51 protein-coding genes and 1 tRNA gene (2 of these 52 running past the window's edge) are annotated in these 57,671 nt (G+C 69.6%); 12 read left to right on the top strand and 40 right to left on the bottom strand.

The genetic code is table 11. The annotated features are described in order from the left end of the window. Positions 1–954, top strand: partial view of a LamG-like jellyroll fold domain-containing protein gene (locus RZO50_RS09510; protein WP_322599466.1) — the 3' end only. It extends 1,554 nt beyond the left edge of the window; only the last 954 of its 2,508 coding nucleotides appear in the window; its start codon lies beyond the left edge, outside the window; its stop codon occupies positions 952–954. A 47-nt stretch (positions 955–1,001) separates the two neighbouring features. Here RZO50_RS09510 and RZO50_RS09505 read toward each other — a convergent pair whose 3' ends face one another. From RZO50_RS09505 to RZO50_RS09495, 3 genes are read right to left on the bottom strand one after another with little or no spacing between them, the layout of a single operon-like run. Continuing rightward, the gene (locus RZO50_RS09505; protein ID WP_322599465.1) at positions 1,002–2,762 is read right to left on the bottom strand and encodes a proline--tRNA ligase; all 1,761 of its coding nucleotides are present in this window, start codon (positions 2,760–2,762) and stop codon (positions 1,002–1,004) included. Between the two features lie 11 nt (positions 2,763–2,773). Then, positions 2,774–3,973 carry a benzoate/H(+) symporter BenE family transporter gene (locus RZO50_RS09500; protein WP_322599464.1) on the bottom strand — a complete coding sequence of 400 codons (1,200 nt, stop codon included), beginning with the start codon at positions 3,971–3,973 and terminating at the stop codon, positions 2,774–2,776. Between the two features lie 34 nt (positions 3,974–4,007). Continuing rightward, positions 4,008–4,547, bottom strand: coding sequence for a pyridoxamine 5'-phosphate oxidase family protein (locus RZO50_RS09495; RefSeq protein WP_322599463.1), 540 nt, complete (start codon positions 4,545–4,547; stop codon positions 4,008–4,010). Between the two features lie 34 nt (positions 4,548–4,581). Between RZO50_RS09495 and pcp the strand changes: the two genes are divergently transcribed. Continuing rightward, positions 4,582–5,220, top strand: a complete 639-nt coding sequence (pcp, locus tag RZO50_RS09490) for a pyroglutamyl-peptidase I (RefSeq protein WP_322599462.1) — start codon at positions 4,582–4,584, stop codon at positions 5,218–5,220. Positions 5,221–5,329: 109 nt separating this feature from the next. On the opposite strand, the gene ispG is transcribed toward pcp, so the two are convergent. After that, positions 5,330–6,460, bottom strand: coding sequence for a flavodoxin-dependent (E)-4-hydroxy-3-methylbut-2-enyl-diphosphate synthase (gene ispG, locus RZO50_RS09485; protein WP_322599587.1), 1,131 nt, complete (start codon positions 6,458–6,460; stop codon positions 5,330–5,332). Between the two features lie 230 nt (positions 6,461–6,690). Between ispG and RZO50_RS09480 the strand changes: the two genes are divergently transcribed. Beyond that, positions 6,691–8,604, top strand: coding sequence for an anthranilate synthase family protein (locus RZO50_RS09480; RefSeq protein WP_322599461.1), 1,914 nt, complete (start codon positions 6,691–6,693; stop codon positions 8,602–8,604). A gap of 57 nt (positions 8,605–8,661) precedes the next feature. Here RZO50_RS09480 and RZO50_RS09475 read toward each other — a convergent pair whose 3' ends face one another. Continuing rightward, complete coding sequence (locus tag RZO50_RS09475; protein WP_322599460.1) at positions 8,662–9,987, bottom strand: M50 family metallopeptidase; 1,326 nt, start codon at positions 9,985–9,987, stop codon at positions 8,662–8,664. Positions 9,988–10,048: 61 nt separating this feature from the next. Here RZO50_RS09475 and RZO50_RS09470 point away from each other — a divergent pair, with 61 nt between their 5' ends. Next, positions 10,049–11,704 (top strand): Mur ligase family protein, encoded by a 1,656-nt coding sequence (locus RZO50_RS09470; RefSeq protein ID WP_322599459.1) that lies wholly within the window; start codon positions 10,049–10,051, stop codon positions 11,702–11,704. Position 11,705: 1 nt separating this feature from the next. Here the strand turns inward: RZO50_RS09470 and dxr are convergent, their stop codons facing one another. Together dxr and RZO50_RS09460 are read right to left on the bottom strand one after the other, a co-directional pair. Next, positions 11,706–12,788 (bottom strand): 1-deoxy-D-xylulose-5-phosphate reductoisomerase, encoded by a 1,083-nt coding sequence (gene dxr / locus RZO50_RS09465; protein ID WP_322599458.1) that lies wholly within the window; start codon positions 12,786–12,788, stop codon positions 11,706–11,708. Positions 12,789–12,820: 32 nt separating this feature from the next. Next, positions 12,821–13,792, bottom strand: a complete 972-nt coding sequence (locus tag RZO50_RS09460) for an FKBP-type peptidyl-prolyl cis-trans isomerase (RefSeq protein ID WP_322599457.1) — start codon at positions 13,790–13,792, stop codon at positions 12,821–12,823. Positions 13,793–13,902: 110 nt separating this feature from the next. Between RZO50_RS09460 and RZO50_RS09455 the strand changes: the two genes are divergently transcribed. Then, a complete protein-coding gene (locus tag RZO50_RS09455) occupies positions 13,903–14,691 on the top strand; it encodes a lysophospholipid acyltransferase family protein (protein ID WP_416211584.1) in 789 nt (262 codons plus the stop codon). A 10-nt stretch (positions 14,692–14,701) separates the two neighbouring features. Here the strand turns inward: RZO50_RS09455 and RZO50_RS09450 are convergent, their stop codons facing one another. Then, positions 14,702–15,175 (bottom strand): OsmC family protein, encoded by a 474-nt coding sequence (locus tag RZO50_RS09450; protein WP_322599456.1) that lies wholly within the window; start codon positions 15,173–15,175, stop codon positions 14,702–14,704. Between the two features lie 53 nt (positions 15,176–15,228). Here RZO50_RS09450 and RZO50_RS09445 point away from each other — a divergent pair, with 53 nt between their 5' ends. Beyond that, positions 15,229–16,218: an asparaginase gene (locus RZO50_RS09445; RefSeq protein ID WP_322599455.1), complete on the top strand. Its 990-nt coding sequence runs from the start codon at positions 15,229–15,231 to the stop codon at positions 16,216–16,218. Between the two features lie 6 nt (positions 16,219–16,224). Here RZO50_RS09445 and RZO50_RS09440 read toward each other — a convergent pair whose 3' ends face one another. From RZO50_RS09440 to RZO50_RS09425, 4 genes are all read right to left on the bottom strand, one after another. Further along, positions 16,225–19,041 carry an FtsK/SpoIIIE domain-containing protein gene (locus tag RZO50_RS09440; RefSeq protein ID WP_322599454.1) on the bottom strand — a complete coding sequence of 939 codons (2,817 nt, stop codon included), beginning with the start codon at positions 19,039–19,041 and terminating at the stop codon, positions 16,225–16,227. A gap of 66 nt (positions 19,042–19,107) precedes the next feature. After that, positions 19,108–19,896, bottom strand: coding sequence for a PP2C family protein-serine/threonine phosphatase (locus tag RZO50_RS09435; RefSeq protein WP_322599453.1), 789 nt, complete (start codon positions 19,894–19,896; stop codon positions 19,108–19,110). Positions 19,897–20,004: 108 nt separating this feature from the next. Continuing rightward, entirely contained in the window at positions 20,005–20,997 is a 993-nt protein-coding gene (locus RZO50_RS09430; RefSeq protein WP_322599452.1) for an aldo/keto reductase, read from the bottom strand. Between the two features lie 64 nt (positions 20,998–21,061). Next, a complete protein-coding gene (locus RZO50_RS09425) occupies positions 21,062–21,787 on the bottom strand; it encodes a DUF5684 domain-containing protein (RefSeq protein ID WP_322599451.1) in 726 nt (241 codons plus the stop codon). 143 nt (positions 21,788–21,930) lie between these two features. On the opposite strand from RZO50_RS09425, the gene RZO50_RS09420 reads away from it, so the two are divergent. Next, positions 21,931–22,419, top strand: coding sequence for a DUF4282 domain-containing protein (locus RZO50_RS09420; protein ID WP_322599450.1), 489 nt, complete (start codon positions 21,931–21,933; stop codon positions 22,417–22,419). Positions 22,420–22,425: 6 nt separating this feature from the next. On the opposite strand, the gene RZO50_RS09415 is transcribed toward RZO50_RS09420, so the two are convergent. The 13 genes from RZO50_RS09415 to prmC all read right to left on the bottom strand — a co-directional run bounded on the left by RZO50_RS09415 (position 22,426) and on the right by prmC (position 33,555). Then, positions 22,426–23,178 (bottom strand): YaaA family protein, encoded by a 753-nt coding sequence (locus RZO50_RS09415; RefSeq protein WP_322599449.1) that lies wholly within the window; start codon positions 23,176–23,178, stop codon positions 22,426–22,428. 85 nt (positions 23,179–23,263) lie between these two features. After that, positions 23,264–23,524: a F0F1 ATP synthase subunit epsilon gene (locus RZO50_RS09410; protein WP_322599448.1), complete on the bottom strand. Its 261-nt coding sequence runs from the start codon at positions 23,522–23,524 to the stop codon at positions 23,264–23,266. A gap of 34 nt (positions 23,525–23,558) precedes the next feature. Beyond that, positions 23,559–25,007, bottom strand: coding sequence for a F0F1 ATP synthase subunit beta (gene atpD / locus RZO50_RS09405; protein WP_322599447.1), 1,449 nt, complete (start codon positions 25,005–25,007; stop codon positions 23,559–23,561). A gap of 40 nt (positions 25,008–25,047) precedes the next feature. After that, positions 25,048–25,944 carry a F0F1 ATP synthase subunit gamma gene (locus RZO50_RS09400; RefSeq protein WP_322599446.1) on the bottom strand — a complete coding sequence of 299 codons (897 nt, stop codon included), beginning with the start codon at positions 25,942–25,944 and terminating at the stop codon, positions 25,048–25,050. A 21-nt stretch (positions 25,945–25,965) separates the two neighbouring features. Beyond that, positions 25,966–27,603 carry a F0F1 ATP synthase subunit alpha gene (gene atpA / locus RZO50_RS09395; protein WP_322599445.1) on the bottom strand — a complete coding sequence of 546 codons (1,638 nt, stop codon included), beginning with the start codon at positions 27,601–27,603 and terminating at the stop codon, positions 25,966–25,968. 75 nt (positions 27,604–27,678) lie between these two features. Next, on the bottom strand, positions 27,679–28,470 hold the full coding sequence (locus RZO50_RS09390) for a F0F1 ATP synthase subunit delta (RefSeq protein ID WP_322599444.1): 792 nt from the start codon (positions 28,468–28,470) through the stop codon (positions 27,679–27,681). Further along, on the bottom strand, positions 28,470–29,021 hold the full coding sequence (locus tag RZO50_RS09385) for a F0F1 ATP synthase subunit B (protein WP_322599443.1): 552 nt from the start codon (positions 29,019–29,021) through the stop codon (positions 28,470–28,472). Before RZO50_RS09385 ends, RZO50_RS09390 begins: the two co-directional genes overlap by 1 nt. A gap of 31 nt (positions 29,022–29,052) precedes the next feature. Then, positions 29,053–29,289: a F0F1 ATP synthase subunit C gene (gene atpE / locus RZO50_RS09380; RefSeq protein WP_322597554.1), complete on the bottom strand. Its 237-nt coding sequence runs from the start codon at positions 29,287–29,289 to the stop codon at positions 29,053–29,055. Positions 29,290–29,335: 46 nt separating this feature from the next. Continuing rightward, on the bottom strand, positions 29,336–30,148 hold the full coding sequence (gene atpB, locus RZO50_RS09375) for a F0F1 ATP synthase subunit A (RefSeq protein ID WP_322599585.1): 813 nt from the start codon (positions 30,146–30,148) through the stop codon (positions 29,336–29,338). A 104-nt stretch (positions 30,149–30,252) separates the two neighbouring features. Then, the gene (locus RZO50_RS09370) at positions 30,253–30,753 is read right to left on the bottom strand and encodes a hypothetical protein (protein WP_322599442.1); all 501 of its coding nucleotides are present in this window, start codon (positions 30,751–30,753) and stop codon (positions 30,253–30,255) included. Continuing rightward, the gene (locus RZO50_RS09365) at positions 30,750–31,901 is read right to left on the bottom strand and encodes an MraY family glycosyltransferase (RefSeq protein WP_322599441.1); all 1,152 of its coding nucleotides are present in this window, start codon (positions 31,899–31,901) and stop codon (positions 30,750–30,752) included. The genes RZO50_RS09370 and RZO50_RS09365 overlap by 4 nt, the downstream gene beginning before the upstream one ends. Continuing rightward, positions 31,898–32,605, bottom strand: a complete 708-nt coding sequence (locus tag RZO50_RS09360; protein ID WP_322599440.1) for an L-threonylcarbamoyladenylate synthase — start codon at positions 32,603–32,605, stop codon at positions 31,898–31,900. Before RZO50_RS09360 ends, RZO50_RS09365 begins: the two co-directional genes overlap by 4 nt. 71 nt (positions 32,606–32,676) lie before the next feature. Then, the gene (gene prmC, locus RZO50_RS09355; protein ID WP_322599439.1) at positions 32,677–33,555 is read right to left on the bottom strand and encodes a peptide chain release factor N(5)-glutamine methyltransferase; all 879 of its coding nucleotides are present in this window, start codon (positions 33,553–33,555) and stop codon (positions 32,677–32,679) included. A 137-nt stretch (positions 33,556–33,692) separates the two neighbouring features. Between prmC and cysK the strand changes: the two genes are divergently transcribed. Further along, positions 33,693–34,631 (top strand): cysteine synthase A, encoded by a 939-nt coding sequence (gene cysK, locus RZO50_RS09350; protein ID WP_322599584.1) that lies wholly within the window; start codon positions 33,693–33,695, stop codon positions 34,629–34,631. A gap of 4 nt (positions 34,632–34,635) precedes the next feature. Beyond that, positions 34,636–35,205 (top strand): serine O-acetyltransferase EpsC, encoded by a 570-nt coding sequence (epsC, locus tag RZO50_RS09345; RefSeq protein ID WP_322599438.1) that lies wholly within the window; start codon positions 34,636–34,638, stop codon positions 35,203–35,205. A 10-nt stretch (positions 35,206–35,215) separates the two neighbouring features. Here the strand turns inward: epsC and prfA are convergent, their stop codons facing one another. From prfA to RZO50_RS09295, 10 genes are all read right to left on the bottom strand, one after another. Then, positions 35,216–36,295, bottom strand: coding sequence for a peptide chain release factor 1 (gene prfA, locus RZO50_RS09340; RefSeq protein WP_322599437.1), 1,080 nt, complete (start codon positions 36,293–36,295; stop codon positions 35,216–35,218). Positions 36,296–36,310: 15 nt separating this feature from the next. Beyond that, a complete protein-coding gene (gene rho, locus RZO50_RS09335; protein ID WP_322599436.1) occupies positions 36,311–38,359 on the bottom strand; it encodes a transcription termination factor Rho in 2,049 nt (682 codons plus the stop codon). A gap of 159 nt (positions 38,360–38,518) precedes the next feature. After that, positions 38,519–39,463, bottom strand: coding sequence for a homoserine kinase (thrB, locus tag RZO50_RS09330; RefSeq protein WP_322599435.1), 945 nt, complete (start codon positions 39,461–39,463; stop codon positions 38,519–38,521). Beyond that, positions 39,460–40,545 (bottom strand): threonine synthase, encoded by a 1,086-nt coding sequence (thrC, locus tag RZO50_RS09325; protein ID WP_322599434.1) that lies wholly within the window; start codon positions 40,543–40,545, stop codon positions 39,460–39,462. Before thrC ends, thrB begins: the two co-directional genes overlap by 4 nt. Position 40,546: 1 nt before the next feature. Beyond that, positions 40,547–41,902, bottom strand: coding sequence for a homoserine dehydrogenase (locus tag RZO50_RS09320; protein WP_322599433.1), 1,356 nt, complete (start codon positions 41,900–41,902; stop codon positions 40,547–40,549). Beyond that, positions 41,899–43,305: a diaminopimelate decarboxylase gene (gene lysA / locus RZO50_RS09315; protein WP_322599432.1), complete on the bottom strand. Its 1,407-nt coding sequence runs from the start codon at positions 43,303–43,305 to the stop codon at positions 41,899–41,901. The genes RZO50_RS09320 and lysA overlap by 4 nt, the downstream gene beginning before the upstream one ends. A gap of 176 nt (positions 43,306–43,481) precedes the next feature. Then, positions 43,482–44,306 carry an LmeA family phospholipid-binding protein gene (locus tag RZO50_RS09310; protein ID WP_322599431.1) on the bottom strand — a complete coding sequence of 275 codons (825 nt, stop codon included), beginning with the start codon at positions 44,304–44,306 and terminating at the stop codon, positions 43,482–43,484. Positions 44,307–44,310: 4 nt separating this feature from the next. Further along, on the bottom strand, positions 44,311–45,972 hold the full coding sequence (locus RZO50_RS09305) for an arginine--tRNA ligase (protein WP_322599430.1): 1,662 nt from the start codon (positions 45,970–45,972) through the stop codon (positions 44,311–44,313). A 39-nt stretch (positions 45,973–46,011) separates the two neighbouring features. Next, positions 46,012–46,824: a transglutaminase-like domain-containing protein gene (locus RZO50_RS09300; RefSeq protein ID WP_322599429.1), complete on the bottom strand. Its 813-nt coding sequence runs from the start codon at positions 46,822–46,824 to the stop codon at positions 46,012–46,014. Between the two features lie 49 nt (positions 46,825–46,873). After that, entirely contained in the window at positions 46,874–48,886 is a 2,013-nt protein-coding gene (locus RZO50_RS09295; RefSeq protein WP_322599428.1) for a BCCT family transporter, read from the bottom strand. A 137-nt stretch (positions 48,887–49,023) separates the two neighbouring features. Here RZO50_RS09295 and RZO50_RS09290 point away from each other — a divergent pair, with 137 nt between their 5' ends. Beyond that, entirely contained in the window at positions 49,024–49,818 is a 795-nt protein-coding gene (locus tag RZO50_RS09290; RefSeq protein ID WP_322599427.1) for an SGNH/GDSL hydrolase family protein, read from the top strand. A gap of 13 nt (positions 49,819–49,831) precedes the next feature. Beyond that, positions 49,832–49,907: transfer RNA gene (locus RZO50_RS09285), tRNA-Arg, on the top strand. Between the two features lie 106 nt (positions 49,908–50,013). Here RZO50_RS09285 and RZO50_RS09280 read toward each other — a convergent pair. The 3 genes from RZO50_RS09280 to RZO50_RS09270 are packed head-to-tail and all read right to left on the bottom strand — an operon-like array spanning position 50,014 to position 52,834. After that, positions 50,014–51,063, bottom strand: coding sequence for a Gfo/Idh/MocA family protein (locus tag RZO50_RS09280; protein ID WP_322599426.1), 1,050 nt, complete (start codon positions 51,061–51,063; stop codon positions 50,014–50,016). Next, the gene (locus tag RZO50_RS09275; RefSeq protein WP_322599425.1) at positions 51,060–51,389 is read right to left on the bottom strand and encodes a putative quinol monooxygenase; all 330 of its coding nucleotides are present in this window, start codon (positions 51,387–51,389) and stop codon (positions 51,060–51,062) included. The genes RZO50_RS09280 and RZO50_RS09275 overlap by 4 nt, the downstream gene beginning before the upstream one ends. A gap of 2 nt (positions 51,390–51,391) precedes the next feature. Next, positions 51,392–52,834 (bottom strand): L-fucose/L-arabinose isomerase family protein, encoded by a 1,443-nt coding sequence (locus RZO50_RS09270; RefSeq protein WP_322599424.1) that lies wholly within the window; start codon positions 52,832–52,834, stop codon positions 51,392–51,394. Positions 52,835–52,984: 150 nt separating this feature from the next. Here RZO50_RS09270 and RZO50_RS09265 point away from each other — a divergent pair, with 150 nt between their 5' ends. After that, the gene (locus tag RZO50_RS09265; RefSeq protein ID WP_322599423.1) at positions 52,985–54,016 is read left to right on the top strand and encodes a LacI family DNA-binding transcriptional regulator; all 1,032 of its coding nucleotides are present in this window, start codon (positions 52,985–52,987) and stop codon (positions 54,014–54,016) included. Here the strand turns inward: RZO50_RS09265 and RZO50_RS09260 are convergent. Beyond that, a complete protein-coding gene (locus RZO50_RS09260) occupies positions 54,007–56,394 on the bottom strand; it encodes an alpha-L-rhamnosidase-related protein (RefSeq protein ID WP_322599422.1) in 2,388 nt (795 codons plus the stop codon). The two genes, RZO50_RS09265 and RZO50_RS09260, sit on opposite strands and share 10 nt — an antisense overlap. Continuing rightward, positions 56,387–57,671, bottom strand: partial view of a sulfatase family protein gene (locus tag RZO50_RS09255; RefSeq protein WP_322599421.1) — the 3' portion only. It continues 236 nt past the right edge of the window; 1,285 of the gene's 1,521 nt are visible here — the last part of the coding sequence; the start codon falls outside the window, past its right edge — the gene reads right to left on this strand; it ends in the stop codon at positions 56,387–56,389. The genes RZO50_RS09260 and RZO50_RS09255 overlap by 8 nt, the downstream gene beginning before the upstream one ends.

The raw sequence follows: 57,671 nt of genomic DNA, 5'->3' as shown, positions 1-57,671 counted from the left end.
AAGTTCCTCACCCGCACGGGCAATCGCTCGACCATCGACGGCGTGCCGTGGTCGCGATGGGACTACACCGCATCTCCGACGGCTTTGGGAATCTCGAACCTGCGCGAGTTCCAGTACACGAGCATCCCGGCGGAGACGACCAAGGGCGACAAGACCAACTGGTCGGGCGAGATCATGGTCGACACTTGGACCCACATCGCCCTGGTCAACGATCCCGAGGCGATGACGACCACTCTCTACGTCGACGGTGCGCCGGTGCTGCGCAACGCGGTGGACACCGTGGGTATGGCCTTCAACGAGGGGATGCCCTGGATCCTCGGGGCGGACTGGGTCGATGACGCAGCGCGCAACGGCTGGCATGGCTGCATTGGCGAGACGCGGATCATCGACCACCCGACCACGCCTGAACAGTGGCTGACCCAGCGGGCCGACCTCTCCGACCTCCAGCTGGGGACGGCGCCGGAAGGCGAACTGCCCGCAGGCACCGAGACCGCAACCTTCCGTGGCACGGGACTGGCCGGAGCCGACGTGCACCTGACGAGTCTCATCACCGGGTCGGGGATGGCGCGGACCGCCGTCGACCTCGCCGGAGCGAGCACCGTCGTGAACGCCGACGGCACCTGGGAGATCGTGGTCGATAGCGGCCTGGACGCCGGAACACACACCGTTTCCCTCACCCAGGCGCTCGGCAGCCGGCAGTCGGAGCCGGTGATCGTGACCTTCTCGATCGCAGAGGCGGCTGCTCCGACCCCGGATCCGACCGACAGCGCGGAGCCCACCTCGGGGCCCGAAGCTCCCGCAGAGGGAGATGCCGCCGGCGCCGGCGACGCGCAGGACCTCGCGGTGACCGGGTTCGACGCCACTGGGCTGGTGGCACTCGGCGCAGCTGCCCTCGTGGCCGCTGTCGCCGGCTTCGCGCTTCTGATCGCGCGACGGCGCGCCGCCAGGGCCTGATCGGAACGGGGTCCCGCCACCTCGGTGGCGGGACCCCGTTCGCGGTGTCAGCGGAGTTCGGCCACGGCCGCGGCCGCTTCCTCGGCGGGCACGGTCATCCGCTCCCCCGTCCGCCGGTCCCAGAGTTCGACCTGTCCGTCGGCGGCACCGCGGCCGACGATGAGGATGCGAGGCACGCCCACGAGTTCGGCGTCACCGAACTTCACGCCGGGAGAGACCTTCGGCCGGTCGTCGAAGACCACGTCGAGACCCTTCGCCTCGAGCTCGGCGGCCAGCGTCTCGGCGAGCTCGAAGGCGACCGGGTCCTTGCCGGTGGCCACGACGTGCACGTCGAATGGGGCGACGGATGCCGGCCAGATGAGGCCGCGGTCGTCGTTGTTCAGCTCGGCGATGATCGCGAGGATGCGCGTGACGCCGATCCCGTAGGAGCCCATGGTCACGGTCACGAGCTTGCCGTTCTCATCGAGGACCTTCAGCCCCAGCGCCTCGGCGTACTTGCGTCCGAGCTGGAAGACGTGTCCGATCTCCATCCCGCGGGCCAGCGATACCGGGCCGGAGCCGTCCGGCGCCGGATCCCCCTCCCGCACCGCGGCGACCTCCACCACGCCGTCGGCGGTGAAGTCGCGACCGGCGACCAGGCTGTGCACGTGCTTCTCGTGGACATTGGCGCCGGTGATCCACGCCGAACCGTCCACGATCCGCGGATCGAGCAGGTATCGGATACCGGTGGTCGACTCTTCGCCGAGGACGGCCCCCTCGGGCGACCACGGTCCGATGTAGCCCTTGACGAGCCCCGGATGCCGGGCGAAGTCCTCATCCGTCGCGGGCTCGACCTCGGCCGGAGCGAAGGCGACCTCGACGCGCTTGTCGTCCACCTCGCGGTCACCGGGCACCCCGACGACGACGAGCTCGCGCGTACCGTCCAGGTGGGTGAGCGCCAGCACGACGTTCTTCAGCGTGTCCGCGGCGGTGAACGCCCCCTCGAGGTGGGCGTTGCAGTGATCGACCAGGGTGGCGATCGTCGGGGTCGCGGGCGAGTCGAAGACGACGGGGGCTGGCTGACCCTCGAGCGCGATCGGCTCCGGCGCGGTCGTGGTGAACGCCTCGACGTTCGCGGCGTACCCGCCGTCGCTGCGCACGAAGGTGTCCTCGCCGACGGGCGTCGGGTGCAGGAACTCCTCCGAGCGCGATCCTCCCATCGCCCCGGCATCGGCCTGAACGATCACGTATTCCAGCCCCAGGCGTCGGAAGATCCGCTCGTAGGCGTCCCGCTGCGCCATGTACGACGCGTCCAGTCCCTCGTCCGACGAGTCGAACGAGTACGCGTCCTTCATGGTGAACTCGCGTCCACGCAGCAGGCCGGCGCGCGGTCGGGCCTCGTCGCGGTACTTGTCCTGGATCTGGTAGATCGTCAGCGGCAGATCCTTGTAGGACGAGTAGAGATCCTTCACCAGCAGGGTGAACGCCTCTTCGTGCGTCGGGGCGAGCAGGTAGTCGGCCCCCTTGCGGTCCTTCAGGCGGAAGATGCCGTCTCCGTACTCCTCCCATCGTCCCGTCGCCTCATACGGTTCGCGCGGCATGAGGGCCGGGAAGTGCACCTCCTGGGCGCCGGCGGCGGTCATCTCCTCGCGGATGATCTGCTCGAGGCGGTTCTTGACCCGCAGCCCGAGCGGCAGCCAGGCGAAGATGCCCGGGGCCTGCCGACGGATGTAGCCGGCGCGCACGAGCAGCTTGTGACCGACGACCTCGGCCTCGGCCGGGTCTTCGCGGAGCGTACGGAGGAACAGGTGCGACAGACGGGTGACCACGATCGACAAGTCTACGGCCGATATCGCTCGCGACCGCGACGCCCGATGTGCAGCGCCTCGCGGACGACGAGCCCCGCGATGAGCGCCCAGAAGGCCGCTCCCACTCCGGCTACGACGACGCCGGACGCCGCGACGAGGAAGGTGACCACCGCAGGCAGCCGCTCCCCGGGATCATCGATGGCCTGCTGCACCGCGGACCCGAACGCCGCGAACAGCGCTACCCCGGCCACGGCCGGGATCACGGCGGTCGGCGCGACGGCCACCAGCGCCACCAGAGCGGCGGACATCCCGCCGAGCACGATCGCGGTCGCCCCTGTCGAGACCCCTGCCACCCACCGGCGCCGCGCATCCGGATCCGCTTCGGGCGCGGCGGCGAGCGCCGCGCTGATCGCCGCGAGATTGATCGCATGACCGCCCGCCGCAGCCCCCACCGCCGTGCCGATACCGGTGACGGTCATCGCCGGCCGCCACGGCACGTCGTAGCCGAAGCTGCGCATGATGGCCACACCGGGGACGTTCTGCGACGCCATCGTCACCAGGAACAGCGGCAGGGCGATCCCCATCACGGCCCCCACGGTGAGCTGCGGCATCGTGAACTCGAGCCGCGGCACGAGCGCCGCGGGATCCATGACCGTCCCGGCGCCGGCGACATGCACGACGATCACCGACGCGGCGGCGACGAAGGCCGCCGGCGCCGCCCATCGCGGGGCGAGCCGAGCGACGACGAGCCACGTCAGCACGACGGGGGCCACGCCCCACGGGTTCTCCGTCAACCCGGTGACCGGCGCCAGACACAACGGCAGCAGCACGCCGGCGAGCATCGCCTGGGCGATCGAGGGCGGGATACGGGCGATGAGGCGGCCGAGCCGCGGCCACAGGGCCGTGAGCAGAATGAGCGCCGCGGCGACGAAGAAGGCTCCGACCGCCGCCGGCCATCCCCCGTCGACGACGCCGGTCGTGGCGAGCACGGCCGCGCCGGGAGTGGACCACGCGACGGTGATCGGCATCCGATAGCGCCACGCGAGCACGATGGTGGCCACGCCCATCGTCAGGCACAGCACGAGGAGTCCGCTGGCGGCCTGCCGATCGGTCGCCCCGACGGCGGCGAGGCCGGTCAGGACCACGGCGAACGACGAGGTGACGCCGACGAGCGCGGTCACCACTCCGGCGACGATGGGGCGGGCGGGGCCCACCCGTGTCTGGGCGCTCACCCGGGCGACGCTACCTGGTCGCGGCCGGGCGCGGTCACAGCGCGGGGAGCCCGTCGAGCGAGGTGGTGTTGTTGGCCTCGCGATAGGTCGCGAGGCCGTCCGCGCCTTTCTTCTGCGCCCACGGTCGGATGATGTCGCGCTCCGCGACGAAGTCCATCTGCGGCACACCCCACCCGCAGGAATCCGACGCCCGTTCGACGTCGACCACGATCACCGCCCGCGCACCGACGTGGCCCGGGTGCTCGGCTTCCACGCGCGCGAACAGGTCGTCCCCGGGCAGCACGATCCGCCCCCGCCCGTGCAGGCGCACGATGCGCGGCCGGGCATCGAACGAACAGAACATGACGGTGATGCGCCCGTTCTCGCGCACGTGGGCGATGGTCTCGGCTCCACTGCCGGTGAGATCCAGCCAGGCCACGGTCCGCTCATCGAGGATGCTGAGGGAGTCAAGGCCCCGCGGTGACAGGTTCACCCGCCCCTGCGCCGACAGTGGCGCGGTGGCCACGAAGAACATGTGCTGATCGGTGATCCACGCGGCGAGCGTGTCATCGATGCCGTCGAAGGTCTTCCCCATGTGACGAGTGTGGCACCGACATAGGCTGGATCGGGTGACCTCCGTACTCCTGACCGGCTTCGAGCCGTTCGCCGACGACCCGACCAATCCCTCCGGCGACGCGGTGCGGTTGGTCGCCGACGGATGGGACGGCGAGGCGCGCGTGATCACCGAGGTGCTGCCGGTGAGTTTCGACGGCGCCGCGGCACGCCTCGAGGAGCTCGTGGCGCGCCACACCCCCGATGTCGTCATCGCGACGGGGCTCGCGGGCGGCCGCGACGCGGTGACCCCCGAGCGGGTGGCGGTCAATCTGCAGGATGCTCGCATCCCCGACAACGCCGGCGCGCAACCGGTCGACGTGCCCTGCGTGCTCGGTGGTGCGACGGCGCTCTTCGCGTCGCTTCCGGTGAAGGCGATCGTCCGTGACATCGCCGCCGGCGGCATCCCCGCCAGGGTCTCCCTGTCAGCGGGGTCCTACGTGTGCAACCACGTCTTCTATCTCGCCGCTCATCTGGCCGAGACGCGGCCGGGGATGCGGGCCGGCTTCATCCACGTGCCGTGGGACACCGCCCACGCGCCGGACGGGCACCCCGCGCTGCCCCTCGCCGACATCGCCGCTGCCCTCCACCTCGCCATCGAGACCACGCTGGCGACGCCCGCCGACATCTCCGTCCCGGCCGGCGCAATCCACTGACCCGTGGTCGGCCACGCCGCACCGCACGCTCCGGTCGGAGAATGTTGTCGATGTCGGAGGATGCTGGGGGAATTCTCCGACATCGGCGCGATCCTCCGACATCGGCGGATCAGGAGGTGAGGACCTGGGCGGTGCCGGTGGGGGCGTCGGGGCCCATCTCCTCGGCGAGGCGGTTGGCTTCGGCGATGAGCGTCTCGACGATCTCGGCCTCCGGCACGGTCTTGATGACCTCGCCCTTGACGAAGATCTGGCCCTTGCCGTTCCCGCTCGCGACCCCCAGGTCGGCGTCGCGCGCCTCGCCGGGTCCGTTGACGACGCACCCCATCACCGCCACGCGCAGCGGCACGGACATGTCCTTCAACCCCTCGGTCACCGAGTCTGCGAGGCTGTAGACGTCGACCTGCGCACGACCGCACGACGGACAGGACACGATCTCGAGCGTGCGCTCCCGCAGGTTCAGCGACTGGAGGATCTGGTGTCCGACCTTGACCTCCTCGGCCGGCGGCGCCGACAACGACACGCGGATGGTGTCGCCGATGCCCTCGGAGAGCAGGATGCCGAAAGCCGTCGCACTCTTGATCGTGCCCTGGAACGCCGGCCCCGCCTCGGTGACACCGAGGTGGAGGGGCCAATCGCCCCGCTCGGCGAGCTGGCGGTAGGCCTTGACCATCACGATCGGGTCGTTGTGCTTGACCGAGATCTTGAAGTCGTGGAAGTCGTGCTCCTCGAACAGCGACGCTTCCCAGACCGCGGATTCCACCAGGGCCTCCGGGGTCGCTTTGCCGTACTTCTCCAGCAGCCGCCGGTCGAGGGACCCGGCGTTCACGCCGATGCGCAGCGAGACGCCCGCGGCCTGGGCGGCCTTCGCGATCGCACCCACCTGATCGTCGAACTTGCGGATGTTGCCCGGGTTCACACGCACCGCCGCGCACCCCGCGTCGATGGCCTGGAAGACGTACTTCGGCTGGAAGTGGATATCGGCGATGACCGGGATCTGGCTCTTCTTCGCGATGATGTGGAGCACATCGGCGTCGTCCTGGCTGGGGACGGCGACGCGGACGATCTCGCACCCGGATGCGGTCAGCTCGGCGATCTGCTGAAGGGTCGCGTTGATGTCGGTGGTCGGCGTCGTCGTCATCGACTGCACGCTGACGGGGGCGCCGCCGCCCACGAGGACCTTGCCGACGCGGATCTGCCGGCTCTTGCGGCGCGGCGCGAGGACCTCCGGCACGGACGGCATTCCGATGTTCACTGCGGGCACGACCCCAGCGTACGCCGCTCGATCCGGACGCGGGGTGCTCCCGGGCGCCCGTGACAACCGCTGTGGTAGGTTCGGCGCATGTTCCCGCGACGTCCCTGGTGGCCCACCGCATAGGCGGTGGCATCGCGCGAACGAGTGACCGCCCCTGACAGACACGGGCGGTCTTCTTCTCTGCACGGGCGGACCCGCCCCTCCGACGAGAGAACCCGATGAGCACGCCTGCACCCTCCCTCGCCTCCCTGGTCGCCAGCGACGCCCCGTTCGCCCTCATCGCCCGCGACCCCGACACGGTCGAACTGCTCACCGGCGACGTGGTCGATGTCGACCTGCTCGGCGACATCCCGCTCACCGCCCCCGACGGCACGCCCCGCGAGGTCCTCGCGCTCGTGCCGTACCGCCAGGTGCGCGAGCGCGGCTTCATCTGCCACGACGACGGCGCACCGCTTCGCTGCCTCGTCGTGACCGATCACGCGTCCTTCCCCCGGGACGAGCTCACAGCCGCCCTTCCGGATGCGACGATCCCGCTCGCCGACGCGGGATTCGACATCGACGATGAGGATTACGCCGACATCGTCCGGCGTGTGATCGCCGACGAGATCGGTCGCGGGGAGGGCGCGAACTTCGTCATCCGGCGCGACTTCACCGCATCGGTGGACGCTGATCCCCGCACGGCCGCCCTCACGTGGTTCCGTGCTCTTCTCGAGCACGAACACGGTGCGTACTGGACCTTCGCGATCGTGACCGACGGTCACGTCGCCGTCGGGGCGAGCCCCGAGGCGCATGTGAGCGCGCACGAGGGCGTCGTGACGATGAATCCGATCTCCGGCACCTTCCGTCACCCGGAGGGCGGAGCGACCGCGGAGAGCCTCAGCGCGTTCCTCGAGTCGACCAAGGAGACCGAGGAACTCTTCATGGTCGTCGACGAAGAGCTGAAGATGATGAGCGCGGTGTGCACCGACGGCGGACGCATCACCGGACCGCGGCTGAAGGAGATGTCACGGCTCACCCACACCGAGTACGTCCTCCGCGGGCGCAGCCGGCTGGACCCGCGCGACATCCTCCGGGAGACGATGTTCGCCCCGACGGTCACCGGCTCCCCCATGCAGAACGCGTGCACCGTGATCGCCCGCCACGAACCCTCCCCTCGCGGGTACTACTCGGGGGTCGCCGCGCTGTTCACACCCCGAGCATCGCAGGTCCAGGGCGAACCGACCCACGATCTGGATGCGCCGATCCTCATCCGCACCGCGTACCTCGTCGACGGGGCCCTGCGCGTCCCGGTCGGCGCCACCCTCGTGCGCCACTCCGACCCGTACGGCGAGGTCGGTGAGACGCACGGCAAGGCCGCCGGCGTGCTGGGGGCCATCGGCGCCGTGCCGCGGGACACGCCCGTCCCCGCCGAGGACGACGACGCGCCGACGCAGCCTCGCGTGCTGCTGGCCGAGGACCCGGAGATCGCGGCACGGCTCGCATCCCGGAACGTGCGCCTGGCCGAGTTCTGGCTGAATCCGCAGGACGGCGGCGAGCGCGGCCCGTTCGCGGGGCGGCACGCCGTGGTGGTCGATGCGGAGGACCGCTTCACCACGATGCTCGCCCACCAGCTGCGTCATCTGGGCCTGGAGGTCTCCATCGCGCCGTGGAACACCGTCACCGACGAGAAGGTGGTCGGTGCGGAGCTGCTCGTCTGCGGCCCCGGGCCCGGCGACCCCCGCCAGTCGTCCGCGCCGCGCATCGCCCGGATGCGCGAGGTGGTCGCGATGCGACGCGCGAGCGGGCGCCCCCTGCTGGCGGTGTGCCTGAGCCACCAGATCCTCGCCGATGGACTCGGCGTGGACCTCGCCCCGCTCGAACGCCCGCATCAGGGCGTGCAGCTGAGCGTGGACGTGTTCGGCGAGCCGGCGTCGATCGGCTTCTACAACACCTTCACCGCCTCCGTCCGCCCGGGCACGACGAGGGTCGGGGGCGCCGAGGTCGCCGCAGACCCCGACACCGGCGCCGTGTACGCCCTGCGCGGTCCGGGGTTCGCCTCGGTGCAGGGACACCTCGAATCGATTCTGTCCCGTGACGGCCTGCGCACGCTCGAGCGCCTCGTCACCGACGCCTTCGCCCCAACAGAGGTCTAGTCGCCCTTTCCGGCCCCGTCCCCCGCCGGCGGACCGCCGGTGTTCACGCGGCGCCGGTCAGGATCCGAACAGCGAGATCGGGTTGACGATGTCGGCGAGGATCAGCACCGCGCCCATCGCGATGAGACAGACGACCACGACGAAGGTCACGGGAACCAGCTTGGTCGCATCCACCGGGGCGGGCGGCGGGCGCCGGAAGAGCTTCGCCCAGGCCCGCTTCACGCCGTCCCACAGCGCGACGACGATATGACCGCCGTCCAGCGGCAGGAGCGGGATGAGATTGAACACGAACAGGGCGATGTTCAAGGAGGCCAGCACCGACAGAATTCCGGCGACCCGGTTGAGGATGGGGGCCTCTGCGGAGGCGACCTCGCCGGCGATGACTCCTGCGCCGACGATGCTGAGCGGGCCGTCGGGATCCCGTTCACCGCCGGTCACAAGGGTCACACCGGTCTCCCACACCTTCACCGGGAGCTGCCACATGATTCCGGCGACGGCGCCGACGTTCTCGAACGCCATCTGCGGGCCCACCCAGATCGGCTGCGACTGCAACTCGCTGACCGGTGAGATCCCGATGAAACCGACCTCCTCGGTGACCACGACGTCCTCGTCGTCGGTCACGGCGCGCCCGGAGTCGTCGTACACCGGGCGCTCGGTCAGCAACGGCGTGACCGTCAGGGTCGCCTCTTCGCCGTCGCGCAGGACGGCGACATCCAGCGGCACCCCGGGAGCGTCGCGGATGATCGCCGAGGCCTCGTCGAAGTCGGCGACGGCCACGCCGTCGATCGAGACGATCTGATCCCCCGGGAGCATCCCCGCCTGCGCTGCGGGCGCGACCGGGTCGTCGGCCGTGCAGTCGGTCTGATCCGACGATGCCGGGACCACGCACTCGGACACCGACGCGACAGTGGTCGTCGCGGTCGACATCCCGATGCCAGAGGCGAGCAGCGCGAACAGCACGATGGCGAACAAGAGGTTCATGACCGGGCCGCCGAGCATGATGATGACACGCTGGAAGACCGGCAGCCGGTAGAAGACGCGCTCGTCGGCGTCACCGTCGACGGTCTCGTCATTGGCGGCTCGGGCGTCTTGAACCATCGTCGCGAAGAAACCGCCCCCGGCGCGGCCTTCTCCCGCGCGCTCGGCAGGGGTGGGCGGATACATGCCGGCCATCGAGATGTAGCCGCCGATCGGCAGCGCCTTCACGCCATACTCGGTCTCGCCGAAGCGACGCGACCACAGGGTCGGACCGAAACCGATCATGTACTGGCCCACCCGGACGCCGAAGCGCTTGGCCGGGACGAGATGCCCGATCTCGTGCAGCGCGATCGACACCGCCAGCCCGACGAAGAGCAGCGCGAAGCCGACGACGAATGCGATCACGAACCCACGCTACCCGCGGCTCCCTTTGAATGGGCCGCGAGGTGAGAGGATGGATGCCGCCATGCCGACCGACACCGCATCCCACCTGCCGCCCGTGCTGCGCCCGGAGAACCCGCCGACGCACGCCCTGGCCGCCTTCGCCGAGGCCGTCGGAGCCCGATCCTCCGACGACCTGTCCGGCATCACCCTCTCGGGGATCACCCTCGCCACCGCCGACCTGGCGCCCGGAGACGTTTTCGTCGCCGTGCGCGGGGTCAACAGACACGGAGCGGACTTCTCCGCCGCGGCCGCGGAGGCGGGTGCCGTCGCGGTCGTCACCGATGCCGCTGGGGAGCCCGCCGCGCGCGCGGCCGGCATCCCCGTTCTGGTCGTCGACGACCCGCGGGCAGCGCTCGGCGACATGTCGGCATGGGTATACGCCACCGGCGCGGACGACGACCTGCCGCTGCTGTTGGGGACGACCGGCACCAACGGCAAGACGAGCGTGTCGCATCTGCTGGAGGGGATCCTCGCGCAGATCGGGGCGGTCACGGGCCTGTCCTCCACCGCCGAACGTCACATCGCCGGCCAGGTCATCGTGTCGCGACTCACGACGCCCGAGGCCTACGAGATGCACGCGCTGCTCGCGCTCATGCGCGAACGTGGCGTCGAGGCCGTCGCCGTCGAGGTCAGCGCCCAGGCGCTGTCCCGGCGCCGAGTGGACGGGATGATGTTCGACGTCGCCGGGTTCACCAACCTGTCCCACGACCACCTGGACGACTACGCCGACATGGGCGAGTACTTCGAGGCGAAACTGCCGCTGTTCCGCCCGGACCGGTCCCGGCGCGCGGTCATCGGCCTCGACTCCGCCTCCGGCGCCGACGTCGTCGCCGCGTGCGAGGTCCCCTACGTCACCGTGGGCACCCCCGACATCGCCGAAGACCCGGGTTCCGCCGCGCGGGCGGACTGGGTCGTGCAGATCCTCGACGAGCAGCAGATCGGCACCCGCTTCGCCCTCGTTTCGCGCGACGGGCGTCGCCTCGAGACGACCGTCCCCGTGATCGGACGCCATATGGCGGCCAACGCCGGCCTCGCGATCGTCATGGTCCTCGAAGCCGGCTACGAATGGGAGCGGGTGGCGACCGCGCTCGAGGGCCGTCGCATCGAGGCCTACCTGCCGGGCCGTGCCGAGCTCGTATCGGGCGAGGCCGGACCGGCGGTGTACGTCGACTTCGGCCACTCGCCGGATGCGTTCGAGAAGACGCTCGCCGCGGTGCGACGCGTGACCCCGGGCCGCGTCCTGATGTTGTTCGGTGCCGACGGTGATCGCGACACGACCAAGCGCCACGACATGGGGCGCACCGCGGTGGAGGGCAGCGACGTCCTCGTCGTCACCGATCACCACCCTCGCCACGAGGAACCCGACTCGATCCGCGCCACGCTGATCGAAGGGGCCCGCCGGGCTCGTCCCGACGCCGACATCCGTGAGTCCTCGCCGCCCGAACGCGCGATCCGCGAGGCGATCGCGCTCGTCGGAGAAGGCGACGCGATCCTGTGGGCGGGACCGGGCCATCAGGATTACCGCGACATCCGCGGCACCCGGACCCCCTACTCTGCGCGCGAGCTCGCCCGACGCGCCCTGCGGGACGCCGGCTGGGCGGTCCCCGAGCCGCGCTGGCCGGTCCCCTACCCTGCCGACGACACCCCGGACTCCGATCCGCTGCGACCCTCGCGGTGAATCAGCGGGTCGCGACCGCCCGATCGGCGGCATCGCGCGCCCACCGTTCCGCTTCCGCGAGCGTTTCCCGCGTGAGCTCCGAGGGCGGCTCGTGGGCGTCCACGACGGAGGCGACGGTATCGACGATGCCGGTGAACGACAGCGCGCCGCCGTGGAAGGCGTCGACCGCCTGCTCGTTGGCCGCGTTGAACACGGCCGGATAGGTCGAGCCGGCGCGCCCGACCTGCTTGGCCAAGGCGACCGCCGGGAACGCCTCTTCGTCGAGCGGCTCGAAGGTCCACGACGTCGACCGCGTCCAGTCCAGCGGCGCCCCCACCCCGCCGACTCGGTGAGGCCAGTCCAGGCCGAGGGAGATGGGAAGTCGCATGTCCGGCGGCGATGCCTGGGCGATCGTCGAGCCGTCGATGAACTCCACCATCGAGTGGACGATCGACTGCGGGTGCACGACGACGTCGATGCGGTCCAGCGGCACGTCGAACAGAAGGTGGGCTTCGATCACCTCGAGGCCCTTGTTCACGAGCGTCGCCGAGTTGGTGGTCACCACGCGCCCCATGTCCCAGGTGGGATGCGCGAGCGCCTCCACCGGGGTGACGTGCACGAGATCCTCGCGGCTGCGACCGCGGAAGGGCCCGCCGGACGCCGTCAGCACCAGGCGCCGCACCTCGGGACGATCCCCGCTTCGCAAGGCCTGGGCGATGGCGGAGTGCTCGGAGTCCACCGGCACGATCTGCCCGGGAGCGGCAAGCCGCCGCACCAGATCCCCGCCGACGATCAGCGACTCTTTGTTCGCGAGCGCCAGGGTCGTGCCGGTCTCGAGCGCGGCGAGCGTCGGACCGAGACCGACCGAGCCGGTGATGCCGTTGAGGACGACGTCGGCGGGCACGTCCCGGACGAGCTGACACGCCTCGTCGGCACCGAGCGCGGTGTGCTCGACACCGAACGCCTCCGCCTGGGCCGTCATCTCCGCGCGAGAGGTGTGCGCCGAGAGCCCCACGACCTCGAAGCGGTGGGGGTTGGCCCGGATGACGTCGAGGGCCTGCGTCCCGATGGAGCCCGTGGAACCGAGGACGATGACGCGCCGCATCCGGTCAGCCTACCGAGCGGCCCGCGCGGGCGTCATTCGACGGCGACGGGGTGCTGGGTTCCGAGGATGTCCACGACGAAGACGAGAGTCTCCTCCTGGAGCTCGTTGCCCTCGCTGTCGCCGTAGCCGAACTCCGGCGGGATGACCACGAGCACCTGCGAGCCCACGGTCTGACCCTCCAGCGCCTGCTGGAAGCCCGCGACGACGCCGGTCGTCGTGAAGGTCGCGGGGGTGTCGCGGTCCCAACTGGAATCGAACACCTCGCCGTCGGACCACTTCACTCCCGTGTAGTGCACCAGGACGGTATCGCCCTCTTCGACGGTGGCCCCGTCGCCGACCTTCAGCTCGGCGATCTCGACATCGGTGGGAGCGTCGGCGTCCGGAACGGTGATCGTGGGGGCCCCGGCATCGTCGAGGGTGACCTCGGGGAAACCGTCGACCGGGTCCTGCTCCTCACCCCACGCGGCGTCGGGGACGACGTCGAGCAGATCGAACACGTAGACCTCGGCGGAGTTGGCATCGCTGGCCGGGAAGGCCGCGACCACGCGCGTTCCCGGAGTCGCGCATCCGACGATCTGGCCGATGGGGTTGTCGGGCGAGATCTGAGCGGGCAGGATCTCGGCACCCTCGTAACCGAGCGATCCGAGCTCTTCGCCCGTCTCCGCGCTGTACGCCGTCAGTGCGTAGGAGACGAGGTCGCCGGAAGAGACCGGGTCGCCGTCTCCCTCGGCGACGACGGTGCTCTGAAGCTCGCCGACCTCCAGCGGGAAATCGAAGGTCGCGGTCGACTCTTCGCCGATGTCCCCTTCGACGGTGACGGCCTCTGACGCCGCCCCCGACGGGGCGGCGGCGGCGCACAGGTCCTGCAGGTCGGCGGAGGGTGAGGCATCGGGATCGGTGTCGGATGCACCGCATCCGACGAGCAGGATCGCCGATGCGGCGACGGCGGAGAAGGCGAACAGGGGGCGATTGCGCACGAAGACCTCGAGACGGTGGACAGACACGGTCCTCTCCATCCTGCCTCAGCGCGCCTTTGTCCGCGCTGAGAGCGGGCACTCCGTGACCCGGCTCGGCCATACCCGGCTCGGCATGCGGGAGGCGATACCCTCGACGGGTGACTTCTGCGGAGACCCCCGATTCCGAGATCACCGGCACTGCGGAAGACCCCGCCGTCGGCGTGCGCCGTATGGGCGCGACCTATGCGTTCGGCCGTATGGTGGTGACCCCGTTGGGTCGACTGCTCTATCGCCCGCACGTGGAAGGCCGGCACCTCGTTCCCAAGCACGGCCCGGTGATCTTCGCCAGCAACCACCTGTCGTTCCTCGACAGCATCGCCATCCCCGTGGCCGCCCCCCGTCCCGTGCACTTCCTGGCGAAGGCCAGCTACTTCGACGGGCCGGGTGTGAAGGGCTGGTTGTCCAAGCAGTTCTTCCTCTCCATCGGGGCCATCCCGGTCACGCGCGGCGCCGGTCAGGCCGCGCTCGACGCGCTCGACCAGCAGCGCCTTCTCCTCGAGGGCGGGAGTGCTGTCGCGCTGTACCCCGAGGGCACCCGCTCTCTGGACGGCCGGCTGTACAAGGGCCGGACCGGCGTGGCCTTCCTCGCGCTGCAGACGGGCGCCCCCGTGGTCCCGGTCGGGCTCGTCGGCACCGACCGCGTGATGCCTGTGGGGGCGAAGATGCCGTCGTTGCGCGAACGCGTCACGGTTCGCTTCGGGGAGCCGCTGGACCTGTCGCATCACGGGCCGGCCTCGTCGGGAAGGGCCCGCCGCGGAGCCACGGACGACATCATGACCGCGATCCAGTCGCTGTCCGGACAGGACGTGGCGGGGACCTACAACGAGCTTCCCGCGCAGACCCCCCTCGAGAAGATCAAGCAGGCGCTCCCGCACGAACGGGTCTGAGCGAAACCGATCAGCGCGCGACGAGAACCGTCGCTTCGTGTCGCACGGGGAAGTTCACCGAGTTGGCGATGAAGCACCATTCGTTCGCTTGCGCGTGGGCCGCCCGCGCCCTCTCGACCATCGATTCCTCCGCCACGGTCACGACGGGGCGGAGGAGGACCTCCCGGAACGCGCCCCCACCTCGGCCATCGAGGAGCATGGTGCCGGAGGCCTCGTCCTGGTATGCGGTCACCACGACACCGGCGACGACGCAGGCGTGGAGGTACGACAGCAGGTGGCACTGGGCGAGGGCGGCCAGGAGGAGATCCTCCGGGTTCCACCGCTCAGGGTCCCCGCGGAACGGAGCATCGGCCGATCCGAGCAGCACCGGCTTTCCAGGGATCTCGATGGTCACCGATCGGTCGTAGTCCCGATAGCCGGTGGTCCCTACGCCACGGTCCCCGGTCCAGGTCGCGCGCAGCGCGTAGGAGTGTTCACCGAGCATGCGGTCAGTCTGACATGCCCGCCCGCCGCCGGTGCGGCGGCTAGGCTGAACATGTGCCGGAGACCTTCGCCGCCAGCAGCGCCGTCCAACTCGCCGTCGTCGAACGCAGCGGCTTCGTGGAGTCCCGTCACGTGGGATCCGCCATCGTGTTGTCGCCGGACGGCGACGTGCGCGACACCCTCGGTGACGTCGAGACGCCGATCCTTCCCCGTTCGTCCCTGAAGCCCGTGCAGGCTCTCGCGATGCTCGCCGCAGGAGCGCCCCTCGAGGGCGAGCGGCTCGGCATGGCGACGGCGAGCCATTCGGGCACCGATCGCCACGTCGGTGTCGTCCGCGAAATGCTCGGGAGTGCGGGCCTGGATGAGTCCTCGCTGCGCTGTCCGCCGGCGTGGCCCGGAGACACCTCCAGTCGCGATGCCATGGTCCGTGCCGGTGAGGAGCCCGCTCGGGTCCGCATGAACTGCTCCGGAAAACATGCCGCGATGCTCCTCACCTGCGTCACCAACGGATGGCCGATCGACACCTACCTCAGCCCGGATCACCCGCTGCAGGTCCAGATCCGCGAGGTGACCGAGCGCCTGACCGGGCAACGCGTGGCGAGCATCGCGATCGATGGATGCGGGGCACCGGTGTTCGCCATGGGACTGCACGCGCTTGCCAAGGCGGTCCACCGCATCGGAACCTCTTCGGAGCGTTCCCCGTTCGCGCTTCATCGCAGCGGAGGCGCGCTCGTCCGAGCCGTCAAGGACGACCCGTGGACCATCGACGGCCCGGGGCGGCCCGACACGCTGGCCGTCTCCCGGCTGGGCGTGTTCGCCAAGGGCGGCGCCGAAGGCGTGATGGTGATGGTGGCGCCGAACGGGACCACGGTCGCCCTGAAGACGTTGGACGGAAGCGGCCGCGCGGCGACCGCCGTGGCGGCGATGCTGCTCGAACGCGCCGGCGCCTTGCCCTCCGACGCGGTCGCCGCGCTGCTCACCGAGCTCCCCCTGCGCGTGACCGGCGGCGGCGCGGACGTCGGCGTGATCCGTCCCGCCTTCTGAGCTCATTCAGCCTTCCGGCTCGATCGCGGGGACCAGCATGACCCGCCGCGGCGGGCCGCCACGGCGTGACAGCCATCCCCGGGACCGCCCCGGTTCGCACAGCGGCGGAAGCGTCCGATCACCCGTGATCGTGCGGTACTCGGGCGCGCAGGCGGCATCGATCACCAGATCATGCTCGGATCGGACGCGCGTGAGTGTCCGCCAATTGCGTTGCCAGGTTTCCGGGTCGCCGACCAGGACGGTGCGACCGCCGTCCGGGTCCGCCCCGGCCGCCTCCTCGACCGCGAGAATCCGGATTCCGGCTTCGCTCCAGCGTGTGGTGGCGTCCCGCATCCTCGGGCCGAGGGGCGCCACGAGACCCGACACGCCCCGAGGCGGGCGCCAGAGATCTGCGGCGGTCGGTGCGCACCGCGCGGGAGCGGCTGTGATCGCCACCTGCACGCGAACTCCGTCGATCACGCCACGGCCGGGCGGCACATCGGGAAGGTAGTCTGCGGCCTCACCGCCGAACGCGACATGCTCGGCGCGGCCGCTGCTGGCCAGGATGAGGCGTCGGGAGAACAGGTCTGCCGAGCGCGCGAGGGGCCCCGCGAGACGGCGTGCGGTGGCCACGACGAGGTGGCCGTGGTGGCCGGCGTCCCGCACCACGGCCTCGATGCGGGCGAGGGCTTCCGCCGTGTAGTCCGGGGGGAAGCGGCTGAGCAGCGTGTCGACCTCGTCGAGGACGATCACCGTTCCCGTTGGCGGGGGCTCCGCCGACATGGCGATGAGCTCGTCCCAGCCGCGCTCCGGGTCGCCGTCGAGCCACACCCGCCCGCGAGCCTGCGCGACCAGGACCGCTGCGGCTGTCGTGCGTCCCGATCCCGCGCGGCCGAGGATCAGGAGCGAACGATCCTCGAGCCCCATGGTGAGGGGATACTGACGCTGACGCGTGGGATCGTCGGCGAGTCCGAGCACGGATCGCGCCCCAGGCCCGCCGTCCCCCGTCGGCCCGAGCTCCTCCCGCGTGATCCGCTCGGGGAGCGGAGGGGCCCAGATACGGCGGGGCGGCGGACCCGACTCCCGCGCGGCCAGGGATGCGATGAGGGCTCCGTCGCTGAGGGCCACACGAACGCGCTGAGGTGACGGGTCACCCGCTCGTCGGACGACGGCGAGGCCGGCCCCGGCACGGCCCCCGGGTATCAGCGCGGCATCGTCCGTACCCACGACGGCGCGACTGTCACCGCGGTCCGCCACACGCAGGCTGATCCGGAGCGGGCAGTTGGCCAGCAGTGCGTCCCGCACGACGCCGGCGATGCGCTGTGTTCCGAGGATGAGGTGCATGCCGAGGGCCCGCCCCCGGGCCGCCACGTCTGTGAAGACCGCTTGCAGTTCTGGATGGTCGCCGAGCAGAGCCGCGAACTCGTCGACCACGATCACCAGTCGAGGCAGTCGAACCTGCTCGTCGCGCACGTCGCGCGCACCGCAGCGCGCAAGCTCGGCCTCCCGGTTGCGCATCTCGGCGCGCAGACTGCGTATCGCCCGATCCGCGCCGTCGCCGTCGAGATCGGTGATCACGCCGGTCACGTGCGGAAGAACCGCCAGCGCGTCGAATGCCGTGCCACCTTTGAAGTCGGCCAGGAGGAAGACGACATCGGTGGTCGCGTAGTGCCCGCAGAGCGCGACGATCCACGAGATCAGCAACTCGCTCTTCCCCGACCCGGTGATCCCGGCCACAACGGCGTGGGGCCCGTCCTCGACCAGATCGATCGCGGCACCCTGTCCGTCGGCCGACACGAAGACCGTCGCCAATCCACCGGATCGTGTCGGCACGCCACCCTCCAGGAGTGCACCGAGACCGACACACTCCGGGTCAGCCGTCGGTGTCAGGGAACCGGCGCGGCGGTCGAGGAGCATCGCGACCTGGGCGGCCTGGGCGGCGTCGACCATCTCCGGGACGACCTCGGACAGCCCGCTGCCATCGTCGAGTTCCGCGACGGCCGGTGATCGCACCCTCAACCTCACCGCGCATGCGGGAGGCGAAGGCGCCGATTCATCGACGCGCGCGATCACGAACGCCGCACCCGGCCGGGAGTGCTCGCCGGGTTCGAGGACCGCGACAGGCACTCCGGATCCGGTCCGGTGCGGCAGTCCCCGTGCCCACGCGTGCGCGTTCGACGGGCCGAGGGTCAGTTCGACACGCGTGGGGTCATGCACGAGACACAGCTGCAGCACGAGGGCGCGGACCACCGCGGTCGCCAGGATGGGCGGCCCCGCGACGGCGATGCCGCCCTCGAACGGTGCGAGCACCGGCGCGTCGGTCAGGCGGCTCGCCGCCGCGCGGATGGACCGGTCGTTCTGCGTGTCGCCGCCGCCGCTGATCCGAGTGACGCTCGGGGCCGTCCCCCGGCCGACGACGAAGACCGCTTCCCGTGCCGCCGAACGACGCCAGATCTCCTCCGGGTCGGCGAGGTAGCCCGAGACGTCCGGCGTCCGCCGCCATGCCGCTTCGCGTTCGTGCCGGTGACGCGCGCCCAGCTGCCTCAGGACACCGTCGCGCGCGCGATCCGCCCGCCTCTCGGCCTCCCGCAGCTCACGACGCGCCAGACGTCGGTGGTCGAGGAACGATGCCACCGCGATGAGCGGGCCGAGGGCGGCCAACCACAACGCCAGGACATGGCCGGTGACCGCCCAGATCACAACCGCCCCTGCGACGGGGGCGACGGCGGCCAGAATCGGAGGCCCGCCCCTGCGCGGCGGGGCGGGCGGCGTCGGCAGGATCAGCTCGCCGTCGTCGGACGGGGGTGCTGGCTCGGATGCATCGGATGCTCGGCGATGGGGCACGCGTCGAGTACATCCGTTTCGGACCGGCGCTCGGCGTCCGAACGTCCGATCTGTGGATGACGCGCGTCAGTCCACGGCCGGGGAGGGATCCTCGCGCACGACGTTCAGCACGATGATCGTGATGTTGTCGCGCCCCCCGTTCTCCAACGCCGCCGCCATCATCGCCTCGACCGCGGCGGCGGGGTCCGGATTGGCATCGAGGAAGTGCTGGATGCCGTAGTCGGTGAGTTCCTTGGTGAGCCCGTCCGAGCACACCACGAACCGATCCCCGTCGACCAGATCCAGCCGCACGTAGTCCGGCGTCACACCGTCGCTCGGCCCGACCGCCCTCGTGATGACGTTTCCGTACGGGTGGTTCTCGGCCTCCTCCGGGCTCAGCCGGCCGGAGGAGATCAATTCCTGCACGACGGAGTGGTCGGTGGTGACCTGCGCGAGGGAGTGCTCGCGCAACAGGTAGACCCGGCTGTCACCGATGTTCAGCGTCACCCAGTGGGGCTCGTCGCCGGCGTCGTCGAGGTACACACCCGTGACCGTCGTCCCGGTGCCCTCGTCGGTCGCCTTCGGATGCGAGGCGATGTCCCGCACGGCTTTCGCCAAAGCCTTTTCGATGGCGCGCGGGGTGACATCCCCGCCCTCGACGGTCGCCGAGAGCCGATCGACGGCGCTCGAACTCGCGATCTCGCCCCCGATGTGACCGCCCATCCCGTCCGCGACGACGAACAGGGGGTAGGAGGCGAGTACCGCATCCTGGTTGATCTCACGACGGCGACCCGTGTGGGTCGTCGCCGCCCAGGCCAGCGACCACGTTCCCGCCGCCGTTTCGACGGAACGCGTGTGGGTCGATACGTCGGGCACGCCCTGACTCTCCCTCGAACGGTTGATCGCGGCGGACGTTCCGGTCCGATCGCGTGTGTTCAGCCTAGTCGACGCGCCGCCACCCGCCCTTCGGCACGGCCCGGCGCGTCAGACCTTCGCGGCCGGATCCTCCGGGAGCGGGAAGAGGCCGTCGATGGTCGCGAGATCCTGCTCGTCCGGCACCCATGCGGTGGCGGCCTCGGCGTTCGCGCGGACCTGATCGGCAGAGGTGGCCCCCGCGATCACGCTCGGGATCTCCGGGTGCGCGAGCAACCAGCCGAAGGTCGCCTGGAGCATCGTGATCCCCCGCTCTTCGCAGAAGGCCGCATAGGCCTCGAGCGCATCCCACGGCGCCTGCTCCCAGACGTGCGAGCGCTGCCGCGCGATGCGCGTGTCGGAGGGCGCGTGCTCGCGCGTGAACTTGCCGGTGAGCAACCCGTTGTGGAGCGGAAAATAGGGAAGCAGGCCGAGCCCGAATCGACGCACGGCGGGAAGGACCTCGCGTTCGGCAGCCCGAGCGAGGAGGCTGTAGTGATTCTGGGCCGAGACGAACGGCACCGCCCGGTCGGCCCGAGCGACGAAGTCTGCTTCGGCGATCTGCCAACCGGAGAGATTCGAGTGACCGATGTAGCGGACCTTGCCCTCGCGGACGAGGTCCCCGAGGACGTCGAGGGTCTCCCCGATGGGCGTGCCCGCGTCGGGGGTGTGCAGCTGGTACAGGTCGATGTGGTCCGTCTGCAGTCGGGCGAGCGATCCTTCCACGGCCCGTCGGACGTACGAGCGCGAAGCCTTCGCACCGGACGGCGGGTAACCCATGTCCCGGCCGAAGTGGCCGAACTTGGTCGCGAGGACGACCTCGTCGCGCCGGCCGCGGAGCGCGTCGCCCATGAGCGTCTCGGACAGACCCGGATCCCCGCCGTACATGTCCGCGGTGTCGAGGAAGGTCACGCCGGCGTCGATCGCCGCGTCGAGGACCTCGCGCGTGCCCTGCAGCGACTGGGTGCGCGTGCCCGCACGGCCGAAGTTGTTGCAGCCGAGTCCGACGGCGGAAACCAGGAGGCCGGACGTGCCGACGCGACGAAGGGGTACCGATGAGCTCATATCCCTACGGTAGCCGCGCGAACGGCAGAGGGCCCCCGCCGAAGCGAGGGGCCCTCCGCCGAGCTCAGGACTGCTTGGGCGGTTCGGGAGCCGCCGGGGGCTCCGTCGACGGGGGCTGCGGGGCCGGGGGCTGGGTGGCAGCCGGGGGCTGGGTGGCAGCCGGGGGCTGGGTGGCAGCCGGCGGCGCGGGCGGCGCCTGGTAGCCGGCGGGCGGCGCTTGGTAGCCGGCGGGCGCGCCGGGCTGCGTCACCGGGTTGGCGGGGTATCCGCCCGCGGGCACCTGCGAGGGAACACCCGACCAGGTGGTCTTGTCGGCGAGGAAGTTGCCGGCCCACGGGGCAGCGGGGACGGCGGTGTTCCAGCGCGACTTGTCGAAAGCGTTGATGCCGAGCCACACGATGGCCAGGAAGACGTACAGGATGACCCACACGACTTCCTTCTGCAGCTTGAGCCCGACGCGCCACGCGGCGAGGATCATGTAGACCGCGGCAGCGACCAGGAACAGCTGACCGATCACCGGGATCCAGCCCAGGACGATCCCGGCGCCCCACAGGGCCAGGAGCCACCACGGGCTGAGATCACCGAGCTTCGCGAAGATCAGGGTGTTGTACAGCGGCACCCACGCGCGCCACTTTCCCTGCACACCCGCCTTCTCGAAGATCTTCATGAGGAAGATCGAGGTGATGATGTAGCCCGCGATGGCGAAGATGAACCAGAACACGGCGAAGATGAACAAGAACGCGACGTCGCCGCCGCTGTAGTAGTAGTCGACGCTACCGAACGTTTCCACGGGTACCTCTCCCAGTTTCGGCCCGCCGGGCGACGGGTCGTGAGCCATGCTAGCGAGAAGGAGCCCGTTCTGTCAGGAATCTCTCAGACTTCCGCGTGAACGTTCGTCGACGGCGCTAGCCTGGCGGCGACGAAAGGATTCCGATGAGCGATCAGACACCCCCTCCCCCGGACCCCTCGGGCCACCCGACGCCGCCGCCGCGGCCCCCGCACCCCGCCCAGGCCGCACCGAACCCGGCTCCGACGGTCCCGCCACCGGCCGGTTGGACGCAGCCCGGCCATGCACCGACACCGCAGACCTCGTTCGGCAAGGGATTCTTCGGCGCCCTGTTCGACATCACGTTCCGCACGTTCATCACCCGCCGCCTCGCGACGGTGTTCTACGTGGTGGGCCTCGTCGTGATCGCGATCGCCTTCGTCGGCTACCTCATCGCAGGGCTGGTCACCGCATTCGGGGCGATGCGATTCGACATCGCGACCGGGATCCTGCTGCTGCTCGGTACGCTCGTGCTGGTCCCGGTGCTCAGCTTCCTCGCGATCATCGTCCTCCGCTTCTGGATCGAGGCCGTGGTGGCATTGATCGCCGTCGCCGAGAACACCGAACGCACCGCGGAGAACACCGAGTCGGCCTGACCCGGTTCACCGTTCGACCAACAGCATCTCCTGCCGCTCACCCGGGCGGAGGTCCACGTCGTTCGCCTCCGCCCACGCGAACAGGTCCTCGCGGCCTCCCACGGCGGCTCGGGAGCTCGCGAGCCGCCGCACAAGCTCACCCTTCGCGCGTTTGTTGAAATGGTTCAAGGCCCGGGTGACCCCGCCGGGTCCCTCGGCGACGACGCGCACGTAGGCGGACGGCAGGCCGTGGGGCACCGGCCCGAGCGCGGAATAGGCCTCCGAGCGCAGATCCAGCACGAAGTCGGGCGCCGCCACCCGGAGGGCCTCCGACACCGCGTCCGCCCACACCCGCTTACCCGAGCCCGCGCCCGGCACGGACGCCGCCGCGGACAGCCGGTACGACGGGACCGGATCGTCCGCGGCGACGAGCCCGAACGCCGCGGACTGGATCTGCACATGGGTCGCGAGCCACCGGCGCGACGCCTCATCCAGCGTGGCGGCGTCGAGCGCGTCGTAGAGCACGCCCGTGTATCTGTCGACGGCCGGCATGGTCGCCGCCTCCGGCAGAACCGCGTTGAGGTCGACATCGCCCCGCTGCGTCTTGCCGAGCTTGAGCACCCTCGCCGCCTCGTCCGGGTCGGTGCTCAACGCCACCAGCGCGGTGATCACCCGCTCGCGCACGGAGGTCAACGACGGGTGGGCCAGACGGGCGAGATCGAGGGGCGCCCCCTCCCCACCGGGACGTTTGGTCTCCGACGGCGGCAATAAGACGAGCACGGATCACTCCTGCGAACGACGAGAGGGCGCGAGGCCCCGGATGCACCCGGGCCGTCGCGCCCTCTCGGACGGATGGACTGTCGGACTAGGCCACGATGGCGGCGTTGCCCGCCACGATGGTGAGCTCGTCGCTCGCCATCGAGAGGAAGCCGTCCTGCGCGTTGGCGACGACCTTCTGGCCGGAGGTCTCGGTGATCCGCACCTGACCTTCTGCGAGGATCGCCAGCACGGGCTCGTGACCGGGCATGAAACCGATCTCGCCCTCGACGGTCTTGGCGACGACCAGCGACGCCTCCCCCGTCCAGACCTCCGCGTCGGCGGAGACGAGACTCACCTTCAGCGGCACTTCGACTCCCTCCGGTCGCTCAGCACAAGCATGATCAGCCGTTCTCCTTCTGGATGCGCGCCCAGTTCTCTTCGACGTCCGAGATCCCGCCGACGTTGAAGAACGCCTGCTCTGCCACGTGGTCGAGGTCACCCTTGACGATCGCGTCGAACGACTCGATCGTCTCCTTGATCGGGACGGTCGAGCCCTCGACGCCGGTGAACTTCTTGGCCATGTAGGTGTTCTGCGACAGGAACTGCTGGATGCGACGGGCGCGCGCCACGACGATCTTGTCCTCTTCGGAGAGCTCGTCGACACCGAGGATCGCGATGATCTCCTGCAGTTCCTTGTTCTTCTGCAGGATCTGCTTCACCGCGGTGGCGACCCGGTAGTGGTCCTCACCGATGTAGCGCGGGTCGAGGATGCGGCTGCTCGAGGTCAGCGGATCCACGGCGGGGTACAGACCCTTCGACGCGATCTCACGCGAGAGCTCGGTGGTCGCATCGAGGTGGGCGAACGTCGTCGCCGGCGCCGGGTCGGTGTAGTCGTCGGCGGGCACGTAGATCGCCTGCAGCGAGGTGATCGAGTGACCGCGGGTCGAGGTGATGCGCTCCTGAAGCACACCCATCTCGTCGGCGAGGTTGGGCTGGTAGCCCACGGCGGAGGGCATACGACCCAGCAGCGTGGAGACCTCGGAACCTGCCTGCGTGAAGCGGAAGATGTTGTCGATGAACAGCAGGACGTCCTGCTTCTGCACGTCGCGGAAGTACTCCGCCATCGTCAGCGCCGACAGCGCGACGCGAAGACGCGTCCCCGGCGGCTCGTCCATCTGACCGAAGACGAGGGCGGTCTTGTCGAAGACACCCGCCTCCTCCATCTCGCCGATGAGGTCGTTGCCCTCACGGGTGCGCTCACCGACGCCGGCGAACACCGACACACCACCGTGATCCTGCGCAACGCGCTGGATCATCTCCTGGATGAGGACGGTCTTGCCGACGCCCGCACCGCCGAACAGACCGATCTTCCCACCCTGCACGTAGGGGGTCAGCAGGTCGATGACCTTGATGCCGGTCTCGAACATGGTCGTCTTCGACTCGAGCTGGTCGAAGCTCGGCGCCTGGCGGTGGATGCCCCACCGCTCGGTGATCTCCACCTGCTCGCCAGGCTCGGCGTTGAGGATCTCGCCGGTCACATCGAAGACGCGACCCTTGGTGACATCCCCGACCGGAACCGAGATGGGTCCGCCGGTGTCGCGCACCTCCTGGCCGCGGACGATGCCGTCGGTCGGCTTCAGGGCGATGGCGCGAACCAGGTCGTCGCCGAGGTGCTGCGCGACCTCGAGGGTGATCTCGGTCGACTCTTCCCCGATCGTGATCGTCGTCTTCAGCGCGTTGTAGATGTCGGGGATCGCGTCGTGCGGGAACTCGATGTCGACGACGGGTCCGGTCACCCGGGCGACACGCCCGACGACCTGCACGTCCGTCTTCTCAGCGGTGAGGCTCATGGCTTCTTCTCTTTCGTGATGGTCTGTTGCGCCGTGCCGGTCACTTGCCCGACGCGAGGGCGTCGGCGCCGCCGACGATCTCGGCGATCTGCTGGGTGATTTCGGCCTGGCGTGCGTTGTTGCGCAGTCGCGTGTAATCGGTGATCAGCTTGTCGGCGTTGTCACTGGCCGACTTCATCGCCTTCTGGGTCGCGGCGTGCTTGGCCGCCGACGACTGCAGAAGGGCGTTGAAGACGCGGCTCTGGATGTAGACCGGCAGAAGCGCGTCGAGAACCGTCTCGGCATCGGGCTCGAACTCGTACAGGGGGTACACCTGCGAGTCCGCGCTATCCTCCGCTTCGACGACCTCGAGGGGCAGCAGGCGCACGGTCTCCGGCGACTGCGTCATCATGCTGACGAAGCGGTTGTAGACGAGGTGGATCTCGTCCACGCCGCCGTCCTGACCGCCACGGTCGTAGGCATCCAACAAGGTGGCGGCGATCTCCTCCGCGGTGTGGAAATGCGGCGTGTCGGTGTCACCGGTCCACTGCGCCGCACTGTCCATGCGACGGAACTGGAAGTACCCGACGGCCTTGCGACCGATCAGGTAGAACACCGGCTCGCGGCCCTCCGAGCGCAGGAGCTCGGCCAGCCGCAGACCCTCACGGAGGATCTGCGAGTTGAACGCGCCGGCCAAGCCTCGGTCCGAGGCGAAGATCACCACGGCGGATCGCCGGATGACCTCGCGCTCGACGGTCAGCGGATGGTCGACGTTCGAGTGCGTCGCCACGGCGGAGACGGCACGCGTCACGGCCCGCGCGAACGGAGACGAGGCGCGCACACGCCCCATCGCCTTCTGGATGCGCGAAGCCGCGATGAGTTCCATCGCCTTCGTGATCTTCTTGGTGGTCTGAGCAGAGTTGATCTTCTGCTTGTAGACCCGCAGTTGTGCGCCCATGGTTCCTGTCCCGGACGCGCCTTAGCGGCGGCCCTTGACGATCTTCTCCTGGTTGACGTCCTCGGCCTCTGCGGCAGCGACCTCTTCGTGGCCGGGCTGGTTGATGGCCTGCCCCTTGCCCGCCTGGAACTCGAGCACGAACTCGTCGGTCTTCGACTCCAGCTCACCGAGGATCTCGTCGGTGAGGACGTTCTTCTCACGGAGGTCATCGAGGATGGACGTGTTCCGACGCAGGTAGTCCAGCAGCTCGCGCTCGAAGGCCAGGACATCCTCGACCTCGATGGTGTCGAGCTTTCCGTTGGTCCCCGCCCAGATCGACACGACCTGCTCCTCGACCGGGTACGGCGAGTACTGCGGCTGCTTGAGCAACTCGGTCAGACGCGCGCCGCGGGCGAGCTGACGACGCGAGGCGGCGTCGAGGTCGCTGGCGAACATCGCGAACGCCTCGAGCGAGCGGTACTGCGCGAGCTCGAGCTTCAGCGTTCCCGAGACCTTCTTGATCGACTTCACCTGGGCGTCGCCACCGACGCGCGACACCGAGATGCCGACGTCGACCGCAGGACGCTGGTTGGCGTTGAAGAGGTCCGACTGGAGGAAGATCTGACCGTCCGTGATCGAGATCACGTTGGTCGGGATGTACGCGGAGACGTCGTTGGCCTTGGTCTCGATGATGGGAAGACCCGTCATCGACCCTGCGCCGAGCTCGTCCGACAGCTTCGCGCAACGCTCCAGCAGGCGGGAGTGCAGGTAGAAGACGTCACCCGGGTATGCCTCACGGCCCGGCGGGCGGCGAAGAAGCAGCGACACGGCACGGTAGGCCTCGGCCTGCTTCGACAGGTCGTCGAAGATGATGAGGACGTGCTTGCCGTCGTACATCCAGTGCTGGCCGATGGCCGAGCCGGTGTACGGCGCGAGGTACTTGAAGCCGGCGGGGTCCGACGCGGGCGCGGCGACGATGGTGGTGTAGTCCATCGCACCGGCGTCTTCGAGCGCACCCTTCACCGAGGCGATGGTCGAGCCCTTCTGGCCGATCGCGACGTAGATGCAGCGCACCTGCTTGCTCGGGTCGCCGGACTCCCAGTTGGCCTTCTGGTTGATGATCGTGTCGATCGCGATGGCCGTCTTGCCGGTCTGGCGGTCACCGATGATCAGCTGACGCTGACCGCGCCCGATCGGGATCATCGCGTCGATGGCCTTGATGCCGGTCTGCATCGGTTCGTGCACGCTCTTGCGGGCCATCACGCCGGGGGCCTGCAGCTCGAGGGCGCGGCGGCCGACCGAGGCGATGTCGCCGAGACCGTCGATAGCGTTGCCGAGGGGGTCGACCACACGACCGAGGTATCCGTCACCGACGGGCACCGAGAGCACCTCGCCCGTGCGGGTGACCTGCTGACCGGCTTCGATGCCGGCGAAGTTGCCGAGCACGACGACACCGATCTCGTGCTCGTCGAGGTTCAGGGCGAGGCCCTGCGTGCCGTCTTCGAACACGACCAACTCGTTGGCCATGACGCCCGGCAGGCCCTCGACGTGGGCGATGCCGTCCGCCGCGTCCACGACGGTGCCGACCTCCGTCGCCGCGGCCCCGGTGGGCTCGTAGGCGGCGACGAAGTCCTTCAGCGCGTCACGGATGACGTCGGGGCTGATAGAGAGTTCTGCCATTGTCTTCCCTTTGTACTCACTACTTCTGTGTGGGGCCTGCGGCCCGAAGCCTCCGCCTTGCGGCGGGAAGTCTGTTTAGCCGGCGAGTTTCTGCCGGAGATCGGCCAGGCGCGTGGAGACGCTGGCGTCGATGACGTCGTTCGCGATCTGGACGCGCACTCCCCCGATGACCGAAGGGTCCACGACGGTGTTGATCGAGACCTCGGTGCCGTATCGGGCCGAGAGCGTCGCGGCCAGTCGCTGCGACTGCGCCTCGCTCAGCGGTGAGGCCGAGGAGACCGTCGCCACCGTGCGTCCGCGCTGATCGGCGACCACGCGAATCGCGTCGGCCAGCAGCTGACGCACACGGCGCTCTCGCGGCTGCTGGACCAACGAGGAGACGATGAGTCGGGTCGCCTCGCTCGAGCGACCGCTCAGGAGGGTGTCGACCAACGCGCCCTTGGCAGACGCCTCGCCGAGACGACTCCCGAGGGCGAGCTCGAGATCGGCGTTCTCGGCGATCGTCCGCGAGAAGCGGAACAGTTCGTCCTCGACCGGAGCGGACGGATCCGAGACCGCCGCGGCGCGGACCGCGAGCTCTTCCAGGCCGTCCACCATCTCGGATGCGGACGACCATCGCTGCTCGACGGCGGTGGTCAGCAACGACACCGACACAGGGCGCAGCGAGGCGCCGAACACATCGGCGACGACCTTCGCCCGCGCGGCCGGTGCCGCCGCGGAGTCGGCCAGCGCGCCGCTCAGCGCGGCGGTGTCCCCGACCGCCCGTGCCGCGGCGAACAGCTCGCGCGCGACGTCGAGGTCGACGCCGGACGCGGAGCTGAGCGCCGCGGTGGTGGCCGAAAGCGCCTGAGTGGTCGCGCTGCCCATTACTTGGCCGCCTTCTCGGCTTCGAGATCCGCCAGGAAGCGGTCCACGACGGCCTGAGCCTTCGCGTCGTCGGACAACGTCTCGCCGATCACGCCGCCGGCGAGGTCGAGCGCGAGAGTGCCGACCTCTCCACGCAGCGACACGAGCGCAGCCTGGCGCTCGGCCTCGATCTGCGAGTGAGCCGACGCGGTGATGCGCGACGCCTCGCTCGCGGCGGAGTCCTTGGCCTCGGCGACGATCTTCTTGCCGTCCTCACGGGCGGCGTCGCGGATCTCACCGGCTTCCTTGCGGGCATCGGCCAGAGCTGCGGTGTACTCCTGCAGCGCGGCCTCGGCCTTGCGCTGCGCCTCGTCCGCCTTGGCGATGTTGCCCTCGATGGCCGTCGAGCGCTCGTCGAGCAGCTTCTTCATCCGAGGCAGCACCACGCGCCAGAAGATGAAGAGGATGACGACGAAGCACACCGCCGACCAGACGATGTCATAGACCGCCGGAATGAGCGGATTGGGCGCTTCGCCCTCTTCCGCGGCGAGAATGACAAGAGGCTTCAGCATCCTGTCTCCTTACGTGTGCGGGCGGCCTGGATCAGGCGCCGAAGATGAAGCCGGTGGCGATACCGATGAAGGCGAGCGCCTCGGTGAAGGCGATACCGATGAACATCAGGACCTGCAGGCGACCGGCGAGCTCGGGCTGACGAGCCACGCCCTCGATGGTCTTGCCGACGACGATGCCCACGCCGATGGCGGGGCCGATGGCGGCCAGACCGTAGCCGACGCTCGCGATGGAGCCCGTCATCTCGGCGAGAACCGTAGTTGCGTCCACGGGTGTGTTTCCTTTCGGTTGGGTGGGTCGGCGAGTGCCGGCCCGCTCAGTGCTCTTCCGCAACCGCGAGCTGGATGTAGACCGCGGTGAGGATCGTGAAGACGTACGCCTGGAGGAAGGCCACCAGGAGTTCGAAGAGGGTGAAGACGAATCCGAAGGCGAGCGTGCCCGCGCCGAGCACGGTCCACAGGCCTCCGAGGGTGAAGACGAAGTACTGGGTGGCGGAGAAGAACAGCACCAGCATCAGGTGCCCGACGATCATGTTCATCAGCAGACGCAGGGTGAGGGTCACCGGGCGGATGATGAACGTCGAGAGGAACTCGAGCGGGATGATGATGATGTACAGCGGCCACGGCACGCCCGAGGGCATGAGGGAGTTCTTGAAGAAGTTGCCGGGGTTCTTCTTGATGCCCGCGTAGATGAAGGTCACGTAGGCGACCACGGCGAGCAGGAGCGGCACCGCGATGACGCTCGTCCCGGCGATGTTGATGCCGGGGATGATGCCCGTCAGGTTCATGAACAGGATCATGAAGAACATCGTCGTCAGGATCGGCAGGAACCGCTGGCCGTCCTTCTTGCCGAGCAGGTCTTCGGCGATGTTGACGCGGACGAAGTCCAGCCCCATCTCGATGATGCTCTGGAAGCGACCGGGGACGATCTTCATCCGGCGCGTTCCGATGAGGAACACGATGACCAGGACGGCCGTGGCGAGGAACTGCGCGAGGTTGATGCGCGTGATCTCGAATGCGGTGCCCTCGAAGAAGATTGCCGGAGGGAAGAAGTCCAGGATCGACGGCGGGTGGAATTCGTCGTCAGTGGACGTGGCAGTGGCGATCAGTGTCGCAGCTTGAGTGATCAGCGCTGGCTCCAGCTTCGGGGCGACGGTGGGTACCGTGGCGACGATGGTCGGTGAGAGTCATCCGCAGGCATTCACGAGGAGTGCGCGGGCGCGGATCAACCCTATCAAACTCGCGGGCCGCCCGAGTGCGCCGCTCCCCCTTCGTCCTCGTCGGCGTCGGAAGCGGAGGGCAGGGACACATCGCTCACGTGCGGAATCCTCATCTTAAGCAGAACCGCGACGTCCACGGCGAGGGAGGCCATGACGCTCACCACCAGCGCCACGAAGAACACGGTCGGGGCGATCCACGGCTGGTCCCGCAACAGCAGCAGCGCGATGATGAAGACGACGAGCTTGAGGATCCAGCCGCCCAGGACGATGCCGAAGAAGATCGGGACGTAGAGCGGGTCGCCGTACCAGCGGTTGGCGATCAGGATGCTCGCGGCCGTGATGGCCAGGAACACGGCGGCGATCAGGACGCCGGCCAGCCCGCTCCACAGCCCCTCGGTACCGGCGACCAGCAGCCCGATGAGGGCAGCGGCGACCGCGAGGGCGGCGGTGACCGCACCGGACCACATCAGAGCGGTGCGGAGGATCGGGGTGCTGGAGACGGGACTGGGACTCATACGGATTCCTTCGGACGGGGAGCGGTGCGCCGGGAGGGCAGGAGGGTGACGACGAGGCACGCGGCCGCGCCGACAGCGCCGAACGCGACGCCGATGAGGTAGTCGCCTGGCCACTCCTGCGCGGTGCCGATGTACATCAGCAGGAAGGCGAGGCTGACCACGGAGGTCCACGCATAGAAGATCAACACGGCGTCACGATCGCTGTGCCCCATGTCGAGCATGCGATGGTGCAGATGCTTGCGGTCCGGGGAGAACGGGCTCTTTCCCGCGCCCATCCTCCGGATGACGGCGAGGCCGAAGTCCAGCAGGGGCAGGATCACGACGACGATCGGCAGCAGGATCGGGATGAAGGCCCCGAGCAGCTGCGAGCGGCCGAAGACGTCGTTGTCCCCGATGATCGCCGGGTCGAGCTGACCGGTGATGGCGATGGCGGAGGTCGCCATGAGGAGCCCGAGCATCAGCGCCCCGGAGTCGCCCATGAACATCTTGGCGGGATTCCAGTTCAACGGCAGGAAGCCGATGCACGCCCCCACCAGGACCGCGGCGATGAACGACGCGAGGTTGAAATACGTACTCGCGCCGGTGTCGCGCACGAGCAGGTACGAGTAGGCGAAGAACACCCCGTTGGCGATCAGGCACACGCCCGCGACGAGCCCGTCGAGCCCGTCGATGAAATTGACGGCGTTCATCACGATCACGATGGCGAACACCGTGATGGTGAAGCTGACCCACCCCGACCACACCGCGATGCCGCCGATCGGCAGCGCGTAGATCTGCAGTTCCCCGAACCAGGCGATGATGCCCGCGGCGACGAACTGCGCGCCGAGTTTGATCATCCAGTCGAGGTCCCACAGGTCGTCGGCGACACCGACGAGCACGATGAGGGCCGTCGCCGAGAGGATGGCGTAGACCGGTCGCGGGTCGGCCCAGAAGATCTGGAAGAACGGATGCTGCGACGAGACCAGGAACGCCGTGACCACGCCGAAGAACATCGCGATGCCCCCCAGACGCGGCGTCGGCGTCTTGTGCACGTCGCGCTCGCGGATACCCGGGTAGAGCTTGAAACGCAGACTCAACCGCCACACCGCCCACGACAGCGCGAGGGTGACCGCCGCCGTCAGCAGCACCGTGAAGAGGTACTGCTTCACGAGGTTCCGCCGGACTCCGGTCCCGTGTCTTCGGGCGCCTCGTCGGGTTCGAGCAGGTCGCCCAGCACCTCGCGCAGGCGTGCGCGCGGGATCGCGCCCTCGCGGAGAACGCGGACGACGGGCTCCGGCCCGACCACGAGCGACGTGGCGTCGACGATGGTGGAGGCCACGCCCGTCGCGCTGGGCCCGTCGTCGAGATACGTCGAGACCCGGTCGCCGAGCATGTCCATGGCCTCGAGCACCGTCACCGCCGCAGGCTTGCCGGTGAGATTCGCGGACGAGACGGCCATCGGCCCGGTCTCCTCCAGCAGCTCCAGGGTCAGGCGGTGGGCCGGCATGCGCACGGCGACGGTGCCGTGGGTGTCTCCGAGGTCCCAGGACAGCGACGGTTGGGCGGGGAGCACGATCGTCAGCCCGCCGGGCCAGAACTCCGCCACGAGATCATCGACCGCCGGCGGAACCTCCGATACGAGCGCGCGAAGCGTGTTCACCCCCGCGACCAGTACCGGGGGCGGCGACTGACGCCCGCGCCCCTTGGCATCGAGGAGGCGCTGGACGGCGGACGCCGAGAACGCGTCGGCTGCGATGCCGTAGACCGTGTCGGTGGGGACGACGATGAGGTCGCCGCGACCGATCGCCTGGCGGGCGTGACGCATACCGGCCAGCAACTGGGACTCGTCGCGGCAGTCGAAGAGGGAGGACATGACCCCACGATTCTAGGTGCAACCCCTGCGCGGTCCCCGAAGGCGTCTCGGGCCGCCGGCGAAGCGAGATCTCAGGGGCGGACCGCGGTGGTCGCGCGGTCGCGCATGGTCAGGTCGGGGTGGGTGGCGGCGGCGCGCCACCCGTCGGCTTCGAGAATGCGCCGGATCTGCTCTCCCTGCCACTCGCCGTGCTCGAGCACGATCGCGCCGCCGGCATGCGCGAGGCGAAGGCCGACGCGGCTGATCACGCGAACCACGTCCAGCCCGTCCGGCCCCCCGTAGAGGGCGGCGACGGGATCGTGATGGCGGACCTCGGGATCGCGCGGGATCGCGTCGTCGGGCACGTAGGGCGGGTTCGACGCGACGACGGAGACGGTTCCGTCGAGTTCCGGAAACGCGTCGGCGAGGTCGATGAATGCCACCCGGGCGTTCCCGCCCCCGAGGCGGGCGAAGTTCTCCTTCGCCCAGACGAACGCGTCGACGGAGTTCTCCGCGGCATGCACGCGCGCATGGGGGACTTCCGTCGCCATGGCCAGTGCCAGTGCCCCACTGCCGGTACCGAGGTCGACGGCCACCGGCGCGGGCGAGGCCGACGCCCGAAGCGCGTCGATGGCGAGTTGAGCGACGATCTCCGTCTCCGGGCGCGGTACGAAGACGCCGGGACCGACCGCGAGTTCGAGCGACCGGAATGGCGCACAGCCGGTCAGGTGCTGGAGCGGGACACGGGTCGCACGTCTCTCGACGAGCTCGGCGAACCTCGTCGCGGCCGCCGGGTCGAGCTCGTCGCCGCGGAAGGCAGCCGCCTGCACTCCCCCGCGCGAGAGATCGAGGACGTGCCCGAGCAGCAGTTCCGCATCGACGACCGGGTCAGCGATCCCGGCGCGACCCAGATGCGCGACGGCGTCGCGGAGGGCGACCGAGATCGGCTCGGGCGATGGTGAGGAAGGCATGACCAGGACAGCTTAGGCGGGCCTGCGGGTGTTCGCTGGCGCGTCCGCCGTTCGCGACACAATCGGCCGCCACGGCACGGTCCTCGCCTAGGCTCGACATGTTCCGCATGAACCCGCTGATCCGCGAAAGGTCCGCCATGCCCGGCATCCACTCCGACATCACGTCCGCCTTCGGCGACACCCCCCTCGTCCGCCTCAACCGCGTGGCGGAAGGCACCTCGGCGAACATCCTCGCCAAGCTCGAGTTCTACAACCCCGCCTCCAGCGTCAAGGACCGTCTCGGCATCGCCATCGTCGACGCCGCCGAGGCGTCCGGAGATCTGACCTCCGGGGGCACGATCATCGAGGCCACCAGCGGCAACACCGGCATCGCGCTGGCCATGGTCGGGGCCGCACGCGGCTACAAGGTCGTGCTGACGATGCCCGCGTCGATGTCGAAGGAGCGACGGATGCTCCTGAAGGCCTTCGGCGCGGAGCTCGTCCTCACCGACCCGGCCAAGGGCATGAAGGGCGCGGTCGAAGAGGCCGAGGCGCTGGCCGAGAAGACCCCGGGGGCGATCCTGGCCAAGCAGTTCGCCAACGAGGCGAACCCCGCCATCCATCGCAAGACCACCGCGGAGGAGATCCTCCGCGACACCGACGGCGCGGTCGACTACTTCGTCGCCGGCATCGGCACCGGCGGCACCATCACCGGCGTCGGCCAGGTCCTCAAGGAGAAGGTGCCCGGGGCGAAGGTCATCGCCGTCGAGCCGAAGGACTCGCCGCTGCTGACCGAGGGCACCCCGGGGCCGCACAAGATCCAGGGCATCGGCCCGAACTTCGTGCCCGCGATCCTCGACCGCGACGTGATCGACGAGGTGATCGACGTCGAACTCGACGATGCCCTGCGCGTGGCGCGCGAGACCGCGGCGAAGGACGGCATCCTGGTCGGCATGTCCAGCGGCGCCGCCATCTGGGCAGCGCTGCAGGTCGCCGCCCGCCCCGAGGCTGCGGGAAAGAACATCGTGGTCATCATCCCCTCGTTCGGCGAGCGGTACCTGTCGACCCCGCTGTACGCGGACCTCGTGGAGGACTGACCCGATGAGCCTGTGGTCCGACGCGCGCGATGACCTCGCCGCCGCGAAGCTGCGCGACCCCGCGGCTCGCTCGGCGATCGAGATCGCGCTGCTGTACCCCGGGCTGCACGCCGTGTGGGGCCATCGGGTCTGGCACAGCCTGTGGGTGCGGCGATTCCGATTCGTCGCCCGCGCGGGCTCGCAGCTGACCCGGTGGCTCACCGGCATCGAGATCCACCCCGGCGCCACGATCGGACGACGCTTCTTCATCGACCACGGCATGGGTGTGGTCGTCGGCGAGACGGCCGAAGTCGGCGACGACGTCATGCTCTACCACGGCGTCACCCTCGGCGGCCGTCAGCGCAACGGCGGGAAGCGCCACCCCACCCTGGAGGACGGCGTGGCCGTCGGCGCCGGAGCGAAGATCCTCGGGCCGATCACGATCGGTGCCGGGAGTGTCGTCGGAGCGAACGCGGTGGTCACCAAGAGCGCACCGGCGGACAGCATCCTGGTGGGAGTGCCGGCCAAGCCCCGCCCGAGGTCCTCGGACGTCGACACCCGCGCGCTCCTCGCCGCCCCGGAGTACGTGATCTGACCGCGTCGGGTCAGGAGTCGCCGGCGAGGGCGGCCAGCCGTGCCTCCTCGTCGGCGGCGATCGCCGACTCGATCACCGGCCCGAGTGCGCCGTCCATGACCTGGTCGAGGTTGTAGGCCTTGTACCCCGTGCGGTGGTCGGCGATGCGGTTCTCGGGGAAGTTGTAGGTGCGGATCCGCTCCGAGCGGTCCATCCCGCGGATCTGCGAGCGCCGCGCGTCGGCCGCCTGGGCGTCCAGCTCCTCCTGCCGGCGCGCGAGAAGTCGCGCACGCAGCACCCGCATCCCGGCCTCGCGGTTCTGCAGCTGCGACTTCTCGTTCTGCATCGACACGACGATCCCGGTCGGCAGGTGCGTGATGCGCACGGCCGAGTCGGTGGTGTTGACCGACTGCCCCCCCGGACCGGAGGAGCGGTACACGTCGATCTTCAGATCGCCCGGGCTGATGTCGATCTCATCGGGCTCGTCGACCTCCGGGAACACCAGCACGCCGGTGGTGGAGGTGTGGATGCGCCCCTGGGACTCGGTCGCCGGAACGCGCTGCACCCGATGGACTCCACCCTCGTACTTCAGATGGGCCCAGACCCCCTGCGACGGGTCGGAGGACGACCCCTTGATGGCGACCTGGACGTTCTTGTACCCGCCGAGATCGGATTCATCCCGCTCGAGCAGTTCGGCCTTCCATCCCTGCGACGTCGCGAACTGCAGATACATCCGCAGCAGATCGGCGGCGAACAGCGCGCTCTCCGCACCGCCTTCCCCGGCCTTGATCTCCATGATCACGTCGCGTGCGTCGTCGGGGTCCCTCGGGATGAGCAGCCGCCGCAGCTTCTCCTGCAGCCGCGCGTGCTCCTCCTCGAGGCCGGGGACCTCCGCGGCGAACGCGTCGTCCTCCCCCGCGAGCTCGCGGGCGGCCGCCAGGTCGTCGCCGGCGGCCGTCCAGGCCTCGTAGGCGCGAACGATGCGCGACAACTCCGCGTACCGACGGTTCACGCGCTTCGCGCGCGCCGCGTCGGCGTGAACGGCCGGATCCGACAGCTCACGCTCGACGTCGCGATACTCCGCGAGAAGACCCTGGACGGACTCGAACACGCCGACCTCCGCGGGTCAGCGGATGCTGTTGTCGGACCCGTGGGCGCCGTTACCGCCGTGGGCGGGGGCGGGGATCGACTTCTGCATCTGCACGAGGAACTCGACGTTCGACTGGGTCTCCTTGAGCTTGCCCAGCACCACCTCGAGCGCCTGCTGCGGCTCGAGACCGGCGAGGGCGCGGCGAAGCTTCCACGTGATCTTGACCTCGTCCGGGGACAGCAGCATCTCTTCGCGACGGGTGCTCGACGCGTTGACGTCGACCGCCGGGAAGATGCGCTTGTCGGCGAGCTGCCGGTTCAGACGCAGTTCGCTGTTGCCGGTGCCCTTGAACTCCTCGAAGATGACGTCGTCCATCTTCGAACCCGTCTCCACGAGAGCCGTCGCGAGGATCGTGAGCGACCCCCCGTTCTCGATGTTGCGGGCGGCGCCGAAGAAGCGCTTCGGCGGGTACAGCGCCGACGCGTCGACACCACCCGTGAGCACGCGTCCGGACGTCGGTGCCGAGATGTTGTACGCACGTCCCAGGCGGGTGATGGAATCGAGGAGGACGACCACGTCGCGGCCCAGTTCGACCAGTCGCTTGGCCCGCTCGATGGCGAGCTCCGCGACCGTGGTGTGGTCCTCGGCCGGGCGATCGAACGTCGAGGCGACGACTTCTCCCTTGACGGTGCGCTGCATGTCCGTGACCTCTTCGGGGCGCTCGTCGACGAGCACCACCATGAGGTGGACCTCGGGGTTGTTCTGCGCGATCGCGTTCGCGATCTGCTGCAGCACGATCGTCTTGCCGGCCTTCGGCGGCGCGACGATGAGTCCGCGCTGGCCCTTGCCGATGGGCGCGACGAGGTCGATGATGCGCTGCGTCAGCTTCTCCGGTGCCGTCTCCAGACGCAGGCGCTCCTGCGGGTACAGCGGGGTCAGCTTGCCGAACTCGACGCGGTCGGCGGCGTCCTCGACCGACAGTCCGTTGATCGCATCGACCTTGACGAGGGCGTTGTACTTCTGGCGACTGGACTGCTCGCCCTCGCGGGGCTGCTTGATCGCACCGACGACGGCGTCGCCCTTGCGCAGGTTGTACTTCTTGACCTGGCCGAGCGAGACGTAGACGTCGCTCTGACCGGGCAGGTAGCCGGTCGTGCGCACGAAGGCGTAGTTGTCGAGCACGTCGAGGATGCCGGCGACCGGGATGAGGACGTCGTCCTCGTTGATCTCCGTCTCGAACTCATCGGCGCCGCCCTGGTTGCGGCGCTTGTTGCGCTGACGCCCGCGGCCGCTCTGACCGGAGTCGTCGTCGGCGTCGTTCTGGTCGTTGCGGCCACCCTGGCTGCCCTGGTTGTTCTGGCCGTTCTGCTGGCCGGAGTTCTGGTTCCCGCTGCGGTTTCGGTTCCGGTTGCGATTCCGGCCGCGTCCGCGACCCGAGCTCTCGCCGTCCGACGAACCGCCGTTGTCGTCGGCGCCCTTCTCGGATGCGCCGCCCTTCGCGGTCTCGTCCTTGCCGCCGTCGCCGTTGCCGGCGTCGGCCTGGGCGTTGTCCGCCTTCACCGTGTCACCCTTGGCGGTGTCGCCCTGGGCGGTGTCACCGTCACGGGAGGCGCCCCCCGCGGTGTCGTCCGACGACGTCGCGCCCGGTGCCCCGTCGGCGGCGGGCTTGTCACCGGCGTCGGCGGCGGGCGCGTCTGCCGCCTCGGCGGATTCGTCCTTGGCCGCGGCGGTCTTCGCGCGGCTCTTGCGAGCGCGGGCGGGCTTCTTCGCGGGCTGCTCCGCCGGCGCGTCGCCGTCGGAGGTGGCGGTCGTGTCCGGAGCGTCCGAGACGGGCGCCTCCGGGGCCGCGGCCTCGGAGGACTCCTCGGCCTTCGGGGCGTCGGTGCTCTTGGCCCGACGGGGCGCGCGCTTGCGCGGCGCCTTCGCGGGCTTCTCGTCAGCGGCGGCCTCGCCGGACGAACCGGAGTCGCCGCCGGTGGCCGGCGCCTCGGCGGGCGCGGCGCTCGCGGCCGGAGCGGTGGGTGCCGACGTCGTGTCGGCGGACGCCTCGGAGGCGTCGGTGTGGATCTCGGAGATGGACTCCACGAGTTCTCCCTTGTAAGCGATTGGATTGCGCGACCGCACGCGCGCAGAGATGATCCCCGGCTGTCCCCCGAATATTCGGGTGCCGCGTGCCGATTCAGAGAGCCGGCGTCGTACCGGGGGCTGTGCGGTGATTTCGCAGAAATGCGACGGAGGCCAGATTCACGATGACGTGGAACCCTCCGTATGGTCCTTCACTGTACCACCCTTGAAATCCACGGCGAGCATCCGCGCATCCCACGGGGTGTCGACGGCTTCCGCCGCGACAGCAGCCGCCTCGAGCCGTCGGCCCGGCCCATCCGCAAGCACCAGAACGCTCGGCCCCGCCCCCGAGACGACCGCTGCGAACCCATGGTCGCGGAGCGTCCGTACGAGGCGGTCGGTCTCGGGCATCGCCTGCGCACGGTAGTTCTGGTGAAGCTTGTCTTCCGTGGCGGCCAGCAGGAGTTCCGGGCTCTGGGTGAGCGCCGCGATGAGCAGCGCCGATCGCGAGACGTTGAACACGGCATCCTCGCGAGGGACCTGGAGGGGCGCGAGGCTCCGTGCGACGCTCGTGGACATCGTGAACTCCGGCACGAGCACCAGCGGGGCCACGCCGCGATGGACCAACAGCTTCTTGTGCTCGGGCACCCCCTCGTCCATCCACGCGATCGTCAGCCCGCCGAACAGGGCCGGCGCCACATTGTCCGGGTGCCCCTCGAGCTCGGTGGCCAACCGCAGCAACGTGCTCTCGCCGATCTCGACATCACCGGCGAGCAGTCCCTTCGCCGCCAGCAGTCCGGCCACGACCGCGGCGCCCGAGGACCCCATGCCGCGACCGTGCGGGATCACGTTGCTGGCCTGCAGACGCACCCCCGGCATCCGCCGCCCCATCGCCTCGTAGGCGTACCTCATCGACCGTACGACCAGGTGGGACTCGTCGCGCGGCACATCGGCCACACCTTCGCCGTCGACGTGGATCTCGATCGTGTCGGAGTCGTGTCGCTCCACGATGAGCTCGTCGTAGACGCTCAGGGCCAGCCCGAGGGTGTCGAACCCGGGGCCCAGGTTCGCACTGGTCGCCGGAACGCGCACCGACACGGCGCGCGACCCGCCGGGAGTCGTCACGCCGACGCCTCCGGAGCGAGATCGAGCACCGACGCGACCTCGGACGTCGTTGCATCCACGACCGTCGGCTCCACCTGCGACCCGTCCGCGTTGCGGAGGGCCCACTGCGGGTCCTTCAGGCCGTGGCCGGTGACGGTGAGCACGACGCGGGAGCCGGCGGGCACGACACCCTGCTCGGCGCGCTCGAGCAGACCGGCGACACTGATCGCCGAGGCGGGCTCCACGAAGATCCCGACCTCCGCCGCGAGCAGCTTCTGCGCCGCGAGGATGCCCTCGTCATCGATCGCACCGAACCAGCCGTCGGTGGCGTCCCGCGCCTCCAGAGCGAGGTCCCACGAGGCCGGATTGCCGATGCGGATCGCACTGGCGACCGTCTCGGGGTTCTTCACGACCTCACCGCGCACCAGCGGGGCGCTGCCGGCCGCCTGGAAGCCGAACATGCGCGGCACGCGTGTGGCGACACCCCGAGCGGCCTCTTCCCGGTACCCGCGGGAGTAGGCCGTGTAGTTGCCCGCGTTCCCGACCGGGATGAAGTGGAAATCGGGCGCGTCACCGAGGGTCTCGACGATCTCGTACGCCGCGGTCTTCTGCCCCTCGATGCGGTCGGGGTTGACGCTGTTGACCAGGTGCACCGGGTAGTTGTCGGCCAGCTCGCGGGCGATCTCGAGGCAGTCGTCGAAGTTGCCGCGGATCTGGATGAGGCGCCCGTTGTGCGCGACGGCCTGGCTGAGCTTGCCCATGGCGATCTTGCCCTCGGGAACGAGGACGGCGGCGGTGATGCCCGCGTGGGCCGCGTAGGCGGCAGCCGACGCGGAGGTGTTCCCCGTCGAGGCGCAGATCACCGCTTTCGCGCCGTGCTCGACCGCGCGCGAGAGCGCCACGGTCATGCCGCGGTCCTTGAACGAGCCCGTCGGGTTCATGCCTTCGTACTTGACCCACACATCCGCGCCGGTGCGGCGCGAGAGGGCGGGAGCCGGCAGCAGCGGAGTGCCGCCCTCGCCGAGGGTCACCACCGTGGAGGCGTCGGTCGCACCGAGCCGGTCGGCGTACTCGCGGAGGACTCCGCGCCAGACGTGTGCCATGTCAGTCTCCTTCCACGCGCAGCACCGAGACCACGCGTTCGACGACCCCGCTGGAGGCGAGACGCTCGACGGTCTCGCTGAGGTCTTGTTCTCGTGCCGTGTGCGTGCCGATCACCAGGCGTGCGGTGCCGGTCTCGCGATACGCCGCCTCGCCGGTGGGAACCGCGGCGGAATCGTCGTCGCTGATCGGTGTCTGCTCGACAGCGGCGATGGACACGTGTCCGTCGCTGAGCAGCCCCGCAACCGTCGCGAGCACACCGGGCTGGTCCTCGACCTCGAGGGTGATCTGGTAGCGCGTCGTCATCTGTCCGATCGGCACGACGGGAAGGTTCGCGCGCGTGGACTCCCCGACGCCGACACCGCCCGCGATGTGACGGCGCGCCGCCGACACGACATCGCCGAGCACGGCGGAGGCCGTCTGGACACCGCCCGCTCCGGCGCCGTAGAACATCAGGTTGCCGGCGGCCTCGGCCTGCACGAAGACGGCGTTGTTCGCGCCGTGCACGCTCGCCAAGGGGTGCTCACGGTCAACGAGCGCCGGGTAGACGCGCACCGAGATGGCATCGCCGCCGCCCTCGGCGCCGTCGATGAGACGTTCGCACACCGCCAGCAGCTTGATCACGAACCCGGCGTTGCGCGCGGCATCCATCATCTGCTTGTCGATGTGGGTGATTCCTTCGCGGTGGACCGCATCCAACGGCACGGCGGTGTGGAACGCCAGGCTCGCGAGGATGGCGGCCTTCTGCGCCGCGTCGAAGCCTTCGATGTCCGCCGTCGGGTCAGCCTCGGCGTACCCCAGCCGCTGCGCGTCGGCCAGGACGTCGGCGAACTCGGCCCCTTCGCGGTCCATCCGGTCGAGGATGTAGTTCGTGGTGCCGTTGACGATCCCCATGATGCGCTGCACACGGTCGCCGGCGAGCGAGTCGCGCAAGGGGCGGATGATCGGGATGGCCCCGGCCGCGGCGGCCTCGTAGTAGACCGAGGCGCCGACCTGGTCCGCGGCCTCGAAGAGCTCGGGACCGTGCGTGGCCAGGAGCGCCTTGTTCGCCGTGACCACATCCGCGCCGGCGTTGATCGCCGTCAGCAGCTGGGTTCGGGCGGGCTCGATGCCACCCATGAGCTCGATGACGATGTCGGATCCGACGAGCAACGGCTCCGGATCGGTGGTCATCAGCTCTCGGGGGAGGTCGGTGTCGCGCGGCGCGTCGGGGTCGCGCACCGCGATCCCCACGAGCTCCAGACGCGCACCGGCACGATCGGCCAGTTCATCGCCGTGCTGGCGCAGCAGCGCAGCGACCTGTGATCCGACGGCTCCGGCGCCCAGCAGCGCCACCCTCAATCGGCGGTAATCGGTCATGCGTTCCCTTCCGTGGGTGCCGGGACTCCGGCGTCTCGGGCGAGGAGGTCGTCGATGGTCTCCCCGCGCACGATCACCCGGGCGGCGCCGCCTCCGACGGCGACGACGGGCGGGCGCGGGATGTAGTTGTAGTTGCTCGCCAGCGAGAAGCAGTAGGCGCCGGTGGCCGGAACGGCCAACAGGTCGCCCGGTGCGACGTCGCCGGGCAGCCATTCGGCGTCGACGACGATGTCGCCGGCCTCGCAGTGCTTGCCCACCACGCGGGACAGCGCCGGCGGAACGTCGCTGCGTCGCGAGACGATGCGGGCGGAGTAGGCCGCGCCGTAGAGCGCGGTCCGGGCGTTGTCGCTCATCCCGCCGTCGACGCTCACGTACAGGCGCTGCAGGTCGTCGGCCACGGTCACGGGCTTGACCGTCCCCACTTCGTAGAGGGTCACCCCGGCCCGCCCGACGATCGCGCGCCCGGGCTCGAAGGCGAGAACGGGGACGGCGATGCCGCGGGCAGCGCACTCTCGGGCCACGGCCGAGACGATCTCTTCGGCGAGGTCGGCGATCGGGGTGGGGTCGTCGGCCTCGGTGTAGGCGATGCCGAATCCGCCGCCGAGGTTCACCGTCGGGATCTCGCCGCCCTCGAGGAGTCGGGCGTGCAGCCCGATCACGCGCGAGGCCGACTCGGCGAAACCCGCGGCACCGAAGATCTGCGAGCCGATGTGGCAGTGCAGGCCGATGAAACGCAGCGACGGGAGCTCGCGGATGCGCGCCACGGCGGATTCGGCGGCGTCGAGGGCGAATCCGAACTTCTGGTCCTCGTGTGCGGTCGCGAGGAAGTCGTGCGTCTCGGCGTGCACGCCGCTGTTGACCCGCACCGACACGTCCTGCACGACACCGTGGCCCGCCGCGATGGCCGCGAGCCGCTCGATCTCGATGAGGGAGTCGACCACGACCGTGCCGACACCGGAGGTGACCGCACGGGTGAGTTCGACCTCGGACTTGTTGTTCCCGTGCAATCCGAGGCGTTCGGCCGGCGCACCGGCGGCGAGGGCGACGGCGAGTTCTCCGCCCGTGGCGACGTCGACGCTCAGCCCTTCGGCCGTGACCCAGCGGACCGTCTCGGTGCACAGGAACGCTTTGGCGGCGTAGTACACCTTCGCGCGGGTCCCGTGCCGTTCGGCCGCGATGTCGAAAGCTTCGCGGACCTCTCGCGCGCGGGCGCGCACGGCGTTCTCGTCAAGCACGTAGAGCGGCGTGCCGAAGCGGTGCTGCAGGTCGGCGACCGGGACGCCGCCGAAGGCGACGGAGCCGTCGTCGTTGCGCTCGGCATCCGGAGGCCAGACCTTCTCGGCCAACGCGTTGACGTCGGCGGGGGCCGGTGGTGCGGTGGTCGGTTCAGACGTGGCGGACACAGGTGACGATGCCAATCGGTGGTTCGGGGAGCGCGCCGGAGCCGTCGTGGGCTCTCCGGGCGAAGTCGATGCTTGCAGTTTAGAGTACGGGCCGCCTTCGCCCCGGCGTATGACGCCCGCCCGGAGCTCCGCTCCGCCGGACCGAGAAGCCGATCGTGTCGCGAGACGTCACGCGATCAGTCGCAGGTTCCCGGTTCTTGGAGCTGCTCGTCGACCGTGATCGCCCCGTCGACGGCGGCGTCGACGACGATCCGGTCGCCGACGACCGCGATCTCGTCGAGGGTCACACCCGCGGGGAGGTACTCGGCGACGCAGATCGTCCAATCCTGGAGGACGACCGAGGCGATCAGACCGAACTGGTCGCGGACCTGGTCGGCGGTCAGTCTCGCCCCGGCGACCTCGATGCCGGCCGGTGACAGGGCGATCGCCCCCTCCGCCGCGGTGGGCGTCAGACTCACCCCGACCGGGATCTCGAGCCCGAAGACCTCGAAGGAGGTATCGAATCGGACATCCGGTTCGTCCAGGGTCACCTCCGCGTCCGGGAATCCGTCCAATCCCGTCAGCAGCTGCGCGACCTGATCCGCCTCGAGGGTGAGGTCGGCCCCGATGCGGCGCGCGGGCGCGTCCCCGCGCACCGGAACGCCCTCGGCGACGACCACGACGTCGCCGGTCAGCGGCCCGAGCGGGAGATCGTCGCCCGAAACGGTGAGCTCATCGAGCGTCCCGGCGATGAGCTGAGGAAGCACCAATCCGGCGACCGCCACCTCGACCGTCTGATCTTCGGGAAGCTCGAGCGCGTCGGCCACCTGGGCGCGGACGGTGCGGGTGACGGTCTCGCGGGCGACCCACTCCCCCACCACGGCGGCGACGACGGCGAGGAGCACGAACACACCGAGGCCGACCAGCCACGGCCAGACGCGGCGACGGCGGGAAGCGGTCCGCTCGGCGGGAACCGCCCACTCCGGGAGGGGCTCGGTGGGTCGGGTGTCGCCGGAGGACATGTGGCTACATCCGTTCCGGTGCACTCACGCCGAGCAGATCGAGGCCGTTGCGAAGCACCTGGCCGGTGGCGTCGTTCAGCCACAGGCGCGTGCGGTGCAGGTCGCCCACCGGGTCGTCCCCGAGCGGGATCACCCGGCAATTGTCATACCAGCGGTGGTACAGCCCGGCGAGCTCTTCGAGGTAGCGCGCGATGCGGTGCGGCTCGCGAAGCTCGGCGGCGAAGGCGACCAGACGGGGGAACTCCTGCAACGCCCCGAGGAGTGCACCCTCCGTCTCGTGCTCGAGCAGAGCGGGCTCGAACGAGGAACGGTCGACGCCGGAGGCGTGCGCGTTCCGGGAGACGTTGTGCGTCCGGGCGTGGGCGTACTGGACGTAGAAGACCGGGTTGTCGTTGGTGCGCTTGCGCAGGATCTCGGGGTCGAGGGTCAGGGGCGAGTCGGCGGGGTATCGCGCCAGCGAGTAGCGCAGGGCGTCGGTGCCGATCCAGTCGCGAAGGTCGTCGAGTTCGATGATGTTGCCGGCACGCTTGCTGAGCTTGGCGCCGTTGACGGACACGAGCTGGCCGATGAGGACCTCGATGTCTTTCTCCGGGTCGTCACCGGCGGCACCCGCGAGAGCCTTGAGGCGATGGACGTACCCGTGGTGGTCCGCGCCCAGCAGGTAGATCTTGTGTGCGAAGCCCCGGTCGCCCTTGTTGAGGTAGTAGGCCGCGTCGGCCGCGAAGTACGTGTACTCGCCGTTGGAGCGACGGATCACACGGTCCTTGTCGTCGCCGAAGTCGGTCGTGCGCACCCACACCGCGTCGTCTTCGTCGAAGACGTGTCCCTGCTCGCGGAGGCGATCGACCGCCTCGTCGACGAGGCTCGGTGAACCGTCGCCGCCCTTGGCATGCAGCACGCGCTCGGAGAACCACACGTCGAAGTGCACGTTGAACTTCTCCAACGACGACTGCAATTCGGAGAGCTGGAACCCGTAGGCGGCGTCGCGGGCGACGATCTCGGCGTCGGGAGCGTCGAGGAGGTCGGGATGCGCGGCGAGCACGCGTCGGGCCAGCTCGTCGATGTAGGCGCCGGCGTATCCGTCCTCCGGCGTCGGCTCGCCCTTGGCGGCGGCGAGCACGGATCGACCGAAGCGGTCCATCTGGGCGCCGGCGTCGTTGATGTAGAACTCGCGGACCAGCGTCGCGCCGCTGGCCAGGAGAAGACGGGCGATGGCATCGCCGAGTGCCGCCCATCGGGTGTGCCCGATGTGCATCGGTCCGGTGGGGTTCGCGCTGACGAACTCGAGGTTGATCGTGTTGCCGCGCTGCGTGTCGTTCACGCCGAAAGCGGCCCCCGCCTCGACGATGGTCCTGGCCAGGGAACCGGCGGTCGCCGCGTCGAGGCGGATGTTGATGAAGCCCGGGCCGGCGACCTCCACACCCGCGATCCCGTCGACCTCCGACAGACGCTCGGCCACTGCGGCGGCGAAGTCGCGCGGAGGCATCGCCACCGCTTTGGAGAGCTTCAGCGCAGCATTCGACGCCCAGTCGCCATGGTCGCGGTTGCGCGGGCGCTCGAGCGGGAGATCCCCGGGGGTCAGCGCGTCGGCGACGTCGCTCCCGCGCTCCCGCGCGAGCGGGACGATGACGGAGAGCAGCGCGGCGGAGAGGGCTTCAGGATCCATAGGGTCTCCATCCTACGATCGCCGCACGCGCCGGCCGCCTCAGCCGAGGTGGACCGGGCTCAGGAAGTCGTCTGCACCGACGGACTCGACGCCGACCGGATCGAGGTTCCACGCGTCGACGTACAGGCGCGGCAGGCCGACGTTCCCGCCGTGGAAGCTCAGGAATGCGCAGTCGGCCGCATCGCGGCCGGTCGCGATGCGGACCAGGGATCGCCGGTCTGCCAGACGCGTCGCATCGATGACGTACCAGGCGCCGTCGTGGTACGCCTCGGCGACGGCGTGGAAGTCCATCGGCTCGAGCCCCGGGGCGAAGCATGCCGCGTAGCGCGCCGGCATGTCCATCGCACGAAGCAGGGCGATCACGAGGTGTGCGTAGTCGCGGCACACCCCCTGCCCCGTCATCAGGGTCGTCACCGCCGAGTCGGTGCCGTGGCTGAGGCCGGGGGTGTAGGTGGTGCCCGCCGTGACGAAGTCGGTGACGGCGGCGATCAGGTCCGGGCCTTCCAGCCCGCGGAACTGCCGGCGGGCCTGGGAGAACACCTCGTCCGACTGGCAGTAGCGGCTCGGCCGCAGGTAGGTGATGGTCTCGAGGTCGCTCGTGGTGCGGGCGGCCGCGACGCCGTCGACGGTCGCGCAGTAGCGCACTTCGAGCAGGCCGGCCTGTCCGGTGAGCCGGTGCAGCCGGCTGCCGACGTGGTCCACGATCTCGGTCGGCGTGTAGACCCGTTCCCCCTGCGTGAAGGTCAGTTCCTCGCTGACCACCGGCACCCCCTGCGCGGCGGTGACCTGCAGGATCAGGTCGACGGAGGACCCCAGTTCGAGGTCGAGTTCGGCGGTCACCTGGCGTTGCACCGGAGTATCCTCGCATGCCGCGGGGACACTCCGGTGCACACGTCGAACATCAGTCCTCGGTGCTGTCCTGATGCTCGCGACGACGCGCCCGGCGGTCTTCGTTGACGGTCAGCGAGTTGTCACCGGATGCGGTGTGGTCGGGCCGGTCCGGACCCTTGTGCTGAATGTGACCGGGTTCGAGCGTGCGGCGGACATCCTCCGCCGTCACCGTGCCGATCGGGCCCGTCGTCGCCTCCACATACCACTCGGTCAGGGCCGGGTCCTCGGAGTCGAACCACGCGCCGGCACCGTCCCCGGCCGGCACTTCGCTGGTGCCGAAGACGAAGTCGTCACCGTGGTCCTCGATGCCCTTGCGGACACCCTCCTGGATGGCGGCACGCGCATACTTCCCGCGCAGGACGTACGGGTCGGTGCGGAGGTCCTTGGCCCACGCGATCATGATGCCGATCACCACGAAGGAGAAGGGCAGGGCCGAGACGACCATGATCGACTGCAGACCCGACAGCGCATTCTGCCCGCCGGCGAGCAGCAGCGACGCGGCCACGAGCGCGAGCAGCGACCCCCACAGGATCGTCACCCACGACGACGGTTCAGGGCGACCACGCTGCGACATCGAACCCATGACGATCGAGGCCGAGTCGGCGGAGGTCACGAAGAAGATGATGATCGAGATCATCGCCAGCACGCTGGTGACGATGCCGAAGGGCAGTTCGTTCAGGACGCCGAAGAGCACTTCCTCGCCACCGCCGGCGTCACCGAGGGGGATGCCGGAGTCCTGCATGAACATCGAGGTGCCGCCGAAGACGACGAACCACGTGAGGCAGACAGCCGAGGGCACGATGATCACGACGGTGACGAACTCCCGCAGCGTGCGCCCGCGCGAGATCTTCGCGATGAACATGCCGACGAACGGGGTCCACGACACCCACCACGCCCAGTAGTACGTCGTCCAGCTGGACATGAACGCGGCCGCTTCCTCGCCGTCGTTCGCGCTGCGCGAGAGCATCGTGCCGAGCTCGTTGAAGAACTCCACCGCGGCGGCGGGAAGGAAATTCAGCAGGAAGATGGTCGGCCCCACGATGAACACGAACACGGCCAGAAGTCCGGCGAGCACCATGTTGATGTTCGACAGCAGACGGATGCCGCGCTTGATGCCCGAGACGGCCGAGATGATGAACAGCGCCGCCAGGATCGCGATGGCACTGATGAGGAAGGTGTTGCCGACGGGGCCGACACCGGTCACGACCTCGAAGCCGCGCCCGATCTGCAGCACGCCGATACCGAGGGAGATCGCCGTGCCGAACAGGGTCACGATGATCGCGAAGATGTCGATGATCGCGCCCAGCGGTCCTTCGGTGCGCTTGCCGAAGATGGGCTCGAAGATCGCCGAGATCAGCGGCGCGCGGCCGCGGCGATACGCACTGTAGGCGATCGCTCCGCCGACGAGGGCGTAGAAGGCCCACGCGATCGGGCCCCAGTGGAGCATGGCCTGGGCCATCGCGGTCTTCATCGCCGCCGCCGACTCGGGTGCCACATCGAACCCGCTCGGCGGATCGAGGAAGAACAGCAACGGTTCGTACGGGCCGTAGAAGAGCAGGCCGATGCCGATACCGGCGGAGAAGAGCATGGCGATCCACGACGTCGTCGAGAACTCCGGCTCCTCGTCGTCGGATCCCAGGCGCACGCCGCCGCTACGGCCGTAGCCGACCACGAGCATGTAGAGGATCACCACGATCGCAAGCGCCGAGAACAGCCAGGCGAAGTTGGTGCTCACCCATCCGAGAGCCGCACCGCCGACCGTGCTGATGCTCTCGGGCGCCGCGAAGGCCCACACGATCACACCGAGCGCGACGACCGCGGCGAAGATGAACACGCCCCAGTTCATCGGGAACGCACGCCCGGTCTTCTCCACCCCGATCCCCGGGATGAGGGCGGGGTGGACCAAGCCGGGCTTGGTCACCTCCTGGATGACGCGTTTCACACTGTCGGCTCTGGGCCCCTTGGGCTTGCCGCCGCCGGAGGGCGGAGTGCTATGGCTGCCGTCGTTCGTCGGACTGGTCATGTCGATCAGACTCCCGGGTCGTGCGCACGCGACCCGGCGGCCGCGTCGACGCTTGTGTGCGTGCAACGATAGCGAGATCGACGACGAGATCTCACGTCGACGGCGCATTTGGCGCGGATGCCGTCTACCCTCTATGCATGCGCGCGAGCGACCCGACGCCACGCCGCCGCCTGCCCGTGACGGTGCTGGCGGTGGCCCTGGCGATCCTGGCCGTCTCGCTCATCTCGGCCGGGCGGGGTGCGCCTCTGTCGATGGAGGCGGCCGACGAGGACGCGTCGGCCGCGACCACCGGGGCGCCCGGCCCGTTGGCGATCCCCGACGGCGCTCGGGTCCTCGTGTTCGGGGACTCCTGGGTGTACGGCTCGGCCGCGCACGTGCCCACTCAGGGCTTCGCATACGTGGTGTCGGAGTCCCTCGGGTGGGCCGCCACGGTCGACGGTGTGCGCGGCAGCGGCTACCTCAAGGACGGTATCGACGGGCCGGATTACGGCACCCGCATCGCAGCGCTGGAGCCCTCGCTCGACCCCGACATGATCATCGTGGAGGGCTCGATCAACGACCGGCGCCTCTACCCGGACGGGTACACCGACGCCGTCACCGCCGCATGGGACACCCTCGCGGCGACGTTCCCCGACGCGGCCGTGGTGATCCTCGGCCCGGCGCCGCAGATCCTTCCGGTCGAGGCGGCGACCGCGGCCATCGACGCCGACCTCGCGGGCCTCGCCGCGGCACGCGGCTGGTGGTACATCTCACCCCTCGCCGAGGCGTGGATCCGCCCGGCCAACTACTTCGAGGTCATCGACACCGGAGCGGGCAACGACCATCCGTCGACCGCCGGTCATGCCTATCTCGCCGAGCGTCTGGCCGCGTCGCTCGACGCGCTGTCCGAGCTGCCCGAGGTGTCGGCGGAAGCGCCCCTCGGAGGGTGGTAGTCTCGATCGGCACGCCTCCGTAGCTCAGGGGATAGAGCGTTGGTTTCCGGTACCAAAGGTCGCAGGTTCGATTCCTGTCGGGGGCACCAAGGGTTGTACGCGGAACGGGTGTCAAGTCGTACGCGGCACACGTGTGAACGAGAAGAGCCGCCAGCCATCTGGCGGCTCTTCTCGTCCGGCGGGACTCAAGCCGCGCTATCGCAACACCCTGCCCGAATCATGGATCTGACGGCGAGCCTCGTCGATGGTGGCGAGGATCGAGATGGTCTCACCGTGAGTATGAAGCGGCGATTCAGCGCGGCCCTCGTCCACGTATCGCGCTAGGGCGGTCGCTTCCCACGACAGACCGTCGAAACCCACCATGCCGGTCGGATCGTCCCACCGGCGAGTCGCTCCGAAGACGGCTGTGTCGCTCACGGTGAACGACGTCGGCGTGAAGAAGGGCGACGCGAGATCGATCCGCGCGCGGTTGCCGGCTATCGTCGCCACGATGGGGGTGCGTGTGAGCAAGCCCGCGCTCAGGGCGGCATGGGCGTTGCCGTCGTAGCCGAGCGCGATGGTCGCGTAGGCATCCACACCGGTGGGGGTCAGCATGCCGTGCGCGACGATCTCCGTGGGCGCCCCGAGCGTCTCCGACGCGAAGGCGACGGGATAGATGCCGATGTCGCCCAACGCACCGCCGCCGCGTTCTCGACGCCAGATGCGCCGCTCCGGGTCTCGCGGGACCGCCTGACCGTGATCGGCGAGGACAGCCTCGACCTCGCCGATCACGCCGTCGGCGATCAGGCGGCGGATCACGCTCGACTGCGGCAGGTATCGGGTCCACATCGCCTCCATGGCGAAGACCCCGGCGGCACGCGCGGCGTCGAACAGTCGTCGCGCGTCGTCCGCGGACGTGGCCGCGGGTTTCTCCACCAGAACGTGCTTTCCCGCTGCGATCGCGAGCAAGCCGTGAACGACGTGCTCGGATGCAGGTGACGCGATGTAGACGACGTCCACCTCACCCGATGCGACAAGGGCCTCGTACGATCCGAACACCGAGGGGATGTCGAATCGCGCGGCGAAATCGACGGCGCGCTGGAGCGACCGCGATCCGACGGCGACCACTCGCTGATCGGTGAACCGCGCCAACGCCTCGACGAAGGCCGCGGCGATGCCCCCGGGCGCGAGGATGCCCCATCGCAATGAGGGAGCATCGTCGCGGGCGAAGATCTCGGGCTCAGGGAACGCCGCCGGGAGGGTCACTCCCCCTCCACCGGAATCGCGCCTTTCGCCGCGTCCCCGAGGGGCACGGGGTCGAGGAACCAGACGTCATAGGGTCGTTCGAGCAGGTCGGCATTGAGCTCGTTCAACCGCACCAGCGGGGCACCCGCGGCATGCGCGTCCAGGTCGGCGCGAGTGCTCCACCGTTCGACCATCACGACGGTGTCGCCGTCTTGCTCGAGGTGCGCGGCGTAGAGCTCGCACCCGGGCTCGGCGTGCACGAGCGGCGACACCTCACGGAACGAATCGATGACAGCCGGGCCTCTCCCGGGCTTGGCGGTGAGCACGGCGACGACGGTGACAGCCATGATCACACCGTCCGGAAGTCGATGCCGAGAAGGGATGCCGCCGCTCGATAGGTGGCGGAGCGGTGTCCGAGAGACAGGCTCCAGTGATGCCCGACGCCCGTCGCGGACCAGGCGTCGACCCACTCCCCCGGGTCGCGTCCGAAGTCCACGCGACTCGTGGTGTTGCCGATCTCCAGCAGCGGACCGGGGACCACCGTGCCTTCGGAGGCGATGAAAGACAGCGTCCCGTCGCGGTCCTGTCCGAGTCCGAGCAGGGTGACCGGTCCGTGCTGCACGTCGAACTCGACCGACACACCCCACCCACGCTTCCCGTGGTAGACCCCGAGTCCGCGCAGCAACGGGTCACGGGACGACACGGCCAGGTGGGCCGGCCCGTCGTGTCCCATTTCGACGACGTCGTCCTCGAAGTTCAGGGCCTGGATCTCGCAGAACGAGCCCCCGGCGCCGACGACCTGGGTGGCCAGCTGGGCGAGAGTCGTCCGCAGCTCGTATTCCCCCGTGGTCGGGATGCCGCGGGCGGTGAGGAGCGAGGCGCCGAGGATCATTCCGGCACCGAGCCGCTCGTGCTGCTCTCCATCGAGTCCGCGATGGTAGTAGGCGAGCGAGTCGAGGTCGAAGTCCTCCACGAGTCGGTCGAGACCGACCGACACGCGCGCACCCCACGCGAAGTCCTCGTCGACGACGGTGTCATCGAGCGTGAACACGCTGCGGGCCAGGTCCATCCGCGCGGCCGTCTCCTGCTCCGTCACGGCATCCACCCGCACACGCAGGTCGTCGAACTCGAGCACCTCCACGTGCGAGCCGAACGTCACCGGCAAAAGCGTCAGATCGGTCGAGACATCGAGCATGCCCGGGTAGACGTGGCCCATCAGTCCGTGACGTGCGTGGCGAAGTGCCGCACGCACATGCGCCGCCGCGATCCACTGCTCGATGCGCCGCCATGCCGACTCCTGCCGCAGGTGTCCCGACACCGACCGGAACGGGATACCGGCGCGCATGAACACGTTGCCGACCTCGGGCACCGGGCACTGACCGCAGTAGGCCAGCCACGCGCCGGTGTCGAAGGACGCGTGATCCATCTTCTCGGTGGGCTGCAGGTCGATCACCAGCACGGGGGCTCCGGAGCGCTGCGCGATCGGCAAGACCATCGAGCTGGTCAGGTAGGTCGTGAGGAAGAGCACGATGAGGTCGCAGTCGGCCTTGCGCAGCGCTTCTGCCGCAGCCGCGCCCTCCTGCGCATCGGAGATGAACCCGACGTCGGTCACCTCGGCGTCCATCTCGGCGAACCGCTCCGAGACGTACCGAGAAGACTGCTGCAGCTGCGGCAACAGACCCGGGAACTGCGGCCAGTAGGTACCGAGCCCACCGGCGACCAGACCGATCCGCGGCTTGCGCCGCGACTTCGGGGCCAGCACCGAGCTCAGCTCGTTGAGTGCGGTCGTCATATGCACCTTCTTTCGTTGTCGCGGCTATGCCGCGGTCTGTGTCAGGGTCGCGTGGCCGTCGACGGAACGCGCTTTCTCAGCGCGGCGCGCCATAATGAGAAGACCCGCGTCGGGTATCGGCGGTTCGGGAGAGTCAGGGGGAGCTGTTCGATGGCGCGCGCACGGGTTCACATCAGGGATGTCGCGCGGGTCGCTGGTGTCTCGGTGGGCACCGTCTCGAATGTGCTGAACGGGCGGACGACGGTCAAGCCGGAATTGGTGGCGCGCGTCCACGCGGCGATGCGCGACCTGGAGTACGTGCCGAACAGCCACGCACGTCAGCTCTCGTCCGGCGCGAGCAAATCGCTGGGTCTGCTCGTGCTGAGCAACTACGACTCGTTCTTCAACGTCCTCGCCGAGGCGGCCGAGGACGCCGCGGAGAGAGCCGGCTTCTCCGTCTTGCTCGGCGGAAGCTCGCAACGAGCCGAACGAGAGACGCGCTACCTCGATCTCTTCGAATCGCAACGTGTGGGTGGCATCATGCTCGCTCCGATCGACGGCGTATCGCCCCGAATGCGCTCGATCCAGGCCGCGGGCACCCCGATCGTGCTCCTGGGCGTTCCCGATGCCGAACCCGACTTCAGCGTCGTGCAGTCCGACGCGGAGCATGGCGGCTACGTCGCCGTTCGTCATCTCATCGACCAGGGCCGGCGGGACATCCTCATGGCAGGCGGTCCGATGCACCAGGTGCGCGGTCGCATCGACGGCGCGACCCGCGCGGTCGCCGAGTCGCCGGGTATCCGCATGGACTACCTGTCGACCGTCACCCTCACCATCGATGAAGGACGCCGCATCGGCGCGCGTATCCTTGCAACGCCACCGGAGCGACGTCCCGACGGGATCTTCGCCGCCAACGACCTGCTCGCGATCGGGCTGATGCACGAGATCACCCGCGAGAGCGCCATTCGAGTCCCCGACGACCTGAGCCTCGTCGGACACGACGACATCGAGTTCGCCGCCACGGCGCAGGTGCCCTTGACCACCGTACGTCAGCCCGTCGAACGCATGGCGCAGGCTGCCGTCGAGCTGACGGTGGCCGAGATCGCGGCCGGGGCGGGGTTCGAGCATGCGCGACGCGTCTACTCGCCTGAGCTCGTGGTGCGCCACACATCCCGACCGACGTCGGTGGGCGTTCATCGGTAGAGCGCACCGCCGTCGTGGCGCCGGAGCTCGAACTCATGCCCGCCGCGTGACAGATCGCGCACTTCTCCGCCGATGCGGATCCGGGCGCCGTCGGACAGGTCGACCCGGTAGCGGATGAGGTCCTCGGCGGTCTTCTGCCACTCGACCTCAGCGGTGCGGTCACCCGCGAGGTGGGCCAGGCCGGCGACCCGATCGCGTCCGAGATCGTTGACCCGCAGCTCCGCGACGGGCCCGGCCTCATCGACATCGAGATGCAAGCCGAGACCCCATCTCGACATCTGCCAGGTGGGCGCGCCGCCCCAATAGTGGCACTGGCTCCAGCGCTCGTCGAAGACCTCCCACCACGTCGTTGCGCCACGGTCGAGCATCCAGCCCCAGCCGGCACGCCACAGGTCCGCGACCTCTTGTCCCCGACCACAGTCGAGCAGGATCGGGAAGGAGTAGTTCGTGAAATACGGTGTGGCCGCACCGGGGCGGACCTGGCTCGGATCACGCAGGCGATCCGCCGTGCGGTCGAACGGGAAGGCGCGGGAGACGTGCTCCTGGATGTGCTGCGCCGCACCCTCGGGGTCGACGATGCCGCTGTGCACACCGAGAGTCCAGGAATGATACGGGTTCGCCGGGTCGACCATCCACCGTGCCAGCACGCGCGCGAGCCGATCCTCGTCTGCCGCGTAGGTCGAAGCCTGTTCGGGCTTGCCGAGCAGCTCGAGCCATCGTCGCCAGCTGCGCACCGCCTGATGGACGTGGGAGAGGACGGCGAGGTTCGGCTGATCCTGCGGCACGCCGTAGCCCCAGTCGACGAACGACCACGGCAGATGGTGGTCGCCGTCGACGTCGATGCACGCGAGGAGCGCATCGACGTTGGCCTGGGCGCTCTCCTCCAGCTCGCGGAGGATGGCGAGGTCGCCTTCGACCCGCGCGACGTTGATGCACGCGGTCACCCACTGAGCGGCGTAGGTACCCAGATAGAGCACCTCGCCCGGGCCGCATCCTGACACGAGTCCGTCGTCGCGTGCTCCGGCGGCGGAGTGCAACAAGGCACGACGCACGAGCCGCACGTCGCCCCACCCGGCGCTGAGCAGGTGCAGGGCGCTGGAGACGACGTCACCGACCCACTCCCCACGCTCCCGGACCGAATCGATGAGGCTGTCCTCGGCGGTCGCGCGCAACGTGTCCAGTCCCGTCATCCAGATGCGGTCCAGCAGCGGATCACCCGACTCGAAGCGGCCGGTGGGCGCCCCGAGGAAGTCGCGCTCGACGAAGCGGGCCTCTGCCACGTCGCTGTCGAGACCGCCGCGCACACGCACCTCGACGTACCGACCACCCAACGACTGCAGCGGTTCGATGGTGGTCTCGCCGGCGTCGACGGTGAAGTGCTGCAGCATGCGTGTCGGGCCGGCCGACAGCGCGACGACCGGGGAAGGTCGACCGTCGGGGGTCAGTCGTTCGGCGAACCCGACGGTGACCTCCGCACGGGCGGACGAGGTGATCTTCAACGCGACCGACCCCACGCGCACGCGACCGAGATCGTACCGGAACCAACGACCGTCGAGATCGTCCAGCGGATCGGGGTCGTCGTCGGCGAGCAGGAACTGGGTGCCGATGTCGTCGAACTCGTATCCGACGTACGTATCGCGGTACACCCCGGTCGACTGCGGCGTCAGCGTCCGCGACCGCCACGTGGGCAGCGCGATGTCTGCGCACGTGGCCTGGGCGCCGAGCACGGAGAGATCGATCGTCCGCGTTTCCGACCATCCGGCGTGAAGGTCGTCGTCCCACCACGCACCGGTGAACGGAACCGCCTGCCACTCGACCCATCCGAGCAGCGGGCTCACTCGAAGACCGGTGGCGTGGTACTCCTCCAATTCGCGGCCCCGCCACGACAACGGCACCTCGTTGCCGTCATCTGCGGTCAGGCGCACCCAGACGAAGGGGGGCACCGCGGCGGACATGCGCGTGGTGAGGAGCTCTGCCTGCGCATGGAGCGCCAGCCGGTGACGGCCGACGGGCAGGTCGATCGACTGCTCGTGGTATTCCGGAAGCGCGGGCGCATAGCGCAGCGGCCCGTGCACGACGGTCTCGGCGTCGATGCGAAGACGGAAGGCGCCCGACGCCTGTACCGCCAGGCGATACGCCCCGTCGGCGGGAACGACCACGTCCGCGACGAACCCCGCATGCTGGTCGGGACGCGACTGCTCCCCCAGCCAGAATGCGCCGGGGAACGTCGGCTCAAGCGCGCGACGGACCGCACCGGCGGGCCGACCCTCGAGTCCCGAGTAGCCGTGCGGCTCGATCTGCACGCCTTCGACGAGGTCGTGGGTGCTGCGCGGGCTGTCCTGCGGGCGGATGGTCTGTCGGATGTCGACGTCACTCATGAGGGATCTCGCTGTCGTTCAGGTGGCCGGCGGGTGCGATCGGCTCCGGCAGGACGGGTGGAGCGCCGAGCGCACCGTGTGTGGGTGCCGCGGCGAAGCTCGTCGCGATGTGGGCGACCAGCTCTGCCATGAGCTCCGCGCGCACCGCGAGATGGGCGGGATCGTCGTAGAGGTTGCGCCACTCGCGCGGGTCGGCCCGGAGGTCGTAGAGCTCTCCCTGCGCGCCGGCCGTGCTCGGATCGACGAAGAGGATGAGCTTGTAGCGGGGGGTTCGCCACATCCAGGCCGGGGCCGGTTCGTGCATCTCGGCGAACGATCCCGACCGGGCAGCACGCTCCAGCAGGGACGCCCCGGCAGCACCGGGGTGGATGTCGAATCCGGCGGCATGGGCGATCGTCGGATACACGTCGACCAGCGCCGCCGGCCTATCGTCGACGGTGCCGCGCAGGCGCGGCGCGATCGCCGTGCCGGACAGCACCAGCGGCACACGAACGCTGCTGTCGTAGAGGCAGTACTTGGAGAACTGGAAGTTGCGCTCGCCGAGCAGCTCGCCGTGGTCGCTGGCGAAGACGATCAGGGCGTTGTCGAGACGACCGCGCGCCGCCAGCCTGTCGAGGGCCTGGCCGAACAGGGAGTCCAGCCAGCTGCAGTTCGCCCAGTAGCGGAGCGTCGCGAGGCGACGCTCGCGGGGGGTGAGAGCACGCCACGCCTCACGCCATCGCTGGCTGCGGGCCCCGAGGAAGGGCGAGTTCTCGTCGCGCACCCGGATGTGGTCGTAGCGCGACTCATCCCACGGCGGGATTTCCAGGTCGGGGATCTCGTCGATGTCGTACAGCGACTCGAACTCCGCGGCGGGGTTGTGTCCGGCGTGCGGTTTGACGAAGCTGAGGTAGAAGAAGAGCGGCTTGTCGGTGTCGAGATCCGGGCAGGAAAGCCACTCGAGCGCCCGTTCCGCGATCCAGCCGTCGGGGTGGTTGCGCGTCGGGATGGTGGAGGTGGCGCCGAGGTACCCTACCGGCTCTTCCTCGCCCGGACCGTATCCGCGGGTCATGTCGAGGTAGGCGGCCCGTCCTTCCGGATCGTCCTCCTCCTGCCAGCCGATCGCACCGACCTCGAGCCCGAGATCTCGTGTTCCGACCACCCGCACGTCGAAGCCCCGGGTCGAGGGGGTTTCGGGGGTGCGTCCCCAGTGCGTCTTGCCGAAGCCGGCCGTGAGGTAGCCGGCGTCGCGCATCGCCTCGGCCAGAACCGGGGCGGCGATGGCGTCATCGCCCGGA

Source organism: Microbacterium xanthum (genome assembly GCF_034531355.1).
Lineage (GTDB): Bacteria > Actinomycetota > Actinomycetes > Actinomycetales > Microbacteriaceae > Microbacterium > Microbacterium xanthum.
The sequence above is the reverse complement of the archived record's forward strand: the minus strand, read 5'-3'. Positions and strand labels throughout refer to the sequence as shown.

Excerpts from the sequence above, each read along its gene's own strand:
- RZO50_RS09310 (WP_322599431.1), bottom strand. The coding sequence starts at position 44,306 with ATGTCCTCCGGCGACACCCGACCCACCGAGCCCCTCCCGGAGTGGGCG.
- RZO50_RS09320 (WP_322599433.1), bottom strand. The coding sequence starts at position 41,902 with ATGACCGATTACCGCCGATTGAGGGTGGCGCTGCTGGGCGCCGGAGCC.
- RZO50_RS09295 (WP_322599428.1), bottom strand. The coding sequence starts at position 48,886 with ATGACCAGTCCGACGAACGACGGCAGCCATAGCACTCCGCCCTCCGGC.
- RZO50_RS09275 (WP_322599425.1), bottom strand. The coding sequence starts at position 51,389 with ATGGCTGTCACCGTCGTCGCCGTGCTCACCGCCAAGCCCGGGAGAGGC.
- ispG (WP_322599587.1), bottom strand. The coding sequence starts at position 6,460 with ATGCCGTCCGTGCCGGAGGTCCTCGCGCCGCGCCGCAAGAGCCGGCAG.
- RZO50_RS09270 (WP_322599424.1), bottom strand. The coding sequence starts at position 52,834 with ATGACGACCGCACTCAACGAGCTGAGCTCGGTGCTGGCCCCGAAGTCG.
- RZO50_RS09430 (WP_322599452.1), bottom strand. The coding sequence starts at position 20,997 with ATGAGCTCATCGGTACCCCTTCGTCGCGTCGGCACGTCCGGCCTCCTG.
- RZO50_RS09420 (WP_322599450.1), top strand. The coding sequence starts at position 21,931 with ATGAGCGATCAGACACCCCCTCCCCCGGACCCCTCGGGCCACCCGACG.
- RZO50_RS09360 (WP_322599440.1), bottom strand. The coding sequence starts at position 32,605 with ATGTCCTCCCTCTTCGACTGCCGCGACGAGTCCCAGTTGCTGGCCGGT.
- prmC (WP_322599439.1), bottom strand. The coding sequence starts at position 33,555 with ATGCCTTCCTCACCATCGCCCGAGCCGATCTCGGTCGCCCTCCGCGAC.
- RZO50_RS09400 (WP_322599446.1), bottom strand. The coding sequence starts at position 25,944 with ATGGGCGCACAACTGCGGGTCTACAAGCAGAAGATCAACTCTGCTCAG.
- cysK (WP_322599584.1), top strand. The coding sequence starts at position 33,693 with ATGCCCGGCATCCACTCCGACATCACGTCCGCCTTCGGCGACACCCCC.
- epsC (WP_322599438.1), top strand. The coding sequence starts at position 34,636 with ATGAGCCTGTGGTCCGACGCGCGCGATGACCTCGCCGCCGCGAAGCTG.
- atpD (WP_322599447.1), bottom strand. The coding sequence starts at position 25,007 with ATGAGCCTCACCGCTGAGAAGACGGACGTGCAGGTCGTCGGGCGTGTC.
- dxr (WP_322599458.1), bottom strand. The coding sequence starts at position 12,788 with ATGCGGCGCGTCATCGTCCTCGGTTCCACGGGCTCCATCGGGACGCAG.
- RZO50_RS09370 (WP_322599442.1), bottom strand. The coding sequence starts at position 30,753 with ATGAGTCCCAGTCCCGTCTCCAGCACCCCGATCCTCCGCACCGCTCTG.
- RZO50_RS09390 (WP_322599444.1), bottom strand. The coding sequence starts at position 28,470 with ATGGGCAGCGCGACCACTCAGGCGCTTTCGGCCACCACCGCGGCGCTC.
- atpA (WP_322599445.1), bottom strand. The coding sequence starts at position 27,603 with ATGGCAGAACTCTCTATCAGCCCCGACGTCATCCGTGACGCGCTGAAG.
- RZO50_RS09480 (WP_322599461.1), top strand. The coding sequence starts at position 6,691 with ATGAGCACGCCTGCACCCTCCCTCGCCTCCCTGGTCGCCAGCGACGCC.
- RZO50_RS09470 (WP_322599459.1), top strand. The coding sequence starts at position 10,049 with ATGCCGACCGACACCGCATCCCACCTGCCGCCCGTGCTGCGCCCGGAG.
- RZO50_RS09495 (WP_322599463.1), bottom strand. The coding sequence starts at position 4,547 with ATGGGGAAGACCTTCGACGGCATCGATGACACGCTCGCCGCGTGGATC.
- thrC (WP_322599434.1), bottom strand. The coding sequence starts at position 40,545 with ATGGCACACGTCTGGCGCGGAGTCCTCCGCGAGTACGCCGACCGGCTC.
- RZO50_RS09305 (WP_322599430.1), bottom strand. The coding sequence starts at position 45,972 with ATGGATCCTGAAGCCCTCTCCGCCGCGCTGCTCTCCGTCATCGTCCCG.
- RZO50_RS09265 (WP_322599423.1), top strand. The coding sequence starts at position 52,985 with ATGGCGCGCGCACGGGTTCACATCAGGGATGTCGCGCGGGTCGCTGGT.
- RZO50_RS09450 (WP_322599456.1), bottom strand. The coding sequence starts at position 15,175 with ATGCTCGGTGAACACTCCTACGCGCTGCGCGCGACCTGGACCGGGGAC.
- RZO50_RS09385 (WP_322599443.1), bottom strand. The coding sequence starts at position 29,021 with ATGCTGAAGCCTCTTGTCATTCTCGCCGCGGAAGAGGGCGAAGCGCCC.
- RZO50_RS09290 (WP_322599427.1), top strand. The coding sequence starts at position 49,024 with ATGCGCGCGAGCGACCCGACGCCACGCCGCCGCCTGCCCGTGACGGTG.
- RZO50_RS09260 (WP_322599422.1), bottom strand. The coding sequence starts at position 56,394 with ATGAGTGACGTCGACATCCGACAGACCATCCGCCCGCAGGACAGCCCG.